At 63.1% G+C, this 55,887-nt stretch carries 52 protein-coding genes, 3 tRNA genes and 3 pseudogenes (1 of these 58 only partly in view); 22 read left to right on the top strand and 36 right to left on the bottom strand.

Annotated elements, in window-relative coordinates; all coding sequences use genetic code 11:
• From PG883_RS05940 to yfaE, 4 genes are all read left to right on the top strand, one after another.
• Positions 1 to 260: the final stretch of an HAD family hydrolase gene (locus PG883_RS05940; RefSeq protein WP_270807030.1), read on the top strand. The gene continues 427 nt to the left of window position 1, outside the view; only the last 260 of its 687 coding nucleotides appear in the window; the start codon falls outside the window, past its left edge; the stop codon is at positions 258 to 260.
• Between the two features lie 588 nt (positions 261 to 848).
• Positions 849 to 3,116, top strand: a complete 2,268-nt coding sequence (gene nrdA / locus PG883_RS05935; RefSeq protein ID WP_182975747.1) for a class 1a ribonucleoside-diphosphate reductase subunit alpha — start codon at positions 849 to 851, stop codon at positions 3,114 to 3,116.
• Positions 3,117 to 3,195: 79 nt separating this feature from the next.
• Entirely contained in the window at positions 3,196 to 4,329 is a 1,134-nt protein-coding gene (nrdB, locus tag PG883_RS05930; RefSeq protein WP_104454217.1) for a class Ia ribonucleoside-diphosphate reductase subunit beta, read from the top strand.
• 48 nt (positions 4,330 to 4,377) lie between these two features.
• Positions 4,378 to 4,698 carry a class I ribonucleotide reductase maintenance protein YfaE gene (gene yfaE, locus PG883_RS05925; RefSeq protein ID WP_408805761.1) on the top strand — a complete coding sequence of 107 codons (321 nt, stop codon included), beginning with the start codon at positions 4,378 to 4,380 and terminating at the stop codon, positions 4,696 to 4,698.
• A gap of 133 nt (positions 4,699 to 4,831) precedes the next feature.
• Here the strand turns inward: yfaE and mltA are convergent, their stop codons facing one another.
• Positions 4,832 to 5,983, bottom strand: a complete 1,152-nt coding sequence (gene mltA / locus PG883_RS05920; RefSeq protein ID WP_029314565.1) for a murein transglycosylase A — start codon at positions 5,981 to 5,983, stop codon at positions 4,832 to 4,834.
• 150 nt (positions 5,984 to 6,133) lie between these two features.
• Here mltA and PG883_RS05915 point away from each other — a divergent pair, with 150 nt between their 5' ends.
• A complete protein-coding gene (locus tag PG883_RS05915; protein ID WP_010674819.1) occupies positions 6,134 to 6,385 on the top strand; it encodes a DUF1289 domain-containing protein in 252 nt (83 codons plus the stop codon).
• Between the two features lie 82 nt (positions 6,386 to 6,467).
• Here the strand turns inward: PG883_RS05915 and fruA are convergent, their stop codons facing one another.
• From fruA to fruB, 3 genes are read right to left on the bottom strand one after another with little or no spacing between them, the layout of a single operon-like run.
• Positions 6,468 to 8,192, bottom strand: a complete 1,725-nt coding sequence (gene fruA / locus PG883_RS05910) for a PTS fructose transporter subunit IIBC (protein ID WP_210599918.1) — start codon at positions 8,190 to 8,192, stop codon at positions 6,468 to 6,470.
• The gene (gene pfkB / locus PG883_RS05905; protein WP_010674821.1) at positions 8,189 to 9,178 is read right to left on the bottom strand and encodes a 1-phosphofructokinase; all 990 of its coding nucleotides are present in this window, start codon (positions 9,176 to 9,178) and stop codon (positions 8,189 to 8,191) included. The genes fruA and pfkB overlap by 4 nt, the downstream gene beginning before the upstream one ends.
• Positions 9,178 to 10,278 (bottom strand): fused PTS fructose transporter subunit IIA/HPr protein, encoded by a 1,101-nt coding sequence (gene fruB, locus PG883_RS05900; RefSeq protein WP_010674822.1) that lies wholly within the window; start codon positions 10,276 to 10,278, stop codon positions 9,178 to 9,180. The genes pfkB and fruB overlap by 1 nt, the downstream gene beginning before the upstream one ends.
• A gap of 307 nt (positions 10,279 to 10,585) precedes the next feature.
• On the opposite strand from fruB, the gene cra reads away from it, so the two are divergent.
• From cra to PG883_RS05880, 4 genes are all read left to right on the top strand, one after another.
• Positions 10,586 to 11,572, top strand: coding sequence for a catabolite repressor/activator (cra, locus tag PG883_RS05895; RefSeq protein WP_010674823.1), 987 nt, complete (start codon positions 10,586 to 10,588; stop codon positions 11,570 to 11,572).
• Between the two features lie 307 nt (positions 11,573 to 11,879).
• The gene (locus PG883_RS05890; protein ID WP_202041147.1) at positions 11,880 to 13,073 is read left to right on the top strand and encodes an aromatic amino acid transport family protein; all 1,194 of its coding nucleotides are present in this window, start codon (positions 11,880 to 11,882) and stop codon (positions 13,071 to 13,073) included.
• Between the two features lie 243 nt (positions 13,074 to 13,316).
• Positions 13,317 to 13,721, top strand: a complete 405-nt coding sequence (locus tag PG883_RS05885) for an antitoxin Xre-like helix-turn-helix domain-containing protein (protein WP_039040750.1) — start codon at positions 13,317 to 13,319, stop codon at positions 13,719 to 13,721.
• Positions 13,721 to 14,410 (top strand): RES family NAD+ phosphorylase, encoded by a 690-nt coding sequence (locus PG883_RS05880; RefSeq protein WP_043155504.1) that lies wholly within the window; start codon positions 13,721 to 13,723, stop codon positions 14,408 to 14,410. The genes PG883_RS05885 and PG883_RS05880 overlap by 1 nt, the downstream gene beginning before the upstream one ends.
• Before the next feature lie 85 nt (positions 14,411 to 14,495).
• Here the strand turns inward: PG883_RS05880 and PG883_RS05875 are convergent, their stop codons facing one another.
• Positions 14,496 to 15,896, bottom strand: coding sequence for a DEAD/DEAH box helicase (locus PG883_RS05875; RefSeq protein WP_010674827.1), 1,401 nt, complete (start codon positions 15,894 to 15,896; stop codon positions 14,496 to 14,498).
• Positions 15,897 to 16,201: 305 nt separating this feature from the next.
• Between PG883_RS05875 and PG883_RS05870 the strand changes: the two genes are divergently transcribed.
• On the top strand, positions 16,202 to 17,020 hold the full coding sequence (locus tag PG883_RS05870) for a substrate-binding periplasmic protein (RefSeq protein ID WP_442866369.1): 819 nt from the start codon (positions 16,202 to 16,204) through the stop codon (positions 17,018 to 17,020).
• Between the two features lie 87 nt (positions 17,021 to 17,107).
• Here PG883_RS05870 and aroC read toward each other — a convergent pair whose 3' ends face one another.
• Both aroC and prmB read right to left on the bottom strand, forming a co-directional pair.
• Positions 17,108 to 18,196, bottom strand: coding sequence for a chorismate synthase (aroC, locus tag PG883_RS05865; protein ID WP_010674829.1), 1,089 nt, complete (start codon positions 18,194 to 18,196; stop codon positions 17,108 to 17,110).
• A gap of 16 nt (positions 18,197 to 18,212) precedes the next feature.
• A complete protein-coding gene (prmB, locus tag PG883_RS05860) occupies positions 18,213 to 19,148 on the bottom strand; it encodes a 50S ribosomal protein L3 N(5)-glutamine methyltransferase (protein ID WP_010674830.1) in 936 nt (311 codons plus the stop codon).
• Between the two features lie 65 nt (positions 19,149 to 19,213).
• On the opposite strand from prmB, the gene smrB reads away from it, so the two are divergent.
• On the top strand, positions 19,214 to 19,738 hold the full coding sequence (gene smrB, locus PG883_RS05855; protein WP_029314568.1) for an endonuclease SmrB: 525 nt from the start codon (positions 19,214 to 19,216) through the stop codon (positions 19,736 to 19,738).
• Between the two features lie 86 nt (positions 19,739 to 19,824).
• Here smrB and PG883_RS05850 read toward each other — a convergent pair whose 3' ends face one another.
• The 6 genes and pseudogenes from PG883_RS05850 to PG883_RS05825 form a co-directional block, all read right to left on the bottom strand.
• Complete coding sequence (locus PG883_RS05850) at positions 19,825 to 20,235, bottom strand: SRPBCC domain-containing protein (protein WP_010674832.1); 411 nt, start codon at positions 20,233 to 20,235, stop codon at positions 19,825 to 19,827.
• Positions 20,236 to 20,281: 46 nt separating this feature from the next.
• Positions 20,282 to 20,509 (bottom strand): DUF4287 domain-containing protein, encoded by a 228-nt coding sequence (locus tag PG883_RS05845; protein ID WP_010674833.1) that lies wholly within the window; start codon positions 20,507 to 20,509, stop codon positions 20,282 to 20,284.
• 29 nt (positions 20,510 to 20,538) lie between these two features.
• Positions 20,539 to 20,937 (bottom strand): GFA family protein, encoded by a 399-nt coding sequence (locus PG883_RS05840; RefSeq protein ID WP_010674834.1) that lies wholly within the window; start codon positions 20,935 to 20,937, stop codon positions 20,539 to 20,541.
• A gap of 207 nt (positions 20,938 to 21,144) precedes the next feature.
• Entirely contained in the window at positions 21,145 to 21,510 is a 366-nt protein-coding gene (locus PG883_RS05835) for a VOC family protein (protein WP_010674835.1), read from the bottom strand.
• Between the two features lie 122 nt (positions 21,511 to 21,632).
• A pseudogene (locus tag PG883_RS05830) lies at positions 21,633 to 23,065 on the bottom strand (chitinase).
• Between the two features lie 188 nt (positions 23,066 to 23,253).
• Positions 23,254 to 24,447: a methyltransferase gene (locus PG883_RS05825; protein ID WP_202041148.1), complete on the bottom strand. Its 1,194-nt coding sequence runs from the start codon at positions 24,445 to 24,447 to the stop codon at positions 23,254 to 23,256.
• A gap of 179 nt (positions 24,448 to 24,626) precedes the next feature.
• Here PG883_RS05825 and PG883_RS05820 point away from each other — a divergent pair, with 179 nt between their 5' ends.
• On the top strand, positions 24,627 to 25,205 hold the full coding sequence (locus tag PG883_RS05820) for a PhnA domain-containing protein (protein WP_010674837.1): 579 nt from the start codon (positions 24,627 to 24,629) through the stop codon (positions 25,203 to 25,205).
• 344 nt (positions 25,206 to 25,549) lie between these two features.
• Here the strand turns inward: PG883_RS05820 and PG883_RS05815 are convergent, their stop codons facing one another.
• Positions 25,550 to 26,575, bottom strand: a complete 1,026-nt coding sequence (locus PG883_RS05815; protein WP_010674839.1) for a Wadjet anti-phage system protein JetD domain-containing protein — start codon at positions 26,573 to 26,575, stop codon at positions 25,550 to 25,552.
• A gap of 423 nt (positions 26,576 to 26,998) precedes the next feature.
• Between PG883_RS05815 and PG883_RS23930 the strand changes: the two are divergent.
• From PG883_RS23930 to PG883_RS05790, 4 genes and pseudogenes are all read left to right on the top strand, one after another.
• A pseudogene (locus PG883_RS23930) lies at positions 26,999 to 27,633 on the top strand (LysE family translocator).
• Positions 27,634 to 27,756: 123 nt separating this feature from the next.
• Positions 27,757 to 27,960, top strand: a complete 204-nt coding sequence (locus PG883_RS05800) for a hypothetical protein (RefSeq protein ID WP_039040737.1) — start codon at positions 27,757 to 27,759, stop codon at positions 27,958 to 27,960.
• 125 nt (positions 27,961 to 28,085) lie between these two features.
• Positions 28,086 to 28,313 carry a hypothetical protein gene (locus tag PG883_RS05795; protein WP_085943960.1) on the top strand — a complete coding sequence of 76 codons (228 nt, stop codon included), beginning with the start codon at positions 28,086 to 28,088 and terminating at the stop codon, positions 28,311 to 28,313.
• Positions 28,303 to 28,683, top strand: coding sequence for a hypothetical protein (locus PG883_RS05790; RefSeq protein WP_085943958.1), 381 nt, complete (start codon positions 28,303 to 28,305; stop codon positions 28,681 to 28,683). The genes PG883_RS05795 and PG883_RS05790 overlap by 11 nt, the downstream gene beginning before the upstream one ends.
• Positions 28,684 to 28,739: 56 nt before the next feature.
• Here PG883_RS05790 and PG883_RS05785 read toward each other — a convergent pair whose 3' ends face one another.
• The 9 genes from PG883_RS05785 to cmoM all read right to left on the bottom strand — a co-directional run bounded on the left by PG883_RS05785 (position 28,740) and on the right by cmoM (position 39,350).
• Positions 28,740 to 29,231, bottom strand: coding sequence for a SixA phosphatase family protein (locus PG883_RS05785; RefSeq protein ID WP_270807029.1), 492 nt, complete (start codon positions 29,229 to 29,231; stop codon positions 28,740 to 28,742).
• Positions 29,232 to 29,573: 342 nt separating this feature from the next.
• Positions 29,574 to 29,882 carry a putative quinol monooxygenase gene (locus PG883_RS05780; RefSeq protein ID WP_042879252.1) on the bottom strand — a complete coding sequence of 103 codons (309 nt, stop codon included), beginning with the start codon at positions 29,880 to 29,882 and terminating at the stop codon, positions 29,574 to 29,576.
• Positions 29,883 to 30,147: 265 nt separating this feature from the next.
• Positions 30,148 to 30,633: a GNAT family N-acetyltransferase gene (locus PG883_RS05775; protein ID WP_069784637.1), complete on the bottom strand. Its 486-nt coding sequence runs from the start codon at positions 30,631 to 30,633 to the stop codon at positions 30,148 to 30,150.
• A gap of 16 nt (positions 30,634 to 30,649) precedes the next feature.
• The gene (locus tag PG883_RS05770; protein WP_052816254.1) at positions 30,650 to 31,123 is read right to left on the bottom strand and encodes a cupin domain-containing protein; all 474 of its coding nucleotides are present in this window, start codon (positions 31,121 to 31,123) and stop codon (positions 30,650 to 30,652) included.
• Between the two features lie 288 nt (positions 31,124 to 31,411).
• Positions 31,412 to 31,798, bottom strand: a complete 387-nt coding sequence (locus tag PG883_RS05765; protein WP_052816256.1) for a septal ring lytic transglycosylase RlpA family protein — start codon at positions 31,796 to 31,798, stop codon at positions 31,412 to 31,414.
• Between the two features lie 150 nt (positions 31,799 to 31,948).
• Entirely contained in the window at positions 31,949 to 36,376 is a 4,428-nt protein-coding gene (gene mukB / locus PG883_RS05760; RefSeq protein ID WP_270807028.1) for a chromosome partition protein MukB, read from the bottom strand.
• 45 nt (positions 36,377 to 36,421) lie between these two features.
• A complete protein-coding gene (gene mukE / locus PG883_RS05755; protein WP_029314572.1) occupies positions 36,422 to 37,159 on the bottom strand; it encodes a chromosome partition protein MukE in 738 nt (245 codons plus the stop codon).
• Positions 37,140 to 38,459: a chromosome partition protein MukF gene (gene mukF, locus PG883_RS05750; RefSeq protein ID WP_039040724.1), complete on the bottom strand. Its 1,320-nt coding sequence runs from the start codon at positions 38,457 to 38,459 to the stop codon at positions 37,140 to 37,142. Before mukF ends, mukE begins: the two co-directional genes overlap by 20 nt.
• A 114-nt stretch (positions 38,460 to 38,573) precedes the next feature.
• Positions 38,574 to 39,350 carry a tRNA uridine 5-oxyacetic acid(34) methyltransferase CmoM gene (cmoM, locus tag PG883_RS05745; protein WP_010674849.1) on the bottom strand — a complete coding sequence of 259 codons (777 nt, stop codon included), beginning with the start codon at positions 39,348 to 39,350 and terminating at the stop codon, positions 38,574 to 38,576.
• A 128-nt stretch (positions 39,351 to 39,478) separates the two neighbouring features.
• Between cmoM and elyC the strand changes: the two genes are divergently transcribed.
• From elyC to pfkA, 3 genes are all read left to right on the top strand, one after another.
• Positions 39,479 to 40,264, top strand: coding sequence for an envelope biogenesis factor ElyC (gene elyC, locus PG883_RS05740; protein ID WP_010674850.1), 786 nt, complete (start codon positions 39,479 to 39,481; stop codon positions 40,262 to 40,264).
• A 135-nt stretch (positions 40,265 to 40,399) separates the two neighbouring features.
• Entirely contained in the window at positions 40,400 to 41,155 is a 756-nt protein-coding gene (gene tpiA / locus PG883_RS05735) for a triose-phosphate isomerase (protein ID WP_029314576.1), read from the top strand.
• 143 nt (positions 41,156 to 41,298) lie between these two features.
• A complete protein-coding gene (gene pfkA / locus PG883_RS05730; RefSeq protein ID WP_010674852.1) occupies positions 41,299 to 42,270 on the top strand; it encodes a 6-phosphofructokinase in 972 nt (323 codons plus the stop codon).
• A gap of 647 nt (positions 42,271 to 42,917) precedes the next feature.
• Here the strand turns inward: pfkA and PG883_RS05725 are convergent.
• Positions 42,918 to 43,151, bottom strand: coding sequence for a hypothetical protein (locus PG883_RS05725; protein ID WP_270807027.1), 234 nt, complete (start codon positions 43,149 to 43,151; stop codon positions 42,918 to 42,920).
• Positions 43,152 to 43,576: 425 nt separating this feature from the next.
• On the opposite strand from PG883_RS05725, the gene PG883_RS05720 reads away from it, so the two are divergent.
• Positions 43,577 to 44,833, top strand: coding sequence for an amidohydrolase (locus tag PG883_RS05720; RefSeq protein ID WP_010674854.1), 1,257 nt, complete (start codon positions 43,577 to 43,579; stop codon positions 44,831 to 44,833).
• A 71-nt stretch (positions 44,834 to 44,904) separates the two neighbouring features.
• On the opposite strand, the gene yjjG is transcribed toward PG883_RS05720, so the two are convergent.
• From yjjG to PG883_RS05675, 9 genes are all read right to left on the bottom strand, one after another.
• Positions 44,905 to 45,585 (bottom strand): pyrimidine 5'-nucleotidase, encoded by a 681-nt coding sequence (gene yjjG / locus PG883_RS05715; RefSeq protein ID WP_010674855.1) that lies wholly within the window; start codon positions 45,583 to 45,585, stop codon positions 44,905 to 44,907.
• Positions 45,586 to 45,618: 33 nt separating this feature from the next.
• A complete protein-coding gene (locus PG883_RS05710) occupies positions 45,619 to 47,103 on the bottom strand; it encodes a M17 family metallopeptidase (RefSeq protein WP_029314577.1) in 1,485 nt (494 codons plus the stop codon).
• Between the two features lie 144 nt (positions 47,104 to 47,247).
• Positions 47,248 to 47,324: transfer RNA gene (locus PG883_RS05705), tRNA-Met, on the bottom strand.
• A 96-nt stretch (positions 47,325 to 47,420) separates the two neighbouring features.
• Positions 47,421 to 47,497, bottom strand: a tRNA-Met gene (locus PG883_RS05700).
• Between the two features lie 96 nt (positions 47,498 to 47,593).
• Positions 47,594 to 47,670 (bottom strand) — tRNA-Met (locus PG883_RS05695).
• A gap of 223 nt (positions 47,671 to 47,893) precedes the next feature.
• Positions 47,894 to 48,613, bottom strand: a complete 720-nt coding sequence (locus PG883_RS05690; protein ID WP_010674858.1) for a hypothetical protein — start codon at positions 48,611 to 48,613, stop codon at positions 47,894 to 47,896.
• Positions 48,614 to 48,719: 106 nt separating this feature from the next.
• Positions 48,720 to 50,354 (bottom strand): ATP-dependent endonuclease, encoded by a 1,635-nt coding sequence (locus tag PG883_RS05685; protein ID WP_010674859.1) that lies wholly within the window; start codon positions 50,352 to 50,354, stop codon positions 48,720 to 48,722.
• A 76-nt stretch (positions 50,355 to 50,430) separates the two neighbouring features.
• Positions 50,431 to 50,553 (bottom strand): hypothetical protein, encoded by a 123-nt coding sequence (locus PG883_RS05680; protein WP_256094327.1) that lies wholly within the window; start codon positions 50,551 to 50,553, stop codon positions 50,431 to 50,433.
• 62 nt (positions 50,554 to 50,615) lie between these two features.
• A complete protein-coding gene (locus tag PG883_RS05675; RefSeq protein WP_029314580.1) occupies positions 50,616 to 51,503 on the bottom strand; it encodes a helix-turn-helix domain-containing protein in 888 nt (295 codons plus the stop codon).
• Positions 51,504 to 51,672: 169 nt separating this feature from the next.
• Between PG883_RS05675 and PG883_RS05670 the strand changes: the two genes are divergently transcribed.
• Together PG883_RS05670 and PG883_RS05665 are read left to right on the top strand one after the other, a co-directional pair.
• Positions 51,673 to 52,590 (top strand): DMT family transporter, encoded by a 918-nt coding sequence (locus tag PG883_RS05670; RefSeq protein WP_010674861.1) that lies wholly within the window; start codon positions 51,673 to 51,675, stop codon positions 52,588 to 52,590.
• Between the two features lie 51 nt (positions 52,591 to 52,641).
• The gene (locus PG883_RS05665; protein WP_010674862.1) at positions 52,642 to 53,574 is read left to right on the top strand and encodes a LysR family transcriptional regulator; all 933 of its coding nucleotides are present in this window, start codon (positions 52,642 to 52,644) and stop codon (positions 53,572 to 53,574) included.
• Positions 53,575 to 53,626: 52 nt separating this feature from the next.
• On the opposite strand, the gene PG883_RS05660 is transcribed toward PG883_RS05665, so the two are convergent.
• The 3 genes and pseudogenes from PG883_RS05660 to PG883_RS05650 all read right to left on the bottom strand — a co-directional run bounded on the left by PG883_RS05660 (position 53,627) and on the right by PG883_RS05650 (position 55,638).
• Complete coding sequence (locus PG883_RS05660) at positions 53,627 to 54,406, bottom strand: TSUP family transporter (RefSeq protein ID WP_010674863.1); 780 nt, start codon at positions 54,404 to 54,406, stop codon at positions 53,627 to 53,629.
• A gap of 366 nt (positions 54,407 to 54,772) precedes the next feature.
• Positions 54,773 to 54,886: pseudogene (locus tag PG883_RS05655) on the bottom strand (DTW domain-containing protein); the annotation flags it as partial.
• A 2-nt stretch (positions 54,887 to 54,888) separates the two neighbouring features.
• The gene (locus tag PG883_RS05650; protein ID WP_010674865.1) at positions 54,889 to 55,638 is read right to left on the bottom strand and encodes a tRNA-uridine aminocarboxypropyltransferase; all 750 of its coding nucleotides are present in this window, start codon (positions 55,636 to 55,638) and stop codon (positions 54,889 to 54,891) included.
• Positions 55,639 to 55,887 lie beyond the last annotated feature (249 nt).

Below are 55,887 nucleotides of genomic sequence, written 5' to 3'. Positions count from 1 at the left end.
CCGACACCCTGCCGGTGCGCAAGCCCGACCCCGCCCCCATGTTCTTTGCCTGCGAGCGCCTCGGCATCGCGGCCAGCCAGTGTCTCTATGTGGGGGATCACGAGCGCGACATCGAGGCTGGCCGCAATGCCGGCATGCGCACCGCGGTGGCTGGCTGGGGTTATCTCAATGATGACGAGGATCCCGCCCTCTGGGGCGCCGATCTTCACTTTGATACCGTGCAGGCCCTGCACCACTGGCTGCGTTACGAGCTGAGCTGACACGTTCATTGCCCATGACCGACAAGGCATCCGGATAGAGGTGGATCTGCGGGGCAACTTTGATGTTGTCCCGATGGCCGTGTGGGCATCTGCCCCGACGCGCAGATCCCCCCGCAGCGCACCAGAGGGATCCCGGACGATCCCTCTTTTTACGGGCTTGGCAACCCCCCGAACGGCGTAACAGGACACCTTTTGACCCTGACTGCACAAGGGATGAGCAGGCCGGATTTGCTAGTAAAAACACCCTGCTTTCGCAAGCAAAAAAAGTTATTTTAATTTTCCATCTTCGATCGCCGGACTTGCATTTGACGGATCGGACGGATGAAAACCCGTTCGCTGTGAGCGTCCACTAACTCCCGTCCCGACACCCACAATTTATCCACAGCTAATGCGTTATCCACAGATTGCATTACCGCATCGACCTCACTATCTTGTATTTCGCATTAAAAATAACACTACATCTTGTGATTCATCGCACAATCCCTGCCCAGTTTCCCTCGACAGACGGAGCCGGGTTGCGCCATTGTGCGATGGCTTTTCGGGAATCAACCGATACCGGCAGGTATCAATGAAAGGGGTCATCAGCCAATGAACTTGTTTGTGACGAAGCGTAACGGACACAAAGAACCCATCGATCTGGATAAAATTCACCGTGTGCTCGACTGGGCTGCCGAGAAGCTCGACAACGTGTCGGTCTCCCAGGTGGAGCTCAAGTCCCACATCCAGTTCTATGACGGTATCCGTACCGCCGACATCCACGAGACCATCATCAAGGCTGCTGCTGACCTCATCTCCGAGCAAAGCCCGGACTACCAGTACATGGCTGCCCGTCTGGCCATCTTCCACCTGCGCAAGAAGGCCTACGGCCAGTTCGAGCCGCCCCACCTGTATCAGCACGTCGCCAGACTGGTGGACATGGGCAAGTACGACAAGCACCTGCTGGAAGACTACACCCAGGCGGAATTTGAGGAGCTGAACGGCTACCTCGATCACTGGCGCGACATGGACTTCTCCTACGCGGCGGTCAAGCAGCTCGAAGGCAAGTACCTGGTACAGAACCGCGTCACCGGCGAGATCTACGAGAGCCCGCAGTTCCTCTACATCCTGGTAGCAGCCTGCCTCTTCTCCAAGTATCCGAAAGATACCCGTCTGGACTACATCAAGCGCTTCTATGATGCGGTCTCGACCTTCAAGATCTCCCTGCCGACCCCGATCATGAGCGGCGTGCGCACCCCGACCCGCCAGTTCAGCTCCTGCGTGCTGATCGAGTGTGACGACAGCCTGGATTCCATCAATGCCACCGCCAGCGCCATCGTGCGTTACGTTTCCCAGCGCGCCGGCATCGGCATCAACGCCGGTCGCATCCGTGGTCTGGGCAGCCCCATCCGTGGCGGCGAAGCCTTCCACACCGGCTGCATCCCCTTCTACAAATACTTCCAGACGGCGGTGAAGTGCTGCTCCCAGGGCGGCGTGCGCGGCGGTGCGGCCACCCTGTTCTACCCGCTGTGGCACACCGAGGTGGAGAGCCTGCTGGTACTGAAGAACAACCGCGGCGTGGAAGAGAACCGTGTCCGTCACATGGACTACGGCGTGCAGATTAACAAGCTGATGTACCAGCGCCTCATCAAGGGCGGCGACATCACTCTGTTCTCCCCGTCCGATGCACCTGGCCTCTATGATGCCTTCTTCGCGGACCAGGACAAGTTTGAAGCGCTCTACGTCAAGTACGAGCAAGATCCGGCCATTCGCAAGAAGACCCTGAAGGCAGTGGATCTCTTCTCCCTGATGATGCAGGAGCGCGCCGGTACCGGTCGCATCTACATCCAGAACGTGGATCACTGCAACACCCACAGCCCGTTCGACCCGTCCGTGGCGCCGGTGCGCCAGTCCAACCTCTGCCTCGAGATTGCGCTGCCCACCAAGCCGCTCAACAACGTGGATGACGAGGACGGCGAGATTGCCCTGTGCACTCTCTCCGCCTTCAACCTGGGCGCCATCGAGAAGCTGGAAGATCTGGAAGAGATGGCCGAGCTGGCCGTGCGCGCTCTGGACGCCCTGCTCGACTATCAGGACTACCCGCTCAAGGCCGCCAAGAAGGGCAGCATGAACCGCCGCACCCTGGGGATCGGCGTCATCAACTACGCCTACTACCTGGCGAAAAACGGTGCCCGCTACTCCGACGGTTCCGGTCTGGCCCTGACCCACCGCACCTTCGAGGCGATCCAGTACTACCTGCTGAAAGCCTCCGTGCAACTGGCCCGCGAGTTCGGCCCCTGCCCGGCCTTTGGCGAGACCACCTATGCCCAGGGTATCCTGCCCATCGATACCTATAAAAAGGATCTGGACACCCTGTGCAATGAACCCCTGCACCTGGACTGGGAAACCTTGCGCGAAGAGATCAAGACCGTGGGTCTGCGCAACTCCACCCTGACCGCCCTGATGCCGAGCGAGACCTCCAGCCAGATCTCCAACGCCACCAACGGCATCGAGCCGCCCCGCGGCCTGGTGTCGGTGAAAGCCTCCAAGGACGGCATCCTCAAGCAGGTGGTGCCGGAGTACCACCGCCTGAAGGATCAGTACGAACTGCTGTGGAAACAGCCGAGCGTCGACGGTTACCTGCAGCTGGTCGGCATCATGCAGAAGTTCGTGGATCAGGCGATCTCCGCCAACACCAACTACGACCCGGCCCGCTTCGAAGGCAACAAGGTGCCGATGAAGCAGTTGCTCAAAGACTTGCTGACCGCCTACAAATACGGTCTCAAGACCCTCTACTATCACAACACCCGTGATGGTGCCGACGACACCCAGACCGATCTGCAAGATGACGGCTGCGCTGGCGGGGCTTGCAAGATCTAACCGCGAAACGCACTGATAAACCGGGCGGGAGCATCAAGCTCCCGCCCTCCTGTTTTCCCTATTTCACGGCATTCTAACCATGGCTTACTCTACTTTTTGCCAGACCCAAAATGATCAGCTCAAGGAGCCGATGTTCTTCGGCCAGTCGGTCAACGTGGCCCGTTATGACCAGCAAAAGCACGACATCTTCGAGCGGCTGATCGAGAAGCAGCTCTCCTTCTTCTGGCGCCCGGAAGAGGTGGATGTCTCCCACGACCGCATCGACTTCCAGGCTCTGCCGCCCCACGAGCAGCACATCTTCATCTCCAACCTGAAGTACCAGACCCTGCTGGATTCCATTCAGGGCCGCAGCCCCAACGTGGCCCTGCTGCCCCTGGTCTCCATCCCGGAGCTGGAGACCTGGATCGAGACCTGGGCCTTCTCCGAGACCATCCACTCTCGCTCCTACACCCACATCATCCGCAACATCGTCAACAACCCGGGCCAGGTGTTCGACGACATCGTCACCAACGAGCAGATCTTGAAGCGCGCCGGCTCCATCAGCCACTTCTATGACGATCTCATCGAGGCCACCTCCGTCTATCACCTACACGGTGAGGGGGCCCACCGGATCGGGGATCGCGAAGTCACCATCAGCCTGCGGGAGCTCAAGAAGAAGCTCTACCTGTGCCTGATGAGCGTCAACGCCCTCGAAGCCATCCGCTTCTACGTGAGCTTCGCCTGCTCCTTCGCCTTCGCCGAGCGCGAGCTGATGGAGGGCAATGCCAAGATCATCAAGATGATCGCCCGTGACGAGGCCCTGCACCTGACCGGCACCCAGCACATGCTGAACCTGATGCGCAGCGGCAACGACGACCCCGACATGGCGGAGATCGCCGTCGAGTGCGAGCAGGCCTGCTTCGAGCTGTTCAAGGAAGCGGCCCTGCAGGAGAAGGAGTGGGCCGAGTACCTGTTCCAGGATGGCTCCATGATCGGCCTGAACAAGGACATCCTCTGCCAGTACGTGGAATACATCACCAACCTGCGCATGGCGGCCGTCGGCCTGCAACCGGCCTTTGCCGGCACCAAGCAGAACCCCATCCCCTGGATCAACACCTGGCTCTCCTCCGACAACGTGCAGGTGGCGCCCCAGGAAGTGGAAGTGAGCTCCTATCTGGTGGGTCAGATAGACAGTGAAGTGCACGCCGACGATCTGGGTGACTTCGAGCTGTGATGCAAGGCGACCTCTGCTGGCAGGCCATGATGCGGGAGAGCGACGTCCGTGAGTGACGCCACCGCCACCCTGAACGCGCCCCTGCATACCGCCACCACGGCGCCGGAGGGGCAAGCCCCCCAGGTACAGACCCTGGACGGTGTGCTGCACCCCCATCCCGGCGAAAGCGTGCTGGAGACCCTGGAGCGCCACGGCCATCACGTGGAGTTCCAGTGCCGCAGCGGCTATTGCGGCGCCTGCCGCACCACGCTGCTGGCGGGCAAGGTGCACTACGCCGCCGTCCCGCTCGCCTTTGTCTCCCAGGGGGAGTGCCTCCCCTGCTGCTGCCAGCCGGTGGGCACCATCAAGCTCGATATCCGAAAGGGCTGACGGCCCTTATCGCCAGATCTGCCCCGCAAACAAAAAGCCGCCGGATTGCTCCGGCGGCTTTTTTCATGGGAATCTCCCATCTCTTGAGGGAAATGAGGGGCCATGGCCCCTCTTACATTACAACCCGGGGGCGTTACAACCAGGGGGCGGCGGTCGGCCCGTGGTGCAGACCCAGCTTCCAGACCCGGCCAAAGTGCTTGTAATGACCGGCCGCGACACCGGCTTTCTCCCCCATACCGTGGTAGAGATCGAGGTGCCCCTTCTTCACCGCGCCCCCCACATCCAGCGCAATCAGCAGGCGCAGCTGGTGCTTGCCGGTCCAGTTGCCCTCTTTGTCCAGCAGCGGCACTTCCGCGAGGATGGGGGTGCCCATGGGCAGCAGAGTCTTGTCGGCAGCCACCGCCGCCATGGGCAAGAGCGGAATGCCGGCAGCCCCCACCACGTCATTGGTGGGACGGCGCTCGAAGAAGACATAGGAGGGGTTCTGCTCCACCAGCTCCTTCACGCTCTCTTCCGGCTGACGGTTGGCCCACTCCTTGATGGCCTTCATGGACATCTGCTCCTTGGGCACTTCGCCACGGTCGATGAGCACCCGGCCAATGCTGACATAGCCGTGGCCGTTCTTGCCGCTGTAGCCGAGGTACTGCAGCCGGTCGTCATCGCCGTAGTGAACGAAGCCGGAACCCTGCACGTCCATCAGGAAGTTGTCGATGAGGGACTTGCTGTAGCCCAGCTCCAACCCCCGGTTGGCCAACGCCCCCCGGTGGATCTCGGCCCGGCTCGGGCAGCGACCGCCGCAGTTGGGCATGGCATAGATGGGATACTTGTACTGGGCGTCCGGGCGATGGCGCACCTCCAGCACCGGCGAGTAGTAGCCGGTGAAGAGCACGTTGCCCATGCGGTCGGCACCGCCAAGCTGCGCCAGGCTGATGCCGTACTGGGTGATATGGGCGGGATTGCCCCCATTGGCGACCCAGCGTGAGAGCTGACGGTAGAGCTCCCCATAGCGGCTCGCCATGCGGCCGGAGCGTTCCATCACCATCCGGCTCTGGGGACCGAACTTGCTGTAATCGGCGCGGGCGCGGCTGTTGACCCGCTCTACCCGCACCAGATCCCCCGGCAGGGCACCATCCAGATACTGCTTGCCCAGATTCACAGGGATCTCGCAGTTCAGAAAACATCCGGATTCCGCCTTCTTCTGGGGCACCTTGACCGGTTCAGGGTTGCCCGCACAACCGGCCAGCCCCACCACGGCGGCGGCCAACCAGTACGCATGTCTATTCATATGTCCTCATATAACACCGAGTGTCTTGCACGGCGGGGAAGATGCCAAAATTGCCCGGGGAAAGCAAACGCCTTCACGCCCCTGACGACGGATTTCTCCTGCCGTGATCTTCTGGGTTATAACAAGGTGACAAGGTGTGAGAGGTCATGGATGGAACAGCTCGAAATCTTCCCGCTCCAGAGCCCCTGTGTCGGGGTCTGCGAACTGAACAACAAGGGGTATTGCAAGGGATGCCTGCGAAGCCGCGAGGAGCGTTTCAACTGGCTTGCCATGACCCCTGCCCAGCAGCAGGAGGTGATGCGCCTGTGCCGCAACCGCAAGGCCAGGGTCGAGGCCGCTCGCCGCAAGGCGCAGGCCGAAGAGGCGGCCGATCCGCCGCCCCCGCCAGGCTGGGATTTTTAAATCCCACGTTGCCCCTCCCCCCAACAAGAAAGGCGGCCCCAGGGCCGCCTTGTCATGAAGAGTGTGTCACGCCGTGACGCCCTCAGACGGTCGCCAGCTTGGCCTGCTCCTCGCCACGCTTGAGCATGGCGTAAGCCACCCCGGTCACCAGAGAACCGGCCGCGATCGCCAGGATGTACATCATCACATGGCTGATGGCGTTCGGGATGAAGAGCACGAACAGACCACCGTGGGGTGCCACCAGCTCGCAGCCGAACAGCATGGAGAGCGCACCGGTCAGGGCACCGCCCGCCATGCAGGCCGGGATGACGCGCATGGGGTCCTTGGCGGCAAACGGGATGGCCCCCTCGGAGATGAAGCACAGACCCAGCACGAAGGAGGCCTTGCCCGCCTCCTGCTCCGCCTTGATGAACTTTCTGCTGGCCAGGAAGGTCGCGATCCCCATCCCCAGTGCAGGCACCATGCCGGCGGCCATGACCGCTGCCATGGGGGCATAGGTCTTGGAGGCGAGCAGGCCGACACCGAAGGCATAAGCCGCCTTGTTGACCGGGCCACCCATGTCGAAGCACATCATGGCGCCGATGATGACACCCAGCAGCACGGCGTTGGCAGAGCCCATGTTGTTGAGGAACTCGGTCATGGCATTCATGATGCCCGCCACCGGGCCACCCACCACGTAGATCATCACCAGACCGGTGAACAGGCTGGCAAAGAGCGGAATGATGAGGATGGGCTTGAGGGCTTCCAGGGTGACCGGCAGGCGTACCTTGTCGCTCAGGAACTTGGCGCTGTAACCGGCGAGGAAGCCGCCGACGATGCCGCCAAGGAAACCGGCGCCGAGCGAGCTTGCCAGCATACCGGCGATCATGCCGGGCGCCAGACCCGGACGGTCGGCGATGGAGTAGGCGATGTAGCCTGCCAGCACCGGGATCATCAGGGCGAAGGCGGAGCCGCCACCGATCTTCATCAGGGCCGCGGCCAGCGTCCCCTCTTCCTTGAACGCTTCAATGCCGAAGATGAAGGAGAGCGCGATGATAAGGCCCCCCGCTACCACCATGGGCAGCATGAAGGAGACACCGGTCAGCAGGTGCTTGTAGGGGCCCGCCTTTTCCTCTTTCTTGACCGCAGCCGCGCCGCTGTGGCGATAGACCTTCGCCTCGGTCCAGGCCTTGTCGAGCTCGGCCCGGGTTTTCTTCAGGGCAGCCCCCGTGCTGGTGCGATAGACCGGCTTGCCGTCAAAGCGCGCCATGTCCACCTCGATGTCAGTGGCGAGGAACACCAGATCGGCGGCGGCAATCTCGTCCGCCGTCAAGGCATTCTGGGCACCGACCGATCCCTGGGTCTCGACGCGGATCTGGTGACCCAGCTGCTTGGCCATGGTCTCCAGGGCCTCGGCCGACATGAAGGTGTGGGCCACCCCGGTCGGGCAGGCCGTCACCGCCACGATGCGCTTGGCACCGCTGGCCGGTTTGGCAACCACAGGCGTCGCCTCATGGCGATAGACGCTGGCACCGCTTCGCGCGGCGTCCAGCAGGGCAGCGGGATCCTGGAGCGCCAGATCCATGTCGCCCCGATAGAGCGACTTGCCATCATAGGCGGCCAGATCCACCGGTGCGCTGGCAACGACCAGCACCAGGTCGGCGGCGGCAATCAGCTCTTTCGAGGGAACCTGACGGGGCTGCACGCTGGAGTCGACGTCGAGGGTGAGCTCCCAGCCAGCCAGTTTGGCCTGCTGTTCTATCCGTTTTGCAGCGAGAAAGCTGGTGGCAATGCCCGCCGGGCAAGCCGTAACCAGAATTGCTTTCATTGGGCATCTCCTGAGTTAGCCATCAAATGGGGTTGGGGTTGAGTCGGTGCCAGATCATCCAGACGCTGTACGCGCACCTGCTCGAGTAACGGTTTGAGCACATTGATATCGTTGAAGCCGACCGCGACCTGGCTCACCGCCAGTGCCGAGACGGCGGTGGCCAGCCGCAGGGTCTGCTCCGGCGTCCAGTCCAGGCTCATGCCATGGACCAGGCCCGCCACCAGGGAGTCGCCGGCACCCACGGTGCTGACCACCTCCATGCGCGGCGGAATCGCCTGCCAGGTGGCATCCGGTGCAAACCAGATGAGGCCGTCGGCACCATTGGAGATCACCACGTTGGGGATCCCGCTGGCCTGCAGCGCGCGGGCGCACTCGGCCTGCTCGCTCAGGGTCTTCACGGGGCGACCCGCCCACTGGCTCAGCTCTTCCAGGTTGGGTTTGACCAGGGTCGGCGCCGCCTTGATCCCTTCGCTCAACGCCGCGCCGCTGCAATCGAAGATCACCTGCTTGCCCTTGGCCTTGAGCAGACGGATCAGATGGCCGCAGTAATCGGGGGCCACCCCTTTGGGCAGGCTGCCCGCCAGCACGAACCAGTCAGTGTGGGGTGCCAGTCGCTCCAGCGCCGCTTCCAGGGCGCTGACATCGCCTTCCTGCACCGCGAGTCCCGGCAGATTGAGATCGGTCACCCGGCCGGATTGTTCGGAGATCTTGACGTTGATCCGGGTGTCGCCCGCCACGCGCACGAAGTGATCGGCAAGGGCACGCTCCTCGAACAGGGAGACGAAGCTCTGCTGGTTACCCTCGCCGAGCCAGCCGGTCAGGCCTACGTCACGGCCGAGATCTTTCAAGACCATGGCGACGTTGATCCCCTTGCCCGCGGCGCGCAAGTTGGCCTCGCTCACCAGATTGACCTCGCCAGGGTGCATGGCCTCCAGACGGGTGGTGAGATCGAGCGCGGGATTAAGGGTGATGGTGACGATGTCCATCAGTGCGCCCCCTCGCCCAAGCCGGCGGCAATGGCTTCGCCAATGCCCTTGAGGGCTGCTTCGGCATCCGCTCCTTCGGCGCGAAACGCCAGACGATGACCGCACTTGACCCCAAGCCCGATCACCTTCATCAGGCTCTTGGCAGAGACGGCTTCACCGCTGCCATCGAGGTTGGCGACGCGGATGTCGGATTCATACTCCTTGGCCACCTTGACCAGCATGGCGCCCGGACGGGCATGCAGACCGTGGGGGTTGATGATGGTGAAGGTCTCGGACAGCCCGCTCGCCGGACCCGCCTGCAACATGGCCAGACCGTCGCTGCCAGAAAGGGTGGCCAACTGGCCGGCTGCGGCCAGCTTGGCCAGATTCTCGAGTTGCGGCAGATGGCCGCTATCTGCGGCACACAGCAGTAGCAGGGCGCTGACCGGCAATTCACCGACGTTCAGCGGGGTGCTCGGGGTGGCCAGCACCCAACCGGTCTGGGCCGCTTGCGCACGGGCCAGCCAGATGCCCTCCCCCAGGTGAACAGGCTGGCTGGCCAGGAGGGCGCTCACCATGGCGGCGTCTCCCCAGCCTGCGGATTTGGCGCGGGCCGCAGCCCCCAGCAGCAACTGGTCCTGGTCGTCGGCCGGGAAGTCCGCCAGGGTCAGGTATTGCACCTCTTTGGCGGCAGTCGCGCCAGTCAGGATATTGATGATGGTCTCTTCGTCGGTCGCCCCCTTGAGCTGGGCTGCGGCCTGCTCGTCACCCAGCACGTGGGTGAGCTGGCGCAAGATCCCCAGGTGCTCGTCGGACTTGGCGGCGATGCCGATGGCGACGTAGGCAATCTGCCCCTCGTCCCACTCGATGCCGTGGGGGAACTGGGCCACCATGACACCGGTGCTCTTCACCAGATGACGGGTGTCCGTGGTGCCGTGGGGAATGGCGATACCGCTGCCAAGATAGGTGGCGTGCTGCGCTTCCCGCGCCAGCATGCCGTCCACGTAACCTGCTTCAACCAGACCGGCGTCGGTCAGTTTGCTTGCCAGCAGGGCGATGGCGTCCGCCTTGGTCGTCACCGATTGTCCCAACAGGATTTGCTGTCGCGCCAACTTCAACATAGAGATTCTCCATCAGGTCCGGCTTCGCCTCGCGGCGTACCGGCGCAACTCAACTCGATTTTCGGGTAACTTGCCTGCTGACAATAGACGGTGATCTCTCGCTTTGGTGAGCCGGAACCCATTTCCAAGTGCAGATAATCATCCGTTACTGACAAGCTGAATCGTTTCACTTACACTCAGACTGAATCGTTTCAGCGCATTGTTCAAGATCCCGCAGAAAGTACGTTTCAATGATATGATCCCGCGCACACTTTTCGGCGCCCCAACCAGGAACCGGCGCGGGCCTTGCAACTCAAACAGAGCCAACATGATGAAACTGGATGAAATCGCCGCGCTGGCCGGTGTCTCTCGCACCACCGCCAGCTATGTGATCAATGGCAAGGCCGATCAATACCGCATCAGCCAGGCAACCCGCGACAAGGTGATGGCCGTGGTCCATGCCCACAACTATCAGCCGGACAGCCGCGCCGCCTCCCTGCGCGGCGGCCAGACCCGCACCCTCGGCTTCATCCTGCCCGACCTCGAAAACGCCAGTTACGCCAAGCTCGCCAAGCGCCTGGAGCAAGGGGCCCGCACCCAGGGATATCAGTTGCTCATCGTCTGCTCGGAGGACGATCCGGACACCGAAAAGGAGCTGGCCCGGATGCTGGTGAGCCGCCATGTGGACGCGCTCCTGGTGGCAAGCTGCCTCCCCCCGGCGGATCCCTTCTACCTGGAGCAGCAGTCCCGGGGCGTGCAGATCCTCGCCATCGACCGTGCCATGGCCACCGAGCACTTCGTCACCGTGGCGAGTGAAAACCAGAAGGCGAGCCTGGACCTCACCGCCTCCCTGCTCACCCCGGCCATCGGTCATATCGCCTTGATCACTGCACTGCCGGAACTGACGATCAGCCAGGAGCGAAAAGCGGGCTTCGAACAGGCGATTGCCAGTCACAGTGCGACCCGCCACCTGTGTGAAGGGGCCCACTTCTCGCGCACCGAAGGGTATCGCCTGATCAAGACGCTCCATCAGCAGCTCGGCCAACTGCCCGAGGCGCTGATCACCACCTCCTACATCCTGATGGAGGGGGTGCTCGACTACCTGCTGGAGCAGGAGGCCGACATGAGCCAGCTCGCCATGGCTACCTTCGGGGATGACCGCCTGCTCGATTTCCTCCCCTTTGGCATCAACTCCCTGCCCCAGCAGCACGACGCCCTGGCAAGCCAGGCCCTGACGCTGGCCCTCAAGGCGGTCAATGGCGACTACCAGAGCGGCCTGCACTATGTGAGCCGTACCCTCAAACGCCGCCGCTGACGCGAAACGGACGTGCCGAAGGCGACCACGGTCGCCTTTGCGTGTTTTTACGCCATCCACTCCAGACAACTGTCATCATTTATTTCCACACAAGCGCCTTTCACAGTAGAACCTTCGCTCACTCCCGCTTGTTTTCGATATTTTAATCGGCTAACGTGGCAACCCTGTTTTACAACCTGCGGCTGTTCGTAACGATGTCTCCACTCCGATATTGCTAGCCTCCGGCTTTTCCCCGGAGGCGTCTCCCGACACAGCCAACTGGCTCTCTCTTGTTTGCAACAGCGCCCCTCACTTTCGGATGGATGACATGAATACCAAGACCCTGGGTTGTACCCTGTTGATTGCCGGCACCACCATAGGCGCCGGCATGCTGGCCCTGCCGCTGGCCTCCTCGTCCCTGGGCGGCCCCGCCACCCTGATGCTGATGATCGGCCTCTGGGCCCTGATGGCCTTCACCGCCATGCTGCAGGTGGAAGCCAGCCTCAGCACCGGCAAGTGGTACCTGCACCAGTTGGCGGATCACCTGCTCGGCCCCTGGGGCAAGGGCATCGCCTCCTTCTGCATCCTGATGCTGTTCTACGCCCTGGCCTCCGCCTACATCAGCGGCGGCAGCAGTCTGCTGACCCAGGCACTGGCCGATGCCGGCCTGCCCCTCGGCCAGGAGCAGGCGGCCTGGGTCTTTACCCTGCTGTTTGGCGGCATGGTGTGCGTCGGCACCAGGCAGGTGGATTACCTCAACCGCCTGATGTTCACCGTGAAGCTGGTGATCATGGTGGCGGTGCTGGCGCTGCTGCTGCCCCGCGCTCAGGGGCAGCACCTGCTCTCCATGCCCCTCGGGGAAGGCCTGCTGCTGGCGGGCCTGCCGGTCATCTTCACCTCCTTCGGCTTCCACGGCTCCATCCCGAGCGTCATGCTCTACCTCGGGGACAACCCCAGGCAGTTGCGCCGGGTCTTCGTGTGGGGCTCCGCCTTGCCGCTCGTGCTCTACGTGCTGTGGCAGGTCGCCATCCTGGGGCTGCTGGGCCAGCAATCCCTGATCCAGACCGGCGGCGCCCTGGACAGCCTGCTGGCCAACGTCGGCGGCCTGGTGAGCTGGCCCGCCTTCAACCAGGCGATGCATCTGTTTGCGGATCTCGCGCTCGCCACCTCCTTCCTCGGGGTGACCCTGGGACTGTTCGACTTCATGGCCAAGGTGACCCGTCGCAAGGACAACTGGCAGGGCCGCACCCAGACCGGCCTCATCACCTTCGTGCCGCCCCTGCTGTTCGCCCTCTACTTCCCGCAAGGCTTCATCATGGCGCTCGGTTACGCCGCCATTGCGCTGGCGGTGCTGGCGGTGCTGCTGCCAGTGGCCTTGGTGTGGCAGAGCCGCAAGCAGGCCGAGGCAAACCACTACCGCGTCCCGGGCGGCGTACTGGCCCTGGGTCTGGCCGGTGCCATGGGGGTACTGATCGTCGGGGTGCAGGTCAGCGTCAGCATGGGGCTGCTGCCCGCCCTCTGATCTCCCCGACCCGACAAGCAGAAACGCCGCAAAGAGACACGCCCCGCCAACCCAGTTGGCGGGGCGTTTCATTGGCACGGGCTCACTTGGCCGACCCGCGCCCCTCCTCGCGAAGCTCATCCAACAATGAACATTTGAGTACAACCATGTATAGATATGTACATGACTGCGCCCCTGCCCTACACTGCTTAGCAGACAACCCACGATCCCGTGCCCGTCTGGCACGCCAACCCGGGAGGCAACATGGCCGCCACCGCATCTCTTCCCCGGCAACAGCCCGCCGTCGATCCCAGCAAGGCCCTGCCCGTGGTGTTTCGCATCCTGGACAAATGGCAGTGCAGCACGGATGAACAGCTCAGGCTGCTTGGCATTACCTCCCGCTCCACCCTGAACAAGTACAAGGAGGCTAGCGGCGGTATTCGGCTGAGCGCCGATCTCCAGGAGCGGATGAGCTATCTGCTCAACATCCACAAGAGCCTGCGGCTGCTGTTCAGCCTGGATGAGAGCATCTATGGCTGGGTGCGCAAACCCAACAGCCACCCCTTCTTCGCCGGGCGCAGCGCCATGGAGGTCATGCAGGGTGGGCGGGTGGCCGATCTCTACGAAGTGGCCACCCGGCTGCACGCCTGGCGCGGGGAGATGGCCTGATGTCCTCCCCGCCCTTGCGCACCTTCCACAATGCCTGCGCCTATCGCATCATCCCGAGCCGCTTTCCCCCCATCTGCCTCTATGAAGACGTCGCTACCGCCGACGAGCTGGAGGCGGTCTGGGCCGTCGAGGCCCTGACCAACGACAGGCTGAGGGAAGAGGCGGGCGAGCTGATGCGGGTGCCCAGGGAAGACTGGCTGGTGGGGCTGCCCGGCGGCAGCTATGTGATGGCCGCCTTCACCCACCTCAATCCCGAGGGTGGCCGTTTCACCACGGGGGACTTTGGCGGCTACTATTGTGCCCCCTCCCTCGACACCGGCATCAAGGAGACGGTCTACCACAGGGAGCGGATCTTCGGGTACACCCGGGAGCCGGCCCAGAAGGTGCAGATGCGAGTGATCCAGGCGCAGTTCAGCGCCAGCCTCATCGACATCACGGGCCCGGCGTTTCTGCCAGGCCCCCTCTATCACGCCACCGATTACGGCCCCGCCCAGGCCTTCGCCCGGGAGCAGAAGGTTGCCGGGGCGGACGGCATCCACTACCGCTCGGTGCGCCACCCCGGTCACGGCTGCCACGTGCTCTATCGCCCCCGTCTGGTCAGCCGGGTGGACCACGCCCGTCATCTGGAGTACCACTGGAGCGGCGAGGCCATCACCCATGTGCTGGAGATCCGCCTCTACGGTGAATAGCGTCTACCAGGACAAAAAAGCCCCGCCAGATTGGCGGGGCTTTTTGTATCAACCGAACAGTGGGGGAGCCTGGCTCCCTGACCGCTTACTGGTTGTGGCTGGCGCGGCGCGGACGACGGGCCTGGGCCGGTTTGGCGGCGCCGCCTTCCGGACGCTGACCGCCCTGGGGCTTGGGCTTGCCACCGTTGCCGGAGCGGTTACCGCCGCCATTGCCACCGTTGGCAGAACGACCGGCACCCTGACGCTGGCCCTGACCTTGCGGACGCGGCGCACGGCGCTGCTCGCTCGGATCCCGCGGCTCTTTGCGAAGCGGCGCGCCGATGCCACGGGCGATGTTGTCGAGGGTCTCGCGGGAGGCTTCAAAACCGGCCACCTGCTCGCACGGAATGTTCTGCTTGGTCAGCCGCTCGATGGCCTTGATGAGCTTGCCCTCATCGGCGGCCACCAGGGAGATGGCGTGACCAGCGGCGCCAGCACGGCCGGTACGGCCGATACGGTGCACGTAATCTTCCGCCACGTTCGGCAGCTCGAAGTTGACCACCTGGGGCAGTTTGTCGATGTCCAGGCCACGGGCGGCGATGTCGGTCGCCACCAGCACCTTGACGCTGCCATCCTTGAAACCGGCAAGGGCGCGGGTACGGGCACCCTGGCTCTTGTTGCCGTGGATGGCGGCGGCGCTGACGCCGTTCTTGTCGAGGGTCTCGGCAACGCGGTTGGCCATGTGCTTGGTACGGGTGAACACCAGCACCTGCTGCCAGTCGTTGCTGGTGACCAGGTGACTCAGCAGGGCAATCTTGTTGGCCTTGTCGCAGGGGTGTACCAGCTGCTCGATGCGCTCGGCGGTGCTGTTGCGCGGGGTCACTTCGATCACCGCCGGGTTGTCCAGCAGACCGGTGGCCAGCTCGCGAATTTCGTCGGCGAAGGTGGCGGAGAAGAGCAGGTTCTGGCGCTTCTTCGGCAGCAGGGCCAGGATGCGGCGGATGTCGCGGATAAAGCCCATGTCGAGCATGCGATCCGCTTCGTCCAGTACCAGGATCTCCACTTCATCGAACTTGACGGCGTTCTGGTTGTAGAGATCCATCAGGCGGCCCGGGCAGGCCACCAGCACGTCCAGACCACGGCGGGTCGCCATCATCTGGGGGTTGATGCTCACGCCGCCAAATACCACGTGGCTGCGGATCGGCAGGTGTTTGCCGTAGTTGCGCACGCTCTCGCCCACCTGGGCGGCCAGCTCGCGGGTCGGGGTCAGCACCAGGGCACGGATGCGATTCGGGGAGACCTTGCGCTTGCTTTCAGTCAGACGCTGCAGCATCGGCAGGGTGAAACCTGCGGTCTTGCCGGTCCCGGTCTGGGCGGCGGCCATCAGATCACGGCCAGCCAGTACCGCCGGGATCGCTTGTTGCTGGATGGGAGACGGGGTGTCGTAGCCTTGCTCGGCAACGGCACGCAACAAGGGTTCGGCCAGACCGAGGGAAGTAAAACTCATAGTTACCTGCTAGGGATAGGGGCGCCAAAGATCGTGGTGGGGCTCCTCTGCTGAGCCGATGCCATCTCACAGGATCCGGGCCTATAGAGAAAACAACGATTTCCCCGGGGAGCAGAGCAAAGGGGAAAGAATAGAGGCGCAGTCTAACGGAGTTGGCGCACTTAGACGAGGAAAATGTGATGCGCCTCCCAGCACGGCTGGAAATAGGGACGAAGGCAGGACAAAATGGCCCGAATCGCCGTATGTATCAATGCCCCTGCGCAGCCTGCCGGGGACGGCGCGATACACGGAACAGGAGGTTTTGATTGAAACGGAAGTTCACCCCCACCGCCCGGCGCATGCTGGGCCTCGTCCTGCCCCTGCTCTTCGCCCAGCCCCTCGCCGCCAGGGAGACCCTGTCGGTGGCCTGGAGCCACTGGCCCCCTTTCAGCCAAATCGCTGCCGACGGTACCCTCGGTGGACTGGACGTGACCCTGACCCGCCAGATCCTGGGCAAGGCAGGCGTGGAGCCCGCCTTTCGCAACCTCCCCTGGGCCCGGGCCCTCTACCTCATGGAGCGCCAGCAGCTGGACGTGGCCATGGGCGCCCTGAAAACCCCCGAGCGGGAGCGGTTCGCCCGCTTCTCCGCCCCCTATCGGCGCGCCAGCTTCGTGCTGCTGAGCCAGCGCCCGCAGGCCGGGGAGCCCGAGGGCTGGCGAGAGATCACGGAGCTGGCAACCCTGTGCCAGGCCAAGGGGCTGCGCCTTGGCAAGCTGCGAGGCACCCGCCCCCTGCCGATGAGCGAGGAGTGCCCCGCCCTCGGGCAGGCGAGCGAATACAACAGCGATGACAGGCTGCTCACCCTCTTGCTGGCGCGCCGCCTCGACGGCGTCATCATGGAGTGGCAGTACGCCCGCTACCGGCTCGGCCAGCTCGGGGCGAGCGATGCCATCCAGTGTCAGGTGCTCTTGCACCAGCAGCCGGTGCGCCTGATGTTTGCCAAAGAGGCCGTGAACGAGGACGCGCTCGCCCGCATCGATTCCGCCATCGCCGCCCTGCCCTCACCGGATCCCGCCTTTGCGCCGCCCCGCTGCCGCCTGGACGCAACCCGGCAGTCATCGCTCTCGACGCCATCGGCCCCCTGACGCCGACGCCGGCAAAAAACCATGAAAAAGGCGACCCTGGGGTCGCCTTGTGGTTTTTGGTGATCACTCACCCTGCCTGCAGCATGATCAGCGCAGTTGCGGGGTCTGGGTGTGCACGCCCTGGTTCTGGGCGCGGTGGCGCAGCAGGTGATCCATCAGCACCAGGGCCAGCATGGCCTCGGCGATGGGCACGGCACGGATGCCGACGCAGGGGTCGTGACGACCCTTGGTGATCATCTCGGTGGCCTCACCGCTGGTGGTGATGGTCTTGCCCGGCACCGTGATGCTGGAGGTAGGCTTGAGGGCCATGCTCACCACGATCTCCTGACCCGACGAAATGCCCCCCAGGATGCCCCCCGCATGATTGCTGGCAAAGCCGGCCGGAGTCATCTCGTCCCGATGCTCGGAGCCTTTTTGCTCCACCACCGCGAAGCCGTCACCGATCTCCACCCCCTTCACCGCGTTGATGCCCATCATGGCGTGGGCGATGTCGGCGTCGAGGCGGTCGAACACCGGCTCCCCCAGGCCCACCGGCACATTGCGTGCCACGACACACACCTTGGCCCCCACGCTGTTGCCCTCTTTCTTGAGGGCACGCATGTATTCATCCAGCGCCTCCAGCTTGCCCGCATCGGGGAAGAAGAAGGGGTTCTGCTCGATCTGGCTCTCGTCGAACCCTTCCGCCTTGATGGGGCCGAGCTGGGAGAGAAAACCCACGATCTCGATGCCGTGCACCTGTTTCAGGTACTTCTTGGCGATGGCCCCCGCCGCGACCCGCATGGCGGTCTCGCGGGCCGAGGAGCGGCCGCCGCCACGGTAGTCACGCTGGCCGTACTTCTGGTGATAGGTGTAGTCGGCGTGACCCGGACGGAACAGATCCTTGATCTCGGAGTAGTCCTTGGAGCGCTGATCGGTGTTCTCGATGAGCAGCCCGATGGAGGTGCCCGTGGTCTTGCCCTCGAACACCCCGGAGAGGATCTTCACCTCGTCCGCCTCGCGGCGCTGAGTGGTGTAGCGGGAGGTGCCGGGCTTGCGCCTGTCCAGATCCCCCTGCAAATCGTCTTCGCTTATCTCCAGCCCCGGCGGGCAGCCGTCGACCACGGCGCCCAGCGCCAGACCGTGGCTCTCGCCGAAAGTGGTGACCCGAAAGAGTTGGCCGAAACTGTTCCCTGCCATGAATGCTCCTTGCTGCTTAGTTCTTGTAAATGGCGAAATGGGCCTGGTGCTGCTCGAGCTCTGCGCGGGTCATCACAAAGACGCCGTGGCCGCCGTTTTCGAACTCGACCCAGGTGAAGGGCACCTCGGGGAACTGGGCTTCCAGGTGGATCATGCTGTTGCCCACCTCGACCACCAGCACGCCATCCTCTTTCAGGAAGTCGGCGGCATTGGCCAGCAGACGTTTGGTGAGCTTGAGGCCGTCGGAGCCCGACGCCAGGGCCAGCTCCGGCTCGTGGCGAAACTCCTCCGGCAGATCCGACATGTCCTCGGAGTCAACATAGGGCGGGTTGGAGACGATGAGATCGTACTTGTCACCGGCCGGCAGATCCCGGAACAGATCGGAGCGAATGGGGATAACCTGCTGCTCCAGTCCGTGATCGTTGATGTTGCGCTCGGCCACGTTGAGGGCATCGACGCTGATGTCGATGGCATCCACTTCCGCATGGGGGAACTCGTGGGCCATGATGATGGCGATGCAGCCGGAGCCGGTGCACAAGTCCATGATCCGGGTCGGTTCGTCTTTCAGGAAGGGGGCGAAGCGGTTGGCCACCATCTCGGCGATGGGGGAGCGCGGAATGAGCACCCGTTCGTCCACGTAGAATTCCCAGCCCGCATACCAGGCCTTGTTGGTCAGGTAAGGCGCCGGAATGCGCTCCTGCACGCGGCGGATGATGAGCTCGGCGATGCGGTGGCGCTCGCTGGTGGTCAGGCGGGAGTGGCGCATGCCCGGATCCACGTCCGGCGGCAGATGTAACGCGGGCAGCACCAGTTGCACGGCCTCATCCCAGGCGTTGTCGGTACCATGTCCGTAGAAGATCCCGGCGTCGTTGAAACGACTCATGGCCCAGCGCAACATGTCCTGGATGGTGTGCATTTCGGCAACCACCTCATCGATAAATATCTTGTCCAAATCCACCTCCAAGTCGAGTAATATCCGGCCCGAGAATTTTATACAGCGAGCAAGACGAGTACCTGATGAAAAATACGCCCTCACTCACAGACGAGGAAAGCCTGCTGTTTCGTGATGCTGTCAAAGGTACCCGGAAAATTAAGCAAGATACCATAAGGGCCTCCTCAAACCCGGTCAAGCAGAAACGCGAAGTGCGCGAGAGCCGCGAAAAGCTTGGGGTTGACTACTTTTTCAGCGACGAGTACCAGCCCCATCTCGAGGCGGACGGGCCGACCCGTTACGTGCGCGACGACGTGTCAAAATTCGAGCTGAAAAAGCTCAAGCGCGGCAGCTACCCGCCGGAGATTTATCTGGATCTGCACGGCATGAACCAGCACCAGGCCAAGCAGGAGCTGGCGGCCCTGCTCACCCTGTGCCGAAAAGAGAACATCCACGTCGCCTCGGTGATGCACGGCATCGGCAAGCACATCCTCAAGCAGCGCATCCCGAGCTGGCTGGCCCAGCACCCCGCTGTGCGCGCCTTTCACCAGGCGCCGCGGGAGTGGGGGGGCGAGAGCGCCATCCTGGTGCTGCTGGACATCGCGGAGTGACCCCCTGCCCCGCCTTGCCCCGGACGAACGCCATAAAAAAACCACCGCCAGCTTGCGGTGGTTTTTTTATTGGCACCCCGCAGGGGTCAGCCGGCGGCCTCCATATGGCGCTTGAAGTTATCCAGGATGCTCTGCCACCCCGCCCGCTGCTGTTCGCCGCTGTGCAGGGACTCGGCATCGAACCGCTCCTCCACCCGGGTGCCCCCCTGTTCTGCCACGAACCGCACGCTCACCTCGCGGCCATCGGCCATGACGTAGCCGAGCCCCGTCGGCGCCGTGACCTCGGTGAAGGTCCCCTCGAAATCGAACCCCGTGCTGCCATCCCGCGCCGCCATGTGGTGGCAAAAACGCCCACCCACCCGCAGGTCCACCCGGCTTTGGGGGCAGTGCCACTGCGGGGAAGCGGCGTTCCACGCCATGATGCTGGCGGGGGTGTTCCAGCCCCGCCACACATCGGCAATCGGCCTGGCAACCCAGACGCTGACGCTTATCTTCATCTCTCTGCTCCTCTGGCTTTCCTGCACGTTTTGCACTGTGGCACTGTCATGCCACGCCGGGCGCATCGGGCTGCGCCAAAAAGTGTGCCACCAGGGCATTGGCATGGCCGTGACCCATGGCGTGTTCGTCCTTGAGCCAGGCCACCAGGGCCATGTGTTTGCGCTCCTCCCGCCCCGCCAGCAGGGTCAGCCAGTGGACGATGGGGTGGCCGTATTTCTGCTCGATGGCGGGAAAATAGGAGGCAGGCCCCTTCACCTTCGGTTGTTCATCCATGATGGCTTCTCCTCGGGGTGATTACAGGCTCAGGGTTTGGGGGCGAACTGCTCGAACACCTGCTGCCCGGTCAGGGTCGGGGTGTCGTTCTTGAGGGCATAGAAGTCGGGCTTCTCGTCGATGAAGATCTGCCCGGTGAGCTCGAACCCCTGATCCTGAAACAGGCCGGCGGAGAGGATGTACTCGTCCGTCGGCAACAGATGGTAGAAAAGATGGGTGCCGCAGGTGGGGCAGAATCCGCGCTCCGCCCACTCCGACGAGCGGTAGGCCACCGGGGTCATCCCGGTGAACCGTACGCCCTTGCCCCCGTGCACCGCGAACATGGGCCCCCCTGACCAGCGCCGGCACATGGCGCAGTGACACAGGTTGACCTCCTTGTGATCGCCGCTCGACACGGTGATCCCGCCACACAGACAATGTCCTTCCATGATGCCTCCTGAGAGTTGGGGCGACAGACCGGGCGAACGGGTGCTCGCCTTCTTGCCGCACCAGATGAAGTAGCACGGGATCCGGGGGGCGGCAACTGACCATTCCGGGGCCTCACCGCGGGTCTGAGACTCCCGGAGCGGGAAAATCCCCCTCTTTATTCATCGCGTGAATGACTCAACATATCCCATGCACCGGATAAATAATGGTCAGGTTCCCTCCTGCAAGGCGATGCGATTCCCCTCGCAATCCCGACACTCCGCCACCCCGAGGCCCTCCCCGACCCGGGTGACGGGATAGAGACAGGCCCCGCCCGATGCCAGTGCCCGGGCCATGGTCCCCTCGATGTCAGGCACCCGCAGATAGATCCGGGTGCCATCCAGGCTCGGCACATAGCTCTCCCCCTTCGCCAGGGCGCCGGAGCAGCCCGCCGTGCCACTTTCCAGGGGAAAGAGCGCCATCTCGTTGCCATCGATCTGCACCCGCTCCAGCACCGTCTCGAAGACCCCCTCATAGAAGCGGATGGCTCTCTCCAGATCCTGTACCGGAATTTCAAAATGAATGGCGATGTTCATGGTCATCCTCCCTCGGTGTGAATCCGCAGGCTATCAGTGCCAAAAGAGGCGCAGCAAGCCAGCGCGGCGATCAACAAGGGAGGCGCGCGGCCTCCCCGGAGTGCTTGCGCTTGTACTGACTCTCAGGTTACCGGTGCCCAGGGATCCCCCTTGCCCGGCTCGTTGCCCTGGGTCCACCACTTGGCCTGATAGATGACCCCCTTGTGGCTCACCTTGTTGCCCGCGGTGTAGACCTTGCTTGCCTCCCAGGCCGGTACCCCGTCCACCGGCGGCGTGCCGGGGTCGACCGGGGCCGGATCCAGCGCGGCCACCACCCGTACCTTGGGCCAGCTGGCGTGGGAGCCGTAGAAGTTGGTCACGCACTTCTCGTAATCCCCCGGCACCAGGGCCGAATAGGCGGTCTGGTACCCCACCAGATCGCACTCGAAGGAGTAGCCGCCGGGTCTGTCCGGGTAGTATTTCCAGTTGCCGTCCCAGTTGGTGTAGAGCACGTCGGTGGCGCCGTTGAGGTTGAGGCTGCCATAGGGGGTCTGCTGCCAGCAGGTGTTCTTCTCGTCCGCCAGCAGCGGGATCCCGTAGTGGGCCGCGAGCCCCTCCCAGTAGCGGATGCGGTTGACCGGCTGGCCCTTGTTCTTGTTCTGCTCGCCGCACTCGATGCCACCGTTGATGATGTTGATGGTGGTGCCAAAGCCGTAGCCGATGCCCGCCGCCAGCTCACGCTGGGAGGGCACCCAGGTCCGGTCGATGACGTGCAGCATGGCGGGTTTGGGAGCCTGGGGCGTCAGGAAGAACCAGATGGCGGAGGCGAGGTTGAGCCAGGAGTCCGCCACCAGCCCGGGGTTGTTGAGGAGCACAGAGGCGTCGCCGTCGAACATGGCCTCGGAGAAGGCGCCGTAGTTGAAGTGGTAGGAGAGCTGCTTGGCGCCGCGACCGAAATAGCCCTGACCGGTGCTGCAGGGCCAGCGCCGGTTCTGCCAGTCACTCTGGCCACACCCCGTGGTGTAGCCGGTCTGCCCCTCAGACCAGCCCATCTCCCGCACGTGCACCACTCTTCCAGCCCCAGGGGGTTGTCGGAGACATTCTCCTTGGCAATGTGGCCGCCGGTCTCCTGGGCAAAGTGGGCGAAGGCGGTGATGATGGACTTCTTGCAGATGGCGTCCGCATTGCGCCCGTCCGTGTAGTCGCCGCAGAAGGCGGGGAACTTGCCCACCGCCCGCAGGAAGCGCTCGTAGGTGTACTCCGGGGCGGCCATCTGGGTCAGGAACTCCCAGTCCGATTCGGTGAAGACCCGCTCGACCCGCTTGACGTTGTCCGGGTTGCCGGGGGCGCGGGCTACGATGGCCTCCACCACCGAATTGGGCCGGGTGGCCAGGGCGTGGGACCAGATCCCGTACATGGGGTTGGCGGTCTTGGCCTGGGCCGCACTGGCAAGATCCGCCGCCGCCATCACATAGCCGCCGCTGTTCTGGGGATCGGGCTGGATTGTCATGGCGCTCTGGCCGGGCAGTGCCCAGACGAGGGCAACCAGGCAGGCGGTGCGCGTGAGCATGAACATGGGTAACCATCCTTGTCTTGAAAATGTCAGGGCGAGCATAGGCATCCTGGCAACTAAATTCACGACAAGAATTAAGAATTTGGCGAAATTGTGAGCCACGCCTCCCTGCACTCAGATGGCGCTCGTTTGCAGGGGGATCCAGCCCCTGGCCTTGTTGGCGCAGCCATCCGACCTGTGCGGACGCTTGCTCAGATCCCCCCTGCGCGCACCGCCTGGATCAGCAGGTTGCGCGGGGTCATGGGTTTGGGGCAGAAGGTGCCCACCTCCACCCGGTAGCCCTGCTCCTCGAGGAAAAGGGCGCGATCGAGCAGCAGCCAGATTTCCAGGGGGCGGCGAAACAGGTGGCGCACCAGCTCCATGCGGGCGACATCGCCAAAGCGCCGCTCCCCCTGTGCCAGCAAGGCGGCGTAGTCGAGCCCCGCGGGCAAGCCCATCCCCTTGCGTTCGGCGGCCCAGTGGCAGAAATCCTCGAAGTCCCCGGTCAGCAGGCTCTTTTGCAGGTTGGGCACCGGCAGGTACTCATCCACCCCGCGCACCTGGCGCTGCAGGCAGTCAAAGGCGAGGCGCCACACCACCTCCCGCTCCCGCAACCGGGCGATGCGGGCGCCGCCGGTCACCGTCTCCTGCAGCGGCAGCTTCAGATCGCTCTTGCCAAGGCGCAGGGCACTGGCCCTGGCGGCCCGGGAGAGGGGCGCATAGTGCTCTCCTCTGATGAGGTGGTAGCAACACGGGGAGAGGGTCACCCCCTGGGCACGCCCCTCGGCCACCCGCGTCAGCAGATGGGTGTGCAGATCGCCGCAGGCATGGAGCGCCATGGCGTGATGGTGCGGGGCGATGAGGGCCCCGGACTCGGTGGCAAAGGCATCCGCCTCCACGAACCGCATGTTGGCGCCGTCGCGCGCGGCGAGCCGCCGCCCCTCCTCGCAGAGCGCCCCCTGCCACTCCAGGCTCAGGATCTCCGCGCCACGGTGCAGCGACACCAGGCGCCCCAGATGCCCCTTGCCGGCGCACCACTCCAGATAGGGACCTTGGTGGGGGGGCAGGCAGCCGGTGAAGGCCTCTATCTGCCCCTGCTTGCGTCCCGGCATGTACATCGCCATGGTCCTGGCGCACTGGACGGGCTCTGGGGCGAAAGGGGCAAGCTCGCCGAGGGCCTGCAACTCGGCCCCCGCCGGGATCCAGGGGGCGAGCAGGGTGCAGAGCGCATCCATGTCCCCGTCGAGGTGCGCTATCTCGTCAAGGGTCAGGGCTGCCAGGCACTTCGCAAGGGCTGGCGCCTCGCGGGCAAAGGCGATCCCCAAATGGTGATAGGGCTGGTATTGCCACCAGCGTCGCTCGGCGGTGAGCAAGCAGTCCAGTTGTCGAAAACGGTGGGCCAGCACGGTGAACCTGTCCTTTGGCGCAAAAAGGGAGGCTCATTCTAGCGATCTGCCGTCAAAAAGCACTCGCCTGTGCGCCGCTGGTAGCCTGACAAAAAGCAGGGATTTGTGCTATATTCCGCCCCCTCATTCGCGCAGCCCGCCACGGCGAGCCGCTTTACCCCTATAAACGGAACCCAATCATGACCATCAATGCCATCCTGCAAGCCCGTGCAAATGCCAAATGCGAGCTGTGTGGCGCAGAACATGCGCTGACTGCCTTCCCGGTGCCGCACTCCCCCGCCAGTGACGACGACCACAGCGTGGTCCTCTGCGCCACCTGCCGCGGCCAGCTGGAGCAGCCGGACACCACGGAGGTGAACCACTGGCGCTGTCTGGGTGACAGCATGTGGAGCCAGGTGCCGGCGGTGCAGGTGATGGCCTGGCGCCAGTTGAAGGCCCTCGTCGCCCGGGGCGAGCTCTGGGCCCAGGACATGCTGGACATGATGTACATGGAAGACGAAGTCAAGGCCTGGGCAGACGCCGGCGTGACCAGCGACGATGACGACAGCGTACCGACCGTCGACTCCAATGGCGCCGTGCTGGTGGAAGGGGACTCAGTCACCCTGATCAAGGATCTGGACGTCAAGGGCGCCGGCTTCACCGCCAAGCGCGGCACCCTGGTCAAGGGCATTCGCCTGACCAACAACCCGCTGCACATCGAGGGCAAGGTCAACGGCATGCAGATCGTGCTGGTGGCCGCCTACCTGAAGAAGGCCTGATACTGACCCCTTCAAGCCAGAAGCGCCCCCCGGGGGCACTTTTTTGTTGCCTCTGTTTCCTGCCGTTCGGGTGGCATCCGGGGGAAACTGGACTATCCTGCAAACCAGTTCCGCGGTATGCCCCCTCCCCTGGCCGCCAGTGCGCCAACGGAGAGGGCCTTCCCGGCACGCATGGAAAGACCCCGGGCACCCTGATCCCCATGGCGCCCACGAGACAAGGAGCCGCCCCATGGCCAGCAAGAAAGAGATCAAAAAGAAGATCGCCGCCCGCCAGGCGAAAATCGCCAAGCACGAAGGCAAGATCAAAAAGCTGAAAAAAGCCCTGAAATAGGGGCTGACAACCATTAAAACCGCCTGATGGCGGTTTTTTCATTACTGCGTTGGCCGCAAGGCGCGTCGAGTGGCCATGACTGCCAACCTCCGGCTAGCACCAATACTTCCTGTTCCAACCACAATCCCTTTTCGATCAGATATATAAGGACCTCTTCCAGTTGCTTGCCATGCTCACTCACCACGGGTACCTCCTCCCATGGGATCTTGCCTCTGCTGATCGGTTGCCCCTCCAGACGGCGGATCAGAGTGCGGGCATAGTGATGAACATAGGCCATCAAGGTGTCGGGTAGCCAAAGAGCCAACGGACGACGAAGGGCATGGGCCAGCTCGTTAGCGATATCCAATCCGCGCTGATCCAAATCGCCAAAATGGGCCCAGGGTACGGCAGCCGGCAACAGCGGGAATACCTGACGTGCCAACTTGGTATTGCGGCCAGGCACATAGAGCAACAACTCCCCCACTTGCAGCGGGTAATCCACGAAAGCTCCCTTGTTCTCCACCGTGACCAGTTGCCGCCCCTGCCACTCAATGCCATGTAACTTACTCAAGCAGCGCTCCGGTAAGACCAGCTCTCCCAATAGTGCCAGTTGCGCCCTCATGTCGTAGCGCAGTCCGTCCTTGCCGATGAGTGACAGCGGGCTCAGCGTGCGAAGTCGAATCACTTCATCCTGTGTCAGCGTGATGTCGATAGCATCATTATCTGGATCTATCCCGCTCTTGCTGTCCCCATGCCAGAGGGCATGAAAACTGGCCTGGTTTAGATGTGCGGGCAGGTCCACCCCGAGAGCCCGTATCGTGTCACGCCTGTCCGGCATCACTGGTGCAACCTGTGCCAGCTGTGCTGCGAGATAATTCCTTCCAGCATCGGTCAACACATGACGAGCCCCTCGTCCCACTGGCTTGACTCCACCCACAGCCTGCAGGAGATCTCTCAACTCGCGGCCATGCTTGCTATCGAGTGAATATCCCTGGTTATTAGTGTCTGCCAGCAAGCGGGCACAGAGATCCTGCACTCGACGCTCATCAAAAAGTGACATCCTCCCCCCTCATTCATTGCGGTTCCATATGGCCAAGTAGAGGGGATCTTTCTGTCCACAACCGTGACCTGTCTCGCACCAAAGGAAGATCGCTCTTTCAAACCGTCACCCGTCCACAAGCTCGTGGCAGGATGGTCAGCGCTTACGATTGGCAATCCATCGACATCGGTGAAATCAGTATGCTGCGACGCCATAGGTTAACCGGTGAGAAAAAAGACAGCTTATCTGCGGTTTTAACACATCATAAAAAACTGCCTTCATGCGATTTTTTTATACATATCCTTGCCTATTTCATTTCCAGCCGCAGACCATGCTGCACCTGATTGCTCTCGCCTGGATCCTCTTCGGGGCCGGGAGAGACGCCGCTGGACGACTCGTCAAAGAGGCTGGCATCATGCCAGCTTTGACGCCAAGGATCTGCTCATGAACCCCAATACCTGGATGCTGTTTGCGCTGGCCTATCTGCTGGCGACCCTGACCCCTGGCCCCAATGTGCTGCTGGTGGTCAAGAACGGTCTGCAACACGGCTGGCGCGCCGCCCTTGTCAGTATCCTCGGCAACCTGGGGTGCCAGGCCATCCTCATCGGTCTGGTCGCCATGGGGGTGGGGGCCCTGCTGCAAACCCTGCCTCCCCTCTTTGTCGCCCTCAAGCTGGCGGGGGTGGCTACCTGGTGTATCTGGGCTACAAGGCGCTGCGCGCGGCCAATACCAGTGCCCAAGGGCTCTCTCCCTCCACCGCGCGGGGACGCACCAGAACCACCCTCTCCTTGTTGCGAGAAGCCTTTCTGGTCTCCGCCAGCAACCCCAAGACCATCGTCTTCCTCTGCGCCCTGCTGCCCCAGTTCCTCGATCACCAGAGTCCGCTGACGCTGCAGTTCATCACCATGTACCTGACCATCTGCGCCATCGTCAGCCTGGTGCATCTGTGCTATGTCGCCCTGGCCAGGCGCGCCGGTCGCTACTTCAAGCCAGGTCGCGGCGAGCGCCTCGTTGGCCGCATCACCGGCGGGCTCTTCATCACCCTGGGCGGCGCCATCCTGCTCAGTGGTCGTCCCTGATCCCTGTGCCTCACCGCTGCTGACATTATCTGCACCATCGGCGCCGCTTGGGCGCCGCGGATCCCGGCTACCGGGGCTAGAGTTGTAGGCGTGTCTGTATATGAGCCTGCGGTGGAGCGCCATATGTATTCCTACACCCTCACCTTCCGGGAGGAGGCCGACAAGCTGACGGCCCCCGAACACGAGATCCGCTTGCAAAGCCCGGCACAGGCCGGTGATTTCATCATTCTCTCCGATGGCAGTCGCCATCAGGTGATGTTCGTCACCCACCGCGCCCACTACAGCAGCCTCTACCTCGACAAGGGGGTCCGCATCCCCCAGAGCTGACGCAGACATCGTCTTTCGCTCCCTCCTGCTTGCTATGGTGAGAGAGGGCTTCATCTCGCCAGCGCAAGCCCCTTGCCGCCCAGGGAGCAGCAAGCCCGAATGACCCATTGCCAGAGGTATTGATCATGTTCAGACAGACCGCGCTCATCCTGACCCTCACCCTGTTGGGCAGCGCCCAGGTTCACGCCATCAACCACAAATACGCCGAGCAGCTGGAACGCTCCGGCTGCACCCAGGTGACCGAAGCCCAGGGCTGCGATATTCACAAGAGCAAGGCGGAAAACGCCAAGGCAGGATTTGGCACCGCCGCCACGGCCAACGAAGGCGGATTGAACATGAGCTATGAGCTATGAGCAGAAGCTGGAGCGCTCAGGCTGTACCCAGGTGAGCGAACTCAGCGGCTGTGACATCAACATGAGCAAGGCCGAGAACGCCGCCGCCGGATTTGGCGCCGCCCCCGCAGCGGCCAGCGCCAGCCCCTACACCGGCAACTGGGTCGCCACCTTCCCCGAGACGGGCGCCACGGTCGCGAACATCCGCATCGATGACAAGGATCAGGTGTGGGTCAACGACAAGCAGGTCAGTGCCAGGAAATCCGACGGCGCCCTGGTGTTCAAGGAGGGCATGGTCATCTACACCATCCAGGGGGATCGCCGCCTCAAGGGAGAAGATGGCTGGGTCGACAACGACGCGGGCACCAAGGGGCCCATCGCGGCCAAATGACCCCGTCACCATCACGACAAGGGGAGCCGCGGCTCCCCTTGTCGTTTCTGCCCCCCCTACCTCTTCTTCGGAAAGTCCAGCACGGCCACCACCGGCGAGCAGGACGGGAGCGCCGACCAGGAGGGGGCGTCGAAGATGAAGCGGGCGAGGGCGCAGGTCGGCATGCGAGTGATACCGGAGGAAAAGCCATGAGCCAGGTCGGTGAAGGCAGGATCATGACCCACCAGCAGCACGCAGGCGAGATCATCTGAAAGCGCCCCCACCACCCCGAGAAGGGTCCCGGCATCGCTCTCGTAGAGGCCCTCGTCGATGGCGATGTGGTTCGGGGAATAACCCAGCTCTGCGGCAAGCAGCCGGGCGGTCGTCAGGGCCCGGCAGGCGGGGCTCGAGAGGATGAGATCGGGCTTCACCCCAAGGTGCGCCAGACGAGCCCCCATCAGGGGCGCATCGCGCAGCCCGCGCGCAGCCAGCGGACGAGCGCGGTCAGACAAAGACGCGTCTTCCCAGCTCGACTTGCCATGGCGTACCAGGATCAGGGTTCTTCTCATGACGCACTCCCTGGTTGATCAGGGCCACAGGCGGCCCCTCAGACAGCCCCCCGTTTGCCAGCATGAAGGGGCAGGAGCACCATGGTCAGCAGCACACCTTCTACCCCCCAGCCTACCTGTTCCCAGTGTACTGTCTCCCCGGTCAGCATGCCGGTGAGCAGCACAGTGGCGCAGATGAGGGTCCAGCCGGTCAGGTGGAGGAAGGACTCCCCCGGTAGCAGCGCTTGATCAGGATGGGGTTCAGGGCCATGGCCACACAGCCGAGCAGGTAGATGCGATTGCCGGGAGCGAGGCTGAAGGCAAAAAGCCCGATGAGGGGACCATCGGGCTCTGCGGCAAGGATCAGGGGCTCACTTCTTCCATGAAGACAAGCCGAAGGGGTTCGGCCAGCAGTTCGTCCGCCTGGCGAGCGAAAGCCTGGAAATACGCGGTCTCACAGTGGGCATCCAGGGCGGCCTGACTCACGAAGGCTTCCCGCATGTAGAAGGTGCCGGGTTCATCCTTCAACTCGAACAGCACGTAATCGAGGTTGCCCGGCTCCTGGCGAGTGGGGTCAATCAAGGTAAGCAGGGCATCGCGAAGGCGCTCTCCCATGCCGTCACGGGCCTTGAGCACTGCGATCGATACCAGTTTGTCTGTCTCTTTTTTCATCCAGTTTTCTCCGTTGTACATCGTCAACACGCCAGAGAGTGCAACCTGGACAGCGATTTATACTGCCGGATACTCCCCCATCAGACGTTGCCCAGTGTAGGCAGGACGGTGGGGGCCATATAGGGGGGCAGAATGAACACTGTGTTCAACGGGGTGGATAACCACGCCGTGCACGGAGGAACAAACGAGCGGGAGGGATCATGGCGCAAAGGGTGGCAACGGGACCCGCCAGGAGGCGGCACGGCTTGCGGCCCCCTGGTCCAGGCTAAGGGCCTGCAGGCCAGCGCTCAACGTCAAGGCAATAGGTGGTGAAAGGGTGTTCGCCCAGGCGCGTTTTCCTCACCCAGATGGCCCGTCTGGCGAGGGACAGATAAGGCGGGCGGGTATCCAGCAAGTGAAAGAGTATCGTCCGATGGCCAAGTTCCCTCTCCCACCCCATCATCTCGTTGAAAATCGCCACGCCGCTTCCCCAGCCGGCCTTGGCGAGCACGATGGCAAGCTCCACCCCCTCGTCATCGGGCTGGATACCGCACCACCCCGCCAGGGTGCCGTCGAGGAAGATGGCGCGCACGCGGCAACCTGGCCGGGCGTCGACTCCCAGCTTGTACGCCATCCAGTCGCGCACCCCGGCCACATCGAAAAGCGGGTGAGGGATCAGGTGCTTTCGCAGCGTCTCGTCGTTGAGCAGCGGCAGAAAATCCTCTGCCCTGACAGCAGAAAAGGGGCTGAACACCATGGAGGTCTCTCTCATTGCCCGAAGAGGCACCCTAGTAGGGGGTGCCATCCTTGTGTCTGGCTGACCAGGCGCCATCGGCACCCTGTACCAGGGCCAGATCGTCGTCGGGATAGTCGACGGTGTCCCCTGGCAGCCTGTCCCCCACCTCGAGATAGACGGCGTCCACCTCACCGTGGTTGAGCAACTGGTGGGCCAGGCCGCTGCCCCCCTTGAAGCCGATGCACTCCCCCGGCGACATCCGGTACTCCTCCTCCCCGTGGCGCAGGGTGGGATTGCCCGAGAGCACATAGACGAACTCGTCCTGCAGGCCGTGATGGTGCTTGAGCGCCGAGATGGCCCCCGGTGCCAGGGTCGTCAGATTGACCCCGAAATTGGCAAGGCCGAAATGATCCCCCAGCCTGCGCCGGGTGCGGTGCTTGACCAGGGAGGCAAAGGGCTCCGGATAGAGGGACTTTGCCTTGTGCTCGGGGATGGCCGTTGCCTGAATGGCACGCTTGTCAGCCATGTTCTGATCCTCCCAGTGAATGACGTCTCTCTTTATAGCCTGCGCCTTAGCGGCGAAACATGGGCAGGGGGTTGAAAGGGTGTCTCACACACCATGCCATGCCCGGTTGCCGCCAGATGGCAAAGACACCCTGTTTTTCGTTTGGCTATCTTAATGGCACACCGGAAAATGGGAAATCGCGTTGGCGACCTCACCAATGGAATGAAGAAGATGGCCCGCGATCACCGGGAAATGCCCTCTTCCAGCGGCCCGGGTATGGAGGGGCACCGGCACATGCAGACCCGGTGACTAGAGCACCTCAATCCTGACCTTGATAAGCCCGGATCGGGGATTGCCGATGGCGCTGAACGCCGCCCTGGAGAGATCGATGATGCGCCCGCGGGGGAAATTGCCCCTGTCGTTGACCCGCACCACCACGCTCTTGTCGTTGGCGAGGTTGGTGACCCTCACCAGGGCGCCAAAGGGCAGTGTCATGTGGGCGGCGGTGTTGGCGTGGCGCTGGTAAGGCTCCCCGCTGGCGGTGCGCTTGTTGTGGTAGCGATCGGCGTAATAGGAGGCAAGCCCCGTCTGGGTATAGCCTCGCCAGTTGCCCGCACTGCCTGCATCAGGGTGGCTGCTGCAGGCGGCCAGCAGCAGGCACAGAGAGGCCAGCAGCCCTTTTTGTCGCGTCGTCATGCGTTGCTTCCTCGATGGGACAGAGCGACCAGCATCGCCAGTCAGGCTTCCGTTAACAGGGGCCTACTCTCTCACATTTCCCATGGAAAACGGGAGGCCCAAGCCTCCCGTTTTGCGTATCGCTCCGTCAGCCCCTGTCAGGGGAAGATGTCAGGCGATGAGCTTGTCGTCGGCGAAGCCAAAGCCGCGCAGCCCCACTACATGCACATGCTCGTGCTTGCCCTGCACCTTGCGGATGAGCTTGTAGGTGGTGCCCTTCTCGGGGCTGATGTTCTCCGGCGCCGCGATGAGGAGCTGCATGTCCTGCCGCTCGCACAGCTCGAACAGGGTGGCGATGGATTTGCCATCAAGCCGTGCCGCTTCGTCCAGGAACAACAGGCGGCAGGGAGCGATGTCCTTGCCGCGCAGACGGCGGGACTCCTCCTCCCAGCTGATGAGCACCATCAAGAGGATGGCCTGACCGGTGCCGATCGCCTCGCCGGTGGAGAGGGCGCCGCTCTCGGCCCGCAGCCAGCCGTCAGCCCCGCGCTGCACCTCGATCTCCAGCTCCAGGTAGTTGCGATAGTCGAGCAGCACGTCCCCCATCACCTGATAGTTGCGCTCCCCCTGCTCCACCTGCGGGTTGAGACGCTGGAAGAGCTTGGCCATGGCCTCGGAGAAGCTGAGCTCCTTGTCGGCGAAAAGATCGTTGTGCATGGCGCTCTGATCGGCGAGTGCGGTCAGGAGGCGAGTGTGGGCCTCGCGGATATTGACGTTGAGACGCACCCCGCGCACCAGACCGAAGGCGATGTTCTGCAGGCCCTGGTTCAATACCCGGATGCGGTTCTGCTCCCGGCGGATGATGTTGGTGATCTTGGCCGCCACCTCGTGGGAGGAGAGCGACAGATGGGTTTCCCGCTGCTTGAGCTCGTCGGCGAGGCGCGCCAGCTCGATCTCCATCTCCTCGATGGCTTCCACCGGATCGTCCGAGCGGATGATGTCGTTGCGGATGCGATCTTTCAGGTAACGGTAGACCTGCACATAGAAGGCGACCTTCTGCTCGGTGCTGCGGTTGCCTTCCGACAGACGCAGCGCATCGCGCAGGGCCTCGTCGTGGGCCACCGCCACCCGCAGGGCGCCGAGGGCCTTGTCCGACATGGAGCGCAGCTCGTCGCTGTCGAGGTACGCCAGCTCGCGCTTGTTCAGACGCTTCTCGACGTCGGTCTCCCGTGCCAGACGCACCACCCGCGACCAGCTCGCCTTGTGACCCACCAGGGATTTGCGGGCGCTGTAGTAATCCTTGCCTTCGAGCTTGAGACGACCGCCAAGGGACTCGATTTCGCGCTTGCACACCTGCAACTGGGCCTCGGCGCTGGTGCGGCGGGTCCGGGTGCGGATAAGCAGCTCTTCAATCTCTTTCTTGTGGGCACGGGCCTTCTCTTCCATGTCATCCGACAGGGTCAGCCCCATGGCCGCCAGCTCCTGCTCGAACTCCGCCAGGGTCTGCCCCTTGGCCGAGGCGCTGGAATCGAGCGCCGTGCGCAGTTGCAGCGCCTCGGTGTGGCGCTGGGTGATCTGCTTGTGCTGCTCACCGGCGATGCGGGCGGCAAGCTCTGCCGCCTTGAGCTTCTCTTTGAGTCGCTCGCTCATCTCGGAGGCCTTGCCCAGCAGATCTTGCGCATCCTGATAGGCAAAGTGCGGCAAACGGGCCACCAGCTGATCGAGGGCGTAGCAACGGCGCTTCTGCTCGGCCAGCAGGTCGCTCACCTCGTCAAAGGCCGCCTGCAGGGCCGCCAGATCCTGGGGATCCTGGCGCAGCACCTGCACCATGGTTTCCAGTTTTTCCAGCGCCTTGCCGTGCCTGGCGATAAAGGCTTCGGCTGTTTTAAGGGCCTCCACATCGGCGTGAGCCGCCTCGAGGCGGGCCGCCAGGTCTGCCTCGGCAAACAGGTGGGCAAAGGGCAGCATCCCCTGCACCAGCTGGATATGGCGGGTCAGCTGGGCGGCGGCGGCTTTGGCATCACTCAGCTGCTTGTCGCACTCGGCGATGGTTTCTTGCAGCTTGCGCTGCTCGTGCTGCTTGGCCTGCACCTCGGCTTCGGGGTCCGGGCGGAAGGCGATATCCAGATGCTGGCCGATAAAGTCGCGGAAGTGGCCGTAGAGACGGTGGTACTTCTGCTGCTCGAAGGCGGCCTTGGCGTAGCCCTCGATGAGGTTTTCCCGCTCAAGATCGAGCTGCTCGATCCGTTTTTCCCGGGCGGCGCGGCCAAACAGCGGCAGCTCGGGGTAGCGGGAGAAGCGCACCTGACGTTTGCTGGTGCGCACCAGCACGGCGTCCCCCAGCTCATCAGCTTCCACCAGATCCTCGTCAAAGGAGTCGGGGTTGCCCTGGATGAGGTAGATATCTTCCGGGCAATCTTCCAGCTTTTTCAGCCGCTCGATGGCGCCTTCGAGGTCGAGCACCACCAGGGCGCTGCGAGCCGGGCCGTAGAGCGCGGAGTAGTAAGGGGCATCATCGATGGAGATGTCGTCATAGACGTCCGAGAGCAGCACGCCCCCCACCTGCTCGGCGATGCGGGCAAGACGCGGATCCGCCTCGCCGGCACCCAGCTGCAGGTTGCGAATTTGCATCTCCAGCGCCTGTTTCTGGCCCTGAATGCGGTTGCTCTCCTGCTCGAACTCCCGCTCCTTGTCGAGCACGCTCTGCATGCCGGAAGAGAGTTCTTCGGCGGTGGCCAAGGCCAAGCCACTCTGCTCGCGCAGTTGCTCGAGTTTTTCAAAGGATTTGAGCCAGCGCGGGGCCAGCTTGGTCAGCTCCGCGATATCGCGACCCAGCTGAGTACCCTGATGCTCGAGGCTGGCGCGGCGCTGATTGGCCTCTGCCTGCTGCTCGGAGAGCTCCTCCTGGCGGGTGCGCTGGGCTTCGAGGAAGATCTCCAGCTCGTCCTGGCTAGCAATGTGCTGACCAGACGCCTGGGCCAGCTCGTCTCGCAGCCGCAAGAGCGTCTTCTGGCTTTCGCTCTCTTTCTCGAGGCGAGCCAGCGCGGCGCGCAGACCCTGCCCCTGGGCAATGCGGGCCTTGTCTTCGATGTGGCGCTTGAGCAGCGCCTGCGCGGTGGGCCAGGCAGCCTCGCGCACTGTCTCGGGTGCGATGCTGAGCAGCAGCGTCAGCGCCGCTTCGTGTTCGGCCACCGCCGCCTTGGCCAGCGCCAGCTGCTGCTCGGCCCCCAGCACCCGGCTGGTGAGGCTCTGCTCGGCTGCGCGGAACTGGTGCAGGGTGTCGCTCGCCTGCGCAGGCTCGAGCCCCGGCAGTTCGCACTGCTCGCGGGCGTTTTCCAGGGCCTGCACCGCCTGACGGTACTGGATGGCGCGGGTCTGCTGGATATCGAGCGCCTGCTGGTAGTCGGCCAGCTGGGTCTTGAGGCTGTCCACCTCTGCCTGGGCCAGCTCCTTGCGCTCCTCCACTTCCAGCAACTGGCCGTGGATCTCTTCCACCACCGCCTGCTGCTGCTCGAGCTTGTCGTTGAGCTCCGCCAGATCGGCGCGATAGAGGGCAATCTTCTTTTGCAGGGCCACGGCCGCCATCACCTTGGCCAGGTGCTCGGCGGCGGACTCCAGCTCGTCGGTCAGGAGCTTCTCGCGGTTGGTGAGCTGATCCACCTCGTCCGCCAGATAGATGGCGCGCTGCTTCTCCTCGGCCAGCAGACGGCGTTTGCCGGCGAGCTCAGAGCGTGCCTTGAGGGCCAGCTCGGAGAGACGGCTCTTCTCGGCGGCGCCCCGCACATACTCCGCGGCCACATAGTGGGTGGTCTCGGTGATCAGGTTCTTGAAGAGATCCCGCTGACCTTGGGTCTCCTTGATGGCTTCCAGGGTGCGGCGGTTCTCGTAGATGGCCGCCTCCATGTCCTGGAACGCCTTGCGTACCCCGGAGTTCTCCGGCAGCAGGTATTCACGCAAGGAGCGGCTGATGGAAGACGAGATACCGCCGTAGAGGGAAGCTTCGATCAGGCGATAGAACTTGCCGCGATCCTTTTGATCCCGCAGTTTCTTCGGGGTGATGCCGAACTCGAACATGAAGTTGTGATAATCGGTCACCGTATTGAACTTGGCGACCTTGATGGCGCCGAGCTCCGCTGCCGCCCCCTTCAGATCAGCGAAGGCACGTACCCGACCCTTGCCGTCGTCGAGCTTCTCCAGCAGCAGATCCGTGGGCGCCAGGTGTTCGGGCACATCCACCAGGGCGAACGGAGTGATGTTGACCTTGTTGTCACGGTTGGCCACCTGTTCGAGGTGCACACCGACCCAGATCCGCTGCTCGCGGCTGTTCATCACTTCCAGCAGCGAATAGCAGTGGCCACGCTGCAGCTTGCCGTAGAGCCCCTTGTCGCGGGACGCGCTGGAGGAGCCCGCCTCCGTGGTGTTACGGAAATGGAGCAGTGACTGGTCGGGAATGAGGGCCGCGATAAAGGCCGCCATGGTGGTGGACTTGCCCGCGCCGTTACCGCCGGACAGGGTCGTGACCAGCTGGTCGAGATCGAAGGTGCGGGCAAAGAAGCCGTTCCAGTTGACCATGGTCAGGGATTTGAATTTGCCTCTCACGCCACACTCTCCATCAAACCGGCAGACACCATCAGTGCCGGCACATTAACGTTGCAGATCATCTTCCACCTCCAGCTCCAGCTGCTCTTCGTCCAGATCCTCTTCGATATCCTCGAACAGGGAATCGCTGCTCGGCATCTCGTCGTCGTGGAAAATGGCCTCCCCTTCCTGGATCATCCGCAGTTGCACCGCGCGGGGATCCTCGTCGGAGCGCACATCGGCGGCGAAGCGGAACACGGACTCGTTGACCCGGAATTTGTCGCTGTTGCCAAGGGGGGTGATCATCCCGAGGCGCTTGAGGCGACGCATGGAGGTGCGGATTTTCTCGAGGAGCTTCTTCTTGTCCAGATCCGTGCCGCCGGAGCGGCTGTTGACCATGCGCAGCAGTTGCTTCTCGTCCGCCAGACTCAGCACCTCTTCTTGCAGCTCTCCCATGGCGAACACCCCTTCAGAGGCAAGCCTGTCCGGGCTCAGGAACAGGTAGCAGAGCACCTTGCCCACCAGCATATCGAGCTCAGATAACACTGTTGTACCGATGTCGGCGCTCGGGCGCGGACGCAGGTAGAAGAAGCCTTCCGGCGCCTTGATGAGTTCCACCTGATAGCGGCCGTAGAAGATCTCCAGCTCCTGGTGGTACTCCACCAGGGCAGAGTGCTGCTCGAATTCGTCGGCACTGATGTGGCGACCGGAGCGCAGGGCGGTGTCGATGCGCGGAAACAAGGGGTTGGCGATGGCCTCTGCGAGGCGCAGGGGCAAGGGGAATTCAGTATTGATCGATGACATAGGCCTGAACCTTGGATCCAGCTTGGTTGATGGGTTTCCATGCGGGTTGGCGGTGGTGCTCGCGCTCACCGCTGGCATGGCCGAGACGCACGGCCTGATCGATCAGGAGGCGCGCCACGTCGAAGTGGGCATGGGCCGGGTAGTCCAGCAGGTATTCCCGCAGCACGTCGGCAAGATCCAGCCGATCTCCCTGCTCCGGATAGCGGGCCAGGTAGCGCTCGATGCGCTCCGCCAGCTCCTGGTTGATGTCCACCATCTCTACGTACTCCATCTCGAGGGGCACCTCGCCGGTCACCTCCTCGTCGTGGATGGCGATGGTTTCATCCCGCAGCTCCAGCAAACGGGGCTCTTCGGCCACCCGCAACAACCAGCTGTGCTGCTCGAAGTTGCGGATGGATTCCCGCAGCCGCTGGCTGAAGGCGCGGTTCTTGTCCATGTCGATGGCGTTGCGGATGAACTTGTGGACGTGCCTGTCATAACGGGACCAGAGCTCGATGCACTGCTGGCCCCAGGCGGTGATGACATCCAGACGCCCCTGCAGGGCGTGGGTCAGCTCCTCGACGTGGAACAGATCATCGCGCCCCTGGGCCGCTTCCTGAATGTTGAGCAGCCCCGCCTGCAGGCGGTGGCCGGCGGCGTCCAGGGTGTCCTGCAACTCGCGCAGGGTCTGGCCGGTCTCGTGCAGGAGCTTCTCGCAGCTGTGGATGGCATCGACCCAGTTCTGGGTCAGCAGGGCCGCGATCTCGCTCTTGACCTGGTTTTGCTGCTCGTCCATGGCGCGCTGGGTGAGATCGATGCGCCCGAGCGTCTCTTCCAAGGAGAAGGAGAGGCGCGGCAGCACCTCGGCGTCCCACTGCTCCCGGGTGTTGGTCTCGAGCGCCGCCTTGCGGGCGGTGTCGAGCTCGGCCGCCAGGTGCTCGAGCAGGATGGAGAGCTTGATGGAGTCCACCTGGCGCTGATCCATGAAGAAATCGACGATGCTCATGCCAAGGCGCGACAGGCGGTAGAGGCTCTCCCCCGCCACCATGTCGGTGGTGAAACGCGACAGCAGTTGCTGACGAATGAGATCGTTGATGGCGTTGTTGGCGCGACCGGTGAGGGTCTCGTCCATCTGGCCGAAGGCACTGCTGACATAGCCAAAGGCATCGTGCAGCGCGGCCTCCGAGAGATCAGACTCGTCCTCGGAGAGCGTCTTGATCGCTATCAGAAAGGCCAGCCTGTCGGTGGGGAGGTTCAGCGCCAACCCCTCCTGTCTGACCCATCCCACCGTCTCTGGCAGGGTACGGGATGTACTCATCATGACGTTATCATCTCGTTGTTATAGTCGGCAGGTCTTTGCCTGCCGTGGTGATATAGGCCGGGGTCGGTGGCGCCCCGGCGGCTGGATCCCGCATCGTATTCATGCCGGTGGGGCTCAACCGGCCGGTTTCTGGGCCATCACATGGATGTAGCGCCCCAGGGAAACAAAGGGCTCCTGGCGGCAATATTGCTGCTCCATGGCCAGCAGGTCCTCGAACTTCTCGACCTGATCCTGCTTGTGGCGCATGTAGTCGTGGATGACACGCACCCCGGTCTTGCCGATGATCCGCAATCCCCCCCGGCCTATCCAGTCATAGACCTGCTCCGGCAACTGGGGATTGGTGGGTGTCAGGGCTGTCTGGCGTTTCTTGCGAAGGCCCAGGCGCACATAGTCAAAATTGCCCACCACCAGGCTCTGGAACAGGAGGCCGTGACGATTGTAAAAAAGCAGCGACAGTATGCCCCCAGCCTTGACGAAAGGGAACAGACCCAGCAAGGTCTGGCGCGGCTCGGCGAGCCACTCCAGTACCGCGTGACAGAGCACCAGATCGAAGGTGCCGGTCACGTGTTGCTTGAGCTCCTGAATGGGGCAATGGATGAGACGAATTCTGTCTTCCAAGCCCTTCTGGGCGATCTGCTCCCGGGCCAGATCCAGCATTTCTGCCGACAAATCGCACAGCTCCACCTGATGGCCCATGGCCGCCAGTTTCTGGGCGAAGTAGCCAAAGCCGCCGCCGGCATCCAGGATGCGCAGCGGCCGGTTGCCCAGGCGCGCCAGGCAGGCTTCGATGTCACTCCAGACAATGGTGGTGCGAATGCGCCCCTTGGTGGAGTCGTAAATGTTGCGAGCGAACTTGTCCGCGCGCCCGTCAAAACTCTGATCTTGCTTCAAGACACACTCATCTTCGACCGCCCCGCCATGAGGGCCGCAGGAGGAACCACACAGGATTGGGCCACAGGAAAAAAGAGGGGTATTCTGTCACATCCCGAATTTGCTGAAAACTCAAGGACGTGTCTGTCGTGTTCGAGCTCAACTTCTTTGTCATCAAGAAATGGCTGGGCCATCTGTTGATGCCGCTCCCCTTCTCTCTCTCCTTGTTGGTGCTGGCGCTCGTGCTGCTCTGGTTCACCCGCTTTCAAAAAAGCGGCAGGCTGCTGGCGACCCTCTCCTTGGTGATCATCGCCCTGATGGGGACGCGGCCGGTGAGCTACGAGCTGGCCCGCAGCCTGGAGCAGACCTATCCCCCCTTCGAGGTGAGCCAGCATCCTGACATCCAGGCCATCGTCGTGCTGGGCAACGGTCATGTGAGCGATCCGGCCATCCCAGAGCGCGCCTGGCAAAACAACATCTCCCTGGCGCGCACCCTGGAAGGGGTTCGCCTGGCTCTGGCCTATCCAGAGGCCGAGCTGGTTTTCTCCGGCGCAGTGGCCGGGGATCCCCTGTCGAACGCCGAGGTCAACGCCCGCATGGCGGCCAGCCTTGGCATCCCGCGTGCGCGCATGACGTTGTTTGAAAACAACAAAGACACCCATGACGAGGCGGTCAGCATCGCCGCCCACCTCAACGGCAAGCGGGTGGCGCTGGTGAGTTCGGCCACCCACCTGCCCCGGGCCATGGCTCTCTATCGCAGTCAGGGACTCGATGCGGTGCCGGCTCCCACCGATTACACCGCCAAGCAGAGTCAGGAGCTGCAACCCCTCTACAGCTACCTCCCCAAGGGGCGTTATCTGATGTATTCCGAGGCTGCCATTCACGAGTGGATTGGGGTATGGTGGGCCCGTTTGCGTGGGCAGGTCACCGAGTGAGCAATCGCGCCTTGCATTCCTGATTTGGATCAGGAAAGCGAAAAAAAATTACGTCATTTGCCGCCGGGTCAGCTATCTTGGGCTCGGTTCAATTCATATAATGTTGCGCAATCAAATGCCTAGGAGATATAGAAGATGAGACAGCACCTGGTAATGGGTAACTGGAAACTGAACGGCACCAAGGCTTCTGTAGAAGCCCTGATCAAAGGACTGACCCCGGCCGCTGCCGCTCATCCTTCCGTGCAAGTGGCCGTCTGCCCGCCGGTTATCTTTTTGGGTCTGGTTGAACAGCTGACCGCTGGCAGCAAGATCGCCTACGGTGCCCAGAACGCCGACGTTCACGAGTCCGGCGCCTTCACCGGCGAAAACGCCCCCTCCATGCTCAAAGCCTTCGGCTGCACCTACTCCCTGGTCGGTCACAGCGAGCGTCGTACCCTGCACGCAGAGACCGACGACGTGGTGGCTGCCAAGTACGAAGCCATCCAGAAGGGCGGCCTGATCCCCGTGCTGTGCATCGGTGAAACCCTGGCCCAGTTCGAAGCCGGTACCACCAACCAGGTGGTCGAGACCCAGCTCAAGGCCGTGATCGATCGCTGCGGCATCGCCTCCTTCGAGAACGCCGTCATCGCTTACGAGCCGGTATGGGCCATCGGCACCGGCAAGACCGCCACCCCGGAGATCGCACAATCCGTGCATGCTCACATCCGTCAATACCTGGCCGGTTTTGATGCAGCCGTGGCTGCCAAGGTACAGATCCTGTACGGCGGCTCCGTGACTGGCGCCACCGCTGCCGACCTGTTCGGCCAGCCGGACATCGACGGTGGCCTGGTGGGTGGCGCGTCCCTGAAAGTGGACGACTTCTCCCAGATCATCGCTGGCGCCGCCAAGTAAGCGCCAAGCAAAGAGGGGCCCCGCCCCTCTTTGCATATCGCTTTCCTATGGACCCTCTCGCCATAGGAAAGCCGATATAGTAAAAGCGGCCAGCCGTATTTTTCAGAATCTTGATTTTCGACAACTCAGATCCAGAGGCACTCATGACCAAACAAATCAAACGTATTGGTGTTTTGACCAGTGGTGGTGACGCACCGGGTATGAACGCAGCCATCCGCGCCGTGGTGCGCGCCGGTCTGCATCATGGCCTGGAAGTTTACGGCATCTATGATGGCTACCTCGGTCTGCACCAGGACCGTATCGTCAAGCTCGAGCGTCACAGCGTTTCCGACGTTGTGAACCGTGGCGGTACATTCCTCGGCTCCGCCCGTTTCCCCGCCTTCAAGGATCCGAAAGTCCGTGCCGAAGCGGTCGAAAACCTGAAGAAACACGGCATCGATGCCCTGGTGGTCATCGGCGGTGACGGCTCCTACATGGGTGCCAAGAAGCTGACCGAAGAGGGCTTCCCCTGCATCGGCCTGCCGGGCACCATCGACAACGACATCGCCGGTACCGACTTCACCATCGGCTTTGACACCGCCCTGAACGTGGTCGTGGACGCCATTGACCGCCTGCGCGACACCTGCAGCTCCCACCACCGCATCTCCGTGGTCGAGATCATGGGCCGCCACTGCGGCGATCTGGCCATGTCTGCCGCTGTTGCCGGTGGTGCCGAGTACGTGATCGTGCCGGAAGTGGCCTTCGACAAGGAGAAGCTGCTGCAACAGATCAAGGAAGGGGAAGCCAAGGGCAAGAAGCACGCCATCATCACCATCTGCGAGCACGTCACCGACGTCAACGCCCTGGCAAAAGACATCGAGGCCATGACCGGCCGCGAAACCCGCGCCACCATCCTGGGTCACATCCAGCGTGGCGGTTCTCCCACTGCCCGTGACCGTATCATGTCCAGCCGCATGGGTGCCTTCGCCGTCGAGCAACTGCTGGCGGGCCAGGGTGGCCGCTGCGTCGGCATTCAGGGCAACGAGATGGTGCACCACGACATCATCGACTGCATCGAGAACCTGAAGCGCCCGTTCAACCAGGAGCTGTACGATCTCTCCACCACCCTGTTCTAAAGGCTGTGGTCTGACAAAAAACCCTCCTCTGGAGGGTTTTTTTATGCGGGCTCCTCACCCCCTCCTCCCTCTGCGGGGGCCCGGCTATCCACTGGCCACTGTCGCCATGTCTTACCCCTTGCCCGGCGGCCCTGAGCCTCTGACCCCACGACCTTCTCCTTTACTTCTTTCCCCCGCTTTTCTGCTTGCTCACCTTGTTCGCGACGGGTCTGGATAAAGGTCTTGGTGCCGCAGAGCCACGGCCCTGCGCCAGGCCTCACCTGCCCTTCATCCCATCACACTGGCGCCATATAGCCACCCGGGTGGGCCGACGATCTCTCCCGCTTCCCCTGCGCGCGGGCCCGGTGGCTCGCCCCCCAAGAAAACAGCGAAAAACGGGGCTTCCGGCCACCCAAGGCCCCATGAAGGTCAAACCCCCATTTTCCCGCCTTACCCCTTCCCTTCCATGCTCCTTTGACGGCCCTTTTGTCGTTTTTCCGTACTCTTTTTGCACCCAGCCTGTTTGGGATGAGCAGAAAATTGAGGCTTCATCGGATAACCCTGGCTGGCAACAGCCTTGCAGACTGAGGTTAGGGCACAAGTCGTGAGAAAACATGACATGGGATGACAAAACCTGGCTAGCAGCCACCAACCTCCCTATGGCGACATCAATCTGCGCATCCCGCAGGCCATTTTGCTGCTGAAAAATGGAGATCACCACAAAAACTCCAATCGGAACCACCAAAGAGAGCGTCATAAAAATAACATAACTCAATGTATTTAAAGGCTTTATATGCATCCACTTTCACTGGCATCACCATAAAACCCTTCACAGGACAAAAAACGCCCTTAAACTTGAAAAAATGCAGCCGCATTCCACCACCAAACCATTTCTGCCTCATAATTACATTTTTCGTTGTTTTATCGTTCTGTTGTGGTATCTTGGTTCCATCATGAGCCAACCAAGGGAGATAAAATCATGAAAGAGTTCGTAGTTACCGCCGTTTTCACCGTGTTTTTCACTCTGGTTGCCGTCTCCATGCCGTCGCTGGCACAGCTCTAAGTAGGCCAATCAGCCATCTGCCACCTCTGCCCCAGAGGGGCGGTTCAAAAAACAGACTGCAACATGGGTTTTTGACGCGCCCTGGCAAAGGATGATGCCAAGCCATCATTGAGCGCTATCTGCGCACACAAAACGACCTCGTCGACATCCATGCCATCTTTCAAGGGGAGCCCGGGCTCCCCTTGTCGCATCTCCCCCTGCGGGATTTACTCTTGTCCCCCTGCCCGTCACAATGGCCGCTGGATTTGCTACGCAGGAACCACCATGACTCAGGATGCCTTGCGCCACTGGCGCCGCGACCTTCATCGTCACCCCGAAGCCGCCTGGTGTGAATTTCGCACCACCACCCTCATAGCCCAACACCTCACTGAACTCGGTTTCTCCATCATGCTGGGGGATCAACTGCTCGCCAGCACCCTCATCATGGGACGGGAAATAGACGTCGAGGCCCAGAAGGCCCGTGCCCTGTACCAGGGGGCGCATCCGGAGTGGCTGACGCGGATCGACGCACTCACCGGCGTGATGGGACTCTGGGAGAGCGGGCGCCCCGGCCCCACCCTGGCGTTTCGCTTCGATATCGATGCGGTGGAGGTCGAAGAGAGCCAGGAGGTGTCACACCTGCCCGGCCAGGGAGGCTGGCACTCCGCCAACCCGGGCTGGATGCACGCCTGTGCCCACGATGGTCACACCGCCATCGGGCTGGTGCTGGCCGAGCGGATCGCGGCCCTCGCCGATCGCCTCACTGGCCGCATCAAGCTCTTCTTCCAGCCGGCTGAAGAGGGCTGCCGAGGCGGCAAGGCGCTGGCGGCAGGGGGGCAGCTCGACGACGTGGACGCTCTGCTGGCACTGCACATCGGCATTCACGCGAGCAGCGGTGAGCTGGTGGTCAACCCCACCGAGTTTCTCTGTTCAACCAAATTCGACGTGGAGTTCATGGGGCAAGCCGCCCATGCGGGGCTCGAGCCCAACGCAGGCCACAATGCCCTGGCGGCGGCCTGCATGGCCACCACCGCCATGCTCGGCATTCCCCGCCATCGGGATGGCATGACCCGCATCAACGTGGGGCAGCTCAACGGCGGCAGTGGACGCAACGTCATCCCGGGCCATGCCCGCCTGATGGGGGAGACCCGTGGCGCGACGCCGGCCCTCAACGACTACATGTTCAATCAGGTGCAGCAGATTGTGGAGGGGGCGGCCCTGATGCAGGGCGCGACCTACCACATCCGCAAACAGGGGGAAGCGATCGGCATCGAGAACAGCCCAGCCCTCATCGAGGAAATCGTGCCTCTCGCACAGGGGAATTCCCTTGATACCATCCACACCCGCCGCTTCGGGGCCAGCGAGGATGCCGGTTTCCTCATCGAGCGGGTACAGCAGCACGGCGGCGAAGCCGCCTATCTCATCCTGGGAGCCAACCTCGCGGCCCCCCACCATCATCCGGAGTTCGACTTCGACGAAGCCGTGCTGGCCCCCGGAGTGGCCTTGCTGGAGGCCTGGCTGCTCGCCCGCCTCGGCCGCTAGCAGACGCCGGATGCAAACAAGGCAGCCCATGGGCTGCCTTGTTTTTTTACATCCTTGCGGGCATAGGGGACCTACTCTCCCAGCACGATCGCGCAGAGATGGGCGAAGTGGTGGATCTCGTGGGTCGCCTCGCACGGGCCTGTCTCCCGTCCCGGGTTGTACCAGCAGGTGGCAAGCCCCTGGGCGGCGGCACCGGCGATGTCGGTCTTGGGATTGTCCCCCACCATCAACACCCGCGCCGGGCTCGGCTGACCCATCTGCGCCAAGGCATGCTGGAAGATGGCCGCCGCCGGCTTGGTCACCTGCACCTCGTCAGAGATAACGAGAGGCTCAAACCAGCTGTTCCAGCCCAGTTTGTCGAGGCGCCCGCGCTGGGGCAGGCTGAAGCCGTTGGTGATGATCCCCATTCTGACCTTGCTCTTCAGGGCCTGCAGGGTCTCCTCCACCCCCTCCAGCGGCACGCTCAGGGCGATGATCTGCTGCAGGAAGGTCTCGTTCATCGCCATGGGCGCCACGTTGACCTGCTCGGCAAAGAGCGAAAAACGGGTCTGCTGCAGGTGGGTGGCGTCAATCTCCCCTGAGTTGTACTGCTGCCAGAGCCGCTGGTTGAGGGCATGGTACTCCGCCATCTTGGGGGGAGTCGGCGCCACGCCGTAGATCTGCAGGGTCCGCTCCAGCGCCCTGGCGACCGGAAAATCGAGCAGGGTTTCGTCCAGATCGAACAGCACCCAGTCATAGCTTGCTTGTTTCACGCTTGTCCTTATTGATTGTGCTTGGCCACGTTGTCATGCGTCGGGCGCCCCCATCCCCAGAGGGCTGTCGAGCAGGGTCAGGGTCAACCTGACACCAAAGCCGGTTACCTCGCTGCCCACCACGCCATTGCCCCCCTTGTTGCGAAAACCACTCAGGTCGAGGTGCAACCAGGGAAGCTCGGCGGGCACGAAGCGCGTGAGAAAACGGGCGGCATCGATGTGATCCGGGGAGGCGCCCGGCGCGCACTGTAACAGATCGGCCCACTCGCTATCGAGGTTGTCATCGTAATCCTCGTCCAGGGGGAAGGGCCAGACTCGCTCCCCGCTCTGCTGGCCCAGCGCTATCAGAGTGGTGAGCCACTCGGGGCGGTTGGAGAAGGCACCGCTGTAACGGCTGCCGAGCGCCCGTTTGCAGGCGCCAGTCAGGGTGGCGTAGTCGATCAGCAAGTCGGGGTTGTCCCCGGCCGCCAGGGTCAGGGCATCCGCCAGTACCATGCGACCCTCGGCATCGGTGTCCACCACTTCGATGGTGGTGCCGTTGAGGGCGGTCACCACCTCACCGGGCCGGAAGGCCTGCGGGCCGATGTGGTTCTCGGCGATGGCGAGCCAGCAGTGCACCTCAACGGGGAGTTTCGCCCGGCTGATGGCCAGCAGCGTGCCAAGGGCCACCGCGCTGCCCCCCATGTCCAGGTGCATGCCATACATGCTGCCACCGACTTTCAGGTTGTAGCCACCGGAGTCGTGACAGATCCCCTTGCCCACCAGCGCGAGGCGGCGCACCGGGTTGGCCGGGCAGTAGCTGAGCCTGACGATGGCGGCCTGACCGTTTGCCGAGCCCCTGGCCACCGCCAGGAAGGCGCCGGCGCCCAGGGTGGCGAGGGCCGCCTCGTCAAACTCCTGCCACTGCCACCCCTCCTGCTGCGCCAGTTGCTGCACAAAAGCCCGGTAGCCTTGGGCGTCAAGCTCGGAGGCGGGCAGCACTGCCAGGTGGCGAGCCAGACCGTTGCCTTCGGCTTCTGCGCTCAGGCGGGCCATGTCCAGCTCGCAAGGGGGGGAAAGTTGCAACTGCTGATAACCCGGTCTTGTCGCCTCACTCCGTTTCTGGGTCGGCAGGGTCACATCGGCGGCGAGCAGGCAGGCGAGCACCACCCTTGCCAGTTGCGCGCGATGCTCATCGTCAAAGCCCTCCAGATGGAGCGCCAGGTGCGTCGCCTTGAGGCCCGCCAGCGAGCCCACCCAGCTGCGCACCTGCTTGTAGAGCCGATGATCCAGGACCGGGCGGGCATCCATGAAGATCACCCGTTGCAGCCCCTGACTGTCGTCAAGGGAATAGGGGGCCTTCTGACCCAGGGCTATCTGGGTTGCCACGGCGGCAAAGGGAGGCGTCGCCAGCAGGGTATCGCGCGCTGAGTCGGCAATGAGCAGGAGTTTGACGGCAGCCGACCCTGCCATTACTTCGGCGAGGGAGGTGTTCTGCATCGTGATTTGGGGAGAAGAATAGCTAAAAGGGGTCATCACAGGGTGCGGCCTCATCCATGAACAGAAAGCAGGATGATACCGAACAAATGGCGAGAGGGATCGGAAAAACACACATTATTGTGTGCAAGCAACAGATGCTGGAGGTAATCAGAGAGGTAATGCAGAAGAAAATCAGTCAGAAGTTGGTTGCGGGGGCCGGATTTGAACCGACGACCTTCGGGTTATGAGCCCGACGAGCTACCGAGCTGCTCCACCCCGCGTCCGAATTGTATTGCCACCACAAAAAGCAGAGCAGTTGCTTCTTGCTGTCTTCGTCTCCACCGCTGCGCTATGCGCTTGCCATGGATACAAATAGTTGGTTGCGGGGGCCGGATTTGAACCGACGACCTTCGGGTTATGAGCCCGACGAGCTACCGAGCTGCTCCACCCCGCGTCCGAATTGTATTGCCACCACAAAAAGCAGAGCAGTTGCTTCTTGCTGTCTTCGTCTCCACCGCTGCGCTATGCGCTTGCCATGGATACAAATAGTTGGTTGCGGGGGCCGGATTTGAACCGACGACCTTCGGGTTATGAGCCCGACGAGCTACCGAGCTGCTCCACCCCGCGTCCGAGGTCGCCCATAATAGGCGCCAACGCTGAGATTGCAAGTAAATATCCTAAAAAAAGTTTATTCGGGGATTAAACCGTCACATACTGCGCTCTTTTGCAACAAATCGCAGTTTTTTCAGGCAGCTAGCGATCTCTTCCCCCTCAGGCCCCTCCCCGCCTTTACCCTCTTTCCCATAAAAAAGCCCGCACGACAAGGTGCGGGCGGGAGAATGCGCCGGGATCAGGCCAGCTGGTGCAACACGCTGGTCGCCGCAATCTGGGCGATGATGAGGCCGCACAGGGTCACGGAGACCACCACGGGGGCCGTCTCCTGCTGACGGTAGATGGGGCTGAACCAGAGCAACAGGGCTGCGACCAGCAGGCCAGCCTGGGTCACTACCCCGGGGATCAGCGGGTCGAGCCCGGCGCTGCTCCCCTGCCAACCCACCAGCACCGCCAGCCAGATAAGACTCAGGATGGCGGAGACGAGCCCCGCCAGGGGCAGCAGCAGATTGAAGGCTTGCAGGCGGTGGCGGGCACGCAGCAGCATCAGGTGGGCAAAGGCCGACCCCAGCAGTACCATCTGCAGCAGGCCGCCGAGCCAGCCCTGGATCTGCATCAGACCCAGCCCGTAGAGGGCGAGCGGCATGGCGGGCAACCACAGCAGGGTGGCGGGGATGGCGCGCTTGCCCTCCAGGCGAGACTGGACCAGGGAGAGCACGATACCGAGCACCAGGGCGGCCCCCCCACTCCAGATGAGCCAGCCCGCAACCTTGGCCTCCACCGCCAGCATCAGAGAGAGCCCGGTGATCACCCAGACCGAGAAGAGCTGGGTAGTGATCCGCGAGCGCTGGCCCGGGCAGAGATCCCCGCGCCACAGGACGAGCCCCACAGCGATCAGGGCCCCCAGGGCCATCAGACCGGTCAGGGGAAAGAGCCAAAAAGGAAGTTGGACGAACATAGGGTCTCCGGCAGCAGTCCGGGTGCGGGTGCACCCATCACAGGGTAAGGAAGGACAAGAGGCAGGGAGTATATCCAAACTCCCTCCGTCTTCCCAACGTCGCCGGTCAGCTTTGTCCCCGGGCAAGGGCAACCACCCGGGCAAACATCTGCTTGAGCACAGGGGGAATGTGCTCGCTGCCGAGGCGCTCCGCCTCCTCCACCACCGCCAGGGCCATGCCTGGCTTGCTGCGATGGTGGATCGCCTTGGCGATGATGCGCCCGGCGTTGAGGGTGGAGCGCCCCCCGACCCCCGCCTCACGCCGGAACACCCCCTCGAACCCGTTCTGGTAGAGGTAGTGCTCTATGTCTGCCGCCGGCAACTGGGTCAGCCGATCCCGCTCGCGCTCCCCCTTGAGCAGGGAGCGAGCGGAACTCGCATACTTGGCACCCGCCTCGTCACCGTCGGTGAGCAGGTGCCACTCTATGCCAAAGTCCCGGGCCACCTTGATGAGAGGAGCCTGGCCGCACTGGGCGAACTCGATGATGCGCACCCCCTCCGCCCGCAGGCTGTAGCCGCAGATCTGGGCCAGCTCCGAGAGCAGCCAGATCTCGGTCTCCCCTTCCACCAGCAACCAGCAGCGGGCAAACATCGACATGGGCCTGTTGATGCGCACATGGAAGGCAATCTTGCGCAGATCGTCGCTGCTGTAGCGCTCCCCTCCCAACTGATGGCAGAGGATGTCCTGCTGGCGGCGCACCAGACGGCGCACCTGATTGAGGGGCAAGGAGGAGAGCAGGTCCCCCGAGTTGGTGGTGAGCAGCTTCTGGCCGGGCAACTGCTCCAGCAGACCCCAGGCCAGGGCCAGCATGGTGGGATGCAGGCGACTCTCGGGGTCTTCCAGCATCAGTATGGGTCTGGCCCCCTCCTCCAGCTCCCGGTTGCCCCGGGCGTGGAGCAGCATGGCCGCCATGCCCGCCATGGCCAGCTGCAGCGCCCGGTTGTCCGCATTGCGCAGCAGCACCTGCAGGTTGCCGGGATTGCGCAGGGTCATGGGGCGATTGACGATATCCCGCTGGCTGCGAGGCTTGTGCTTGATGGGCGCCAGGGCGCTGAAGTAGTGCTCCATCAACTGCTGCACCGCCTGCAGCGCCTCCTTGAGTTCTGGCTCGCCGATGCGCTGGGGCTCATCGGTGAGCTTGCCGGCCAGCTCGTCCAGCCGCTGCTCGCACAGATCCCCCCAGGGCAGCCGCTCGATACCATCCCTGGCGGTACGGGCATCCCGCAGCCTGAACACCGGATTCATGGTGATGAGCAGACGCACCAGCGCCTCGTTGTTGTCGATGGTCAGGCTCTTGCCGATGCCGTCGAGAAAGTCGTGGGTGGTGAGCACGCTGCCATCGTCCTGCAACTCGGCACTGGCACGATAATGCACCCGGTGGAACTTGTCCTTGTGCGGGATCCAGGCCGCCCCGAGGCGGGCCAGACGGCGGGAGTGCTGGCACATCTGGGGACGATACTCGCTGAAGGTGAGCACCAGTTGCAGCGTGCGCGAGGGTTCGAGCTCGGGATCTTCCGGCCGATGAAAATCATCCTGACCAAATTGATAGGGCTCGGCATCCCCCAGCAGGCACCAGAGGGCCCGCAGCAGGCTGGATTTGCCCCAGGCGTTTTCGCCGATGAGCACAGTGGTGTTGTCCAGCCCGAGGGAGAGGCGATTTATTCCGCGAAAACCTTTGACTTCAATGCGTTCCAGAAACATGCGGCCATATCCAGTCCATCCTGATGGCGCAATAGTGGCAAAGTTGCCGGAAAAATCCTATCGGGTTACGGCGTTTTCAGCGGGAACTGTGAGGAACGAGCGGTTCGGGCGGCGTCGGCTGGGTGGCGCGATAGAGGGGGGCATTCCAGTGGTTGAACCAGAGATGGCGAGTACGGGTCTGACGTTTGCGATGATTCAATGGGCATTCCTTTCAATGGACAAGAGACAGAGGGTACACCTCTTTTGCCCAGAGTCTCAGGGTTATCTGTGACAGGAGAATGACAACTGGGCTCGCCACTGGCCCGGGCTCAGGCCGAACGCCTCCCGAAAGCGGTTGCCAAAATGGGCCTGGGAGGAGAAGCCGCACTGGGCGGCGATGCTGGCCAGGGGCTCGCTTCCCGCCAGCAACTGCTTGGCCCGCTTGAGCCGCAGCCCGAGCAGGTAGCGGTGGGGCGGACAGCCCAGGCTCTGCCCGAACATCCGGGCGAAGTGGTATTCGCTCAGACCCGCCTCCCGGGCGAGCTCTCCCAGAGTGACCGGCTCGGCCAGGTGAGCCTGCAGATACTCCTGCACCCGGCGCACCACGGCCGGGGCCAGGCCGCCGCGCACTTCCGGCAGCGCCGGGGCCTCGCGGGTGTGATGGCGATAGGCGTGCAGCATCAGCATCCAGGCACCGTGGGAGAGCGCCATGCGATCGATGCCGTGCTGCCAGTCCAGCTTCATCAATTGCCCCTGCACCAGGGCCACCGCCTGGGGATCGTCGATGAAGGTCTTGTCTTCCAGTTGCAGATGACGCCCCTCCTTGTCACACGCCTGCTCGGCGATGCGGGTGAAGTGGGCGGGGGTGAAGTAGAGGTGGAAGAAGCGAAACTCCTCGCGCACCAACCACTCGGACCTGTGGTGATCCGGCATGATGCACACCTTGCCGGCACCACCATGGCCACCGGGGCCGTCCAGCCGCTCGGTCTGCTCGCCCCCCTGCAGGTAGACGCTGATGGTGTGGTTGCCCGGCTTGTGGTAGCGGGTCTGATCGTAGCGGTTGCACCAGCTCGCCACCCCGAGCCCGGGCTCCAGCCAGCAGGAGTCCTCCAGTCTGGCACCGGTGCTCACCAGGGCATCAAAGACCCCCGCCTGTCTTGTCTGCTGCATGGCATGCTGCACGCTTGCGTCCCTCTCCCGCCCCTTTCCTGTCGCCATCTTATCGCGCCTCATGGTCAAAGGCTGCGCCTCCGTTGAAAAAACCGCAAGATGGTGCAAGCCGGCACCCCGCCTCCCGGTTCATGCTGATCACATCATCTTCTCTTGATGGGATCACACCATGAATCTGATGCTCTATGTTTCCACCGTCCTCATCTGGGGCAGCACCTGGATTGCCATCGCCTGGCAGCTCGGCCCCATCCCCATCGAGGTCTCGGTGCTCTATCGTTTCGCCCTGGCGGCCCTGGCCCTGTTCACCCTGCTCACGGTGAGCGGCAAGTTTCCGCGCCTGCCCTGGGCGGGCCAGCGTTATGCAGCCCTGCTCGGCGCGTTGCTCTTTTCCACCAACTTCCTCTGTTTCTACCACGCCACCCTCTATATCCCGAGCGGTCTGTCGGCGGTGATTTTCGCCAGCGCCAGCATCTTCAACGGCCTCAATCTCTGGCTGTTCGAGGGTAAACGACCGGGCCTGCGCTGGCTGCAAGGATCGTTGCTGGGGCTGCTTGGCACCCTGCTGCTCTTCTGGCCGGTGCTGGCGGATGCGCAACTGGGTGCAAACGGCTGGAAGGGCTTGCTCTTTGCCTGCGCCGGCACTCTCTGCTTCTCCCTGGGCAACCTGGTCTCCGCCCGGGGACAGCGCCAGGGCTATCACGTATTGCAGATGGTACCCTGGGGCATGGTCTACGGCGTGGCGCTGCTGCTGGGCTGGGTCACGGTACTCGGTCAGTCACTCACCCTGCCCACCGACCCGCGCTACCTCGCCGCCATGGTCTATCTGGCCATCTTCGGCTCCGTCATCGCCTTCACCGCCTACCTCACCCTGGTGGGGCGCATCGGTGCCAGCAAGGCGGCCTACGCCACCGTGCTCTTCCCCCTGGTGGCCCTCACCCTCTCCACCTTCTATGAAGGCTTTGTCTGGCAGACGGTCTCCATCGTCGGCGTGGTGGTGAGTCTCATTGGCAACCTGGTGATCTTCGCGCCCCCCGTCAAGGCGTGGCGCTGGCCGCTATCAAGGGCCGCAAACGGTACTTGCCCCTGATGCCACCAGCCCCTAAGGTAACCGCGTCCAACACACGAGGAGGGAGGACGCATGTTACTGGAAGGGCTGGAGACACTCTGCCTGCTGGCAAGCGAGGGCACCATGGCCAAGGTTGCAAGCCGCCTCTATATCAGTCAGTCGGCGGTCAGCAAGCGCATCGCCCAGCTGGAGCAGCGCCTTGGCAAGAAGCTCATCGAGCCGGATGGCCGTCATATCCGCCTCACTCCCCAGGCCCGTGAACTGCTCGCCCGGGTAGCCCCGAGCCTCGCCGAAATGAAGGGGGTGCTGGCGGACAGCCAGATCCTCACGGATCAGACCCCTCTGTCCATCGCCTGCTCCGAAACCCTGTTGGCGGGCTACCTCGCCCGCTTCATGCACGCCTACCTTGAACGGGATCCCCACATTGCCCTCTCTACCCACCACACCCCGGTCATTCTGGCCCGGGTGCGCGGCGGGGATGCCCTGCTCGGGATCTGCGCCGGTCGCCTGCCGCCGGGCCATGGGCTGTGTGCCGAACGGCTGCTGGAGGAGCCCTTCTATCTGGTGGGGGACGCTCTGGATGAGGCGGCGCAGCCTGATCACCAGAGCGCCTTGCAAGAAACTGTGACCAGCAAGCAACTGACTGAAGGCGACGTGAGTAAGGGGATGCAGGGCAAGGTGCGCAATATCCTGACCATGGATCTGGAGAACCCCTCCAACCGCTATCTGCGCGAGCCCCTGGCCGCCCTCGGGCTTATCCCCGCCATGGAGCTCGATTCCTACCTGGCACTGATCGAGCTGGCCAAGGCAGGCATTGGCCCCGTGCTCCTGCCCGCCGGCCTGCTGGCGCTGGTGGGTGAGCAGGGGACACAGGCACGCCCCCTGCCGGGACTGGGCCGCCCGCTCCACCTGGTCTATCGGCCAAACAGCCTCAAGCGCGATCGCATTGCCCGCCTGGTGCAGGCGCTGCAAGCCCATTTCCGGCAACTTTCGGCACTGGGCTGAAACGCAAGAGGGCCCGATCTGCGATCGGGCCCTCGTCATGGCGGGTACCGGCTCAGCCCAACCAGGCAAAGAGCTCGGGGTACTGGCTCCACACCAGCTTGGCGGACATCACCAGGGAGACGGTCACCAGCAGCGGCTTGATGAGCTTCACCCCTTTCTTGAGCACCAGCTTGGAGCCCATGCGCGCCCCGATGAACTGCCCCAGCGCCATGCACAGCCCCACGCTCCACACCACCTTGCCCCCCAGGGTGAAGAAGAGCAGAGAAGCGATGTTGGAGGTGAAGTTGAGCAGCTTGGTGTGGGCGGTGGCCCGCGCCATGCCGAAGCCCGCCAGGGCCACGAAACCGATGGCAAAAAACGACCCCGTGCCCGGCCCGAAGAAGCCGTCATAAAAGCCCACGCCCCCTCCCACCAGCAGGGCGAACGCCATGGGGGTGAGGCGGCGCTGGCTCTCCGCATCGCTCACCCTGGGGGAGAAGTAGAAGTAGCAGGCAAACGCCATCAGCAGGAAGGGGAGCAGCCGCTCCAGGATGGCGGCATCGATGGTCTGCACCGCCAGGGTGCCGATGGCCGCCCCGATGAAGGTGCAGATGACAGCCGGCCAGATGATGGCCCACTCAAGGAGCCCCTTGCGGGCATAAAACCAGGTGGCGGAGAAAGAACCGAAACTGCTCTGCAACTTGTTGGTGCCAAGCACCAGGGCCGGCGGCATGCCGGTGGCCAGCAGGGCCGGCACCGTCAAGAGCCCTCCGCCCCCGGCGATGGCATCGATAAAGCCGGCGATGAGGGCCACCCCGAACAGGGCGACCAGGGTGAGCAGTTCCAGTTCCATCCATAGACCTCGTGTGATTGGCGGCGCCCGGCATGGCCTGGAGCCTGAAGGAGTCAACAGGTCGCTATCCTAGCGAGGGCGGGCTCATGAAGCCAACGAAACAATGGCAGCCAACTAATTCCTTATTTTCATTAATCAGCGTGCGAGAGGGCCTGTGCTTTGATAGCCGCCACCCACTGCAACAGGGGCGCTTCATCCTCGCCGGGTGCACGGCTTACCCGGCCAGCCATCTAGCGGCTGCTGATGAGGATTAATCCAGAGCGCGGCTCTGGCCCTTGATGGCCTCCACCCCCTGCAACAGGGGCGCTTCATCAGCACCGGGCGCACAGCTTACCCGGCCAGCCATGTAGCGGCTGCTGATGAGGATTAATCCAGAGCGCGGCTCTGGCCCTTGATGGCCTCCAGCCCCTCCAGCAGGGGCGCTTCATCCTCACCGGGCGCACGGCTTACCCGGCCAGCCATGTAGCGGCTGCTGATGAGGATTAATCCAGAGCGCGGCTCTGGCCCTTGATGGCCTCCAGCCCCTCCAGCAGGGGCCCTTCATCAGCACCGGGTGCACGGCTAACCCGGCCAGCCATGTAGCGGCTGCTGAAGAGATTGAACCAGAGCTGCAGCGCCTGTCCCGCCCGCAGCTCCCCGGCCACTTCCAGCACGCAGGCGGCCACCTCGGCGGTGCACAGGTGCTCGTCGCTGTGGGCGACGCGCATGCCGTAGGTAGAGAGCGCATCCGGCTTGATGGCGAGCACCGGGAAGCCGTCCAGATAGGGACTCTTGTTGAACATCTTGCGCGCCTCGGGCCAGGTGCCGTCCAGCAGGATGAACAGCGGCTTCTTGCCGGGGGCCAGTACCACCTCGCCGGTCAGGCGGTCGGGCGCTTTCTCGCAGGCGGGAAAGACCAAGTAGGGCTGCCAGGCGGGATCCGCCAGCAGGGCCAGCAGCTCGGGATGGGGTTCGGTACGCGACCAGAGAAAGGCCCAGGTGGAGTCCGGCAGCACGTCGGCGATGAGGCGCCCGGTGTTGGAGGGCTTCATGGGCTCGCTGTCATACATCATGAGGCAGAAACCGGCCTCGGCCTTGAGCGCCGGGCGCCAGTCGCAGGCACACCAGTCGTGGCGCAGCTGGCAGGCATCACAGCGTGGCACGCTGCCGCCACGGGCAAGAAAGGGTCGGGTCGAGACGCTCTTCCGCCAGATGCGCAGGCGGTTGACGGCGTGATCGGGGATGGGCTTCATGGAACGCGGCTCTGACGGTGCCTGTGGCGGGACAAAAGGGGGCTGATTGTAACGGCGCGCCCTCCTGGCGGCAAGGCTTGCCGGGCGGCGCCCTGCCCCCTTCCCTCCCCGCGCTCTGCCCGCTTCCCCCCATGAAAAAAGGTTCTTCGCGGGATCCTGGGAAAGTGGAAGTTGACAGACAGGGTGCTGGTAAACTGGCTGTCTCCAAACACACCACCACCATCACCCTGCTGTCGCCGTGCATCATAT

Origin of the sequence: Aeromonas sp. QDB25 (genome assembly GCF_027707725.1) — a bacterium.
Taxonomy (GTDB): domain Bacteria; phylum Pseudomonadota; class Gammaproteobacteria; order Enterobacterales; family Aeromonadaceae; genus Aeromonas; species Aeromonas caviae.
Note: the sequence above shows the minus strand (reverse complement) of the source record. Positions and strands in the feature narration are given on the sequence as shown.

What these genes read in the sequence shown, in the direction of transcription:
- cra (WP_010674823.1), top strand. Translation starts at nt 10,586, where the DNA reads ATGATGAAACTGGATGAAATCGCCGCGCTGGCCGGTGTCTCTCGCACC.
- PG883_RS05915 (WP_010674819.1), top strand. Translation starts at nt 6,134, where the DNA reads ATGGAACAGCTCGAAATCTTCCCGCTCCAGAGCCCCTGTGTCGGGGTC.
- PG883_RS05790 (WP_085943958.1), top strand. Translation starts at nt 28,303, where the DNA reads ATGAGCTATGAGCAGAAGCTGGAGCGCTCAGGCTGTACCCAGGTGAGC.
- PG883_RS05670 (WP_010674861.1), top strand. Translation starts at nt 51,673, where the DNA reads ATGAATCTGATGCTCTATGTTTCCACCGTCCTCATCTGGGGCAGCACC.
- tpiA (WP_029314576.1), top strand. Translation starts at nt 40,400, where the DNA reads ATGAGACAGCACCTGGTAATGGGTAACTGGAAACTGAACGGCACCAAG.
- nrdA (WP_182975747.1), top strand. Translation starts at nt 849, where the DNA reads ATGAACTTGTTTGTGACGAAGCGTAACGGACACAAAGAACCCATCGAT.
- PG883_RS05685 (WP_010674859.1), bottom strand. Translation starts at nt 50,354, where the DNA reads ATGTTTCTGGAACGCATTGAAGTCAAAGGTTTTCGCGGAATAAATCGC.
- fruB (WP_010674822.1), bottom strand. Translation starts at nt 10,278, where the DNA reads ATGTTGAAGTTGGCGCGACAGCAAATCCTGTTGGGACAATCGGTGACG.
- PG883_RS05675 (WP_029314580.1), bottom strand. Translation starts at nt 51,503, where the DNA reads ATGCAGCAGACAAGACAGGCGGGGGTCTTTGATGCCCTGGTGAGCACC.
- PG883_RS05875 (WP_010674827.1), bottom strand. Translation starts at nt 15,896, where the DNA reads ATGAGTTTTACTTCCCTCGGTCTGGCCGAACCCTTGTTGCGTGCCGTT.
- PG883_RS05815 (WP_010674839.1), bottom strand. Translation starts at nt 26,575, where the DNA reads ATGTCACTTTTTGATGAGCGTCGAGTGCAGGATCTCTGTGCCCGCTTG.
- PG883_RS05785 (WP_270807029.1), bottom strand. Translation starts at nt 29,231, where the DNA reads ATGAGAAGAACCCTGATCCTGGTACGCCATGGCAAGTCGAGCTGGGAA.
- PG883_RS05820 (WP_010674837.1), top strand. Translation starts at nt 24,627, where the DNA reads ATGACCATCAATGCCATCCTGCAAGCCCGTGCAAATGCCAAATGCGAG.
- mltA (WP_029314565.1), bottom strand. Translation starts at nt 5,983, where the DNA reads ATGAATAGACATGCGTACTGGTTGGCCGCCGCCGTGGTGGGGCTGGCC.
- PG883_RS05885 (WP_039040750.1), top strand. Translation starts at nt 13,317, where the DNA reads ATGGCCGCCACCGCATCTCTTCCCCGGCAACAGCCCGCCGTCGATCCC.
- PG883_RS05770 (WP_052816254.1), bottom strand. Translation starts at nt 31,123, where the DNA reads ATGGCTGACAAGCGTGCCATTCAGGCAACGGCCATCCCCGAGCACAAG.
- nrdB (WP_104454217.1), top strand. Translation starts at nt 3,196, where the DNA reads ATGGCTTACTCTACTTTTTGCCAGACCCAAAATGATCAGCTCAAGGAG.
- PG883_RS05780 (WP_042879252.1), bottom strand. Translation starts at nt 29,882, where the DNA reads ATGAAAAAAGAGACAGACAAACTGGTATCGATCGCAGTGCTCAAGGCC.
- PG883_RS05835 (WP_010674835.1), bottom strand. Translation starts at nt 21,510, where the DNA reads ATGAACATCGCCATTCATTTTGAAATTCCGGTACAGGATCTGGAGAGA.
- PG883_RS05725 (WP_270807027.1), bottom strand. Translation starts at nt 43,151, where the DNA reads ATGAGGCAGAAATGGTTTGGTGGTGGAATGCGGCTGCATTTTTTCAAG.
- PG883_RS05840 (WP_010674834.1), bottom strand. Translation starts at nt 20,937, where the DNA reads ATGGAAGGACATTGTCTGTGTGGCGGGATCACCGTGTCGAGCGGCGAT.
- PG883_RS05800 (WP_039040737.1), top strand. Translation starts at nt 27,757, where the DNA reads ATGTATTCCTACACCCTCACCTTCCGGGAGGAGGCCGACAAGCTGACG.
- pfkB (WP_010674821.1), bottom strand. Translation starts at nt 9,178, where the DNA reads ATGGACATCGTCACCATCACCCTTAATCCCGCGCTCGATCTCACCACC.
- PG883_RS05880 (WP_043155504.1), top strand. Translation starts at nt 13,721, where the DNA reads ATGTCCTCCCCGCCCTTGCGCACCTTCCACAATGCCTGCGCCTATCGC.
- PG883_RS05845 (WP_010674833.1), bottom strand. Translation starts at nt 20,509, where the DNA reads ATGGATGAACAACCGAAGGTGAAGGGGCCTGCCTCCTATTTTCCCGCC.
- pfkA (WP_010674852.1), top strand. Translation starts at nt 41,299, where the DNA reads ATGACCAAACAAATCAAACGTATTGGTGTTTTGACCAGTGGTGGTGAC.
- mukE (WP_029314572.1), bottom strand. Translation starts at nt 37,159, where the DNA reads ATGTCATCGATCAATACTGAATTCCCCTTGCCCCTGCGCCTCGCAGAG.
- PG883_RS05660 (WP_010674863.1), bottom strand. Translation starts at nt 54,406, where the DNA reads ATGGAACTGGAACTGCTCACCCTGGTCGCCCTGTTCGGGGTGGCCCTC.
- smrB (WP_029314568.1), top strand. Translation starts at nt 19,214, where the DNA reads ATGAAAAATACGCCCTCACTCACAGACGAGGAAAGCCTGCTGTTTCGT.
- PG883_RS05650 (WP_010674865.1), bottom strand. Translation starts at nt 55,638, where the DNA reads ATGAAGCCCATCCCCGATCACGCCGTCAACCGCCTGCGCATCTGGCGG.
- PG883_RS05720 (WP_010674854.1), top strand. Translation starts at nt 43,577, where the DNA reads ATGACTCAGGATGCCTTGCGCCACTGGCGCCGCGACCTTCATCGTCAC.
- PG883_RS05850 (WP_010674832.1), bottom strand. Translation starts at nt 20,235, where the DNA reads ATGAAGATAAGCGTCAGCGTCTGGGTTGCCAGGCCGATTGCCGATGTG.
- PG883_RS05665 (WP_010674862.1), top strand. Translation starts at nt 52,642, where the DNA reads ATGTTACTGGAAGGGCTGGAGACACTCTGCCTGCTGGCAAGCGAGGGC.
- PG883_RS05795 (WP_085943960.1), top strand. Translation starts at nt 28,086, where the DNA reads ATGTTCAGACAGACCGCGCTCATCCTGACCCTCACCCTGTTGGGCAGC.
- aroC (WP_010674829.1), bottom strand. Translation starts at nt 18,196, where the DNA reads ATGGCAGGGAACAGTTTCGGCCAACTCTTTCGGGTCACCACTTTCGGC.
- mukF (WP_039040724.1), bottom strand. Translation starts at nt 38,459, where the DNA reads ATGATGAGTACATCCCGTACCCTGCCAGAGACGGTGGGATGGGTCAGA.
- PG883_RS05775 (WP_069784637.1), bottom strand. Translation starts at nt 30,633, where the DNA reads ATGAGAGAGACCTCCATGGTGTTCAGCCCCTTTTCTGCTGTCAGGGCA.
- PG883_RS05765 (WP_052816256.1), bottom strand. Translation starts at nt 31,798, where the DNA reads ATGACGACGCGACAAAAAGGGCTGCTGGCCTCTCTGTGCCTGCTGCTG.
- fruA (WP_210599918.1), bottom strand. Translation starts at nt 8,192, where the DNA reads ATGAAAGCAATTCTGGTTACGGCTTGCCCGGCGGGCATTGCCACCAGC.
- PG883_RS05890 (WP_202041147.1), top strand. Translation starts at nt 11,880, where the DNA reads ATGAATACCAAGACCCTGGGTTGTACCCTGTTGATTGCCGGCACCACC.
- PG883_RS05690 (WP_010674858.1), bottom strand. Translation starts at nt 48,613, where the DNA reads ATGTTCGTCCAACTTCCTTTTTGGCTCTTTCCCCTGACCGGTCTGATG.